This is a genomic window from Flagellimonas lutimaris (assembly GCF_051494225.1).
Taxonomy (GTDB): domain Bacteria; phylum Bacteroidota; class Bacteroidia; order Flavobacteriales; family Flavobacteriaceae; genus Flagellimonas; species Flagellimonas lutimaris_A.
The window spans coordinates 807,399-865,069 of sequence record NZ_JBNPYE010000001.1 but is presented as its reverse complement, the minus strand read 5'-3'; the positions used below and the strand labels follow the sequence as shown (position 1 = coordinate 865,069).

General features: G+C 39.5%; 48 protein-coding genes (1 of these 48 only partly in view). 34 read left to right on the top strand and 14 right to left on the bottom strand.

Translation table 11 applies throughout. The features are described 5' to 3' along the window. Positions 1-121: 121 nt before the first annotated feature. Positions 122-1,378 carry an NAD(P)/FAD-dependent oxidoreductase gene (locus ACQQ5U_RS03865; RefSeq protein WP_437395625.1) on the top strand — a complete coding sequence of 419 codons (1,257 nt, stop codon included), beginning with the start codon at positions 122-124 and terminating at the stop codon, positions 1,376-1,378. A gap of 76 nt (positions 1,379-1,454) precedes the next feature. Beyond that, positions 1,455-2,381, top strand: a complete 927-nt coding sequence (locus tag ACQQ5U_RS03860) for a hypothetical protein (protein WP_437395624.1) — start codon at positions 1,455-1,457, stop codon at positions 2,379-2,381. A 6-nt stretch (positions 2,382-2,387) separates the two neighbouring features. On the opposite strand, the gene ACQQ5U_RS03855 is transcribed toward ACQQ5U_RS03860, so the two are convergent. Continuing rightward, positions 2,388-3,032 carry an alpha/beta hydrolase gene (locus tag ACQQ5U_RS03855; RefSeq protein WP_437395623.1) on the bottom strand — a complete coding sequence of 215 codons (645 nt, stop codon included), beginning with the start codon at positions 3,030-3,032 and terminating at the stop codon, positions 2,388-2,390. A 61-nt stretch (positions 3,033-3,093) separates the two neighbouring features. Between ACQQ5U_RS03855 and ACQQ5U_RS03850 the strand changes: the two genes are divergently transcribed. From ACQQ5U_RS03850 to ACQQ5U_RS03810, 9 genes are all read left to right on the top strand, one after another. Further along, positions 3,094-3,516, top strand: coding sequence for a PaaI family thioesterase (locus ACQQ5U_RS03850; RefSeq protein ID WP_437395622.1), 423 nt, complete (start codon positions 3,094-3,096; stop codon positions 3,514-3,516). Beyond that, positions 3,497-4,558 carry a chorismate-binding protein gene (locus tag ACQQ5U_RS03845; RefSeq protein WP_437395621.1) on the top strand — a complete coding sequence of 354 codons (1,062 nt, stop codon included), beginning with the start codon at positions 3,497-3,499 and terminating at the stop codon, positions 4,556-4,558. The genes ACQQ5U_RS03850 and ACQQ5U_RS03845 overlap by 20 nt, the downstream gene beginning before the upstream one ends. A gap of 55 nt (positions 4,559-4,613) precedes the next feature. Further along, the gene (gene menD, locus ACQQ5U_RS03840; protein ID WP_437395620.1) at positions 4,614-6,356 is read left to right on the top strand and encodes a 2-succinyl-5-enolpyruvyl-6-hydroxy-3-cyclohexene-1-carboxylic-acid synthase; all 1,743 of its coding nucleotides are present in this window, start codon (positions 4,614-4,616) and stop codon (positions 6,354-6,356) included. A gap of 38 nt (positions 6,357-6,394) precedes the next feature. After that, positions 6,395-6,736 (top strand): DUF2853 family protein, encoded by a 342-nt coding sequence (locus ACQQ5U_RS03835; RefSeq protein ID WP_437395619.1) that lies wholly within the window; start codon positions 6,395-6,397, stop codon positions 6,734-6,736. Positions 6,737-6,818: 82 nt separating this feature from the next. Continuing rightward, positions 6,819-7,649 (top strand): CvfB family protein, encoded by an 831-nt coding sequence (locus ACQQ5U_RS03830; protein ID WP_437395618.1) that lies wholly within the window; start codon positions 6,819-6,821, stop codon positions 7,647-7,649. Positions 7,650-7,796: 147 nt separating this feature from the next. Continuing rightward, positions 7,797-8,396 carry an SPOR domain-containing protein gene (locus ACQQ5U_RS03825; RefSeq protein WP_437395617.1) on the top strand — a complete coding sequence of 200 codons (600 nt, stop codon included), beginning with the start codon at positions 7,797-7,799 and terminating at the stop codon, positions 8,394-8,396. A gap of 2 nt (positions 8,397-8,398) precedes the next feature. Continuing rightward, positions 8,399-9,307, top strand: coding sequence for a 1,4-dihydroxy-2-naphthoate polyprenyltransferase (locus ACQQ5U_RS03820; protein WP_437395616.1), 909 nt, complete (start codon positions 8,399-8,401; stop codon positions 9,305-9,307). A 32-nt stretch (positions 9,308-9,339) separates the two neighbouring features. Next, entirely contained in the window at positions 9,340-10,092 is a 753-nt protein-coding gene (locus tag ACQQ5U_RS03815) for a LytR/AlgR family response regulator transcription factor (RefSeq protein WP_437395615.1), read from the top strand. A 542-nt stretch (positions 10,093-10,634) separates the two neighbouring features. Continuing rightward, positions 10,635-12,596 (top strand): histidine kinase dimerization/phosphoacceptor domain -containing protein, encoded by a 1,962-nt coding sequence (locus tag ACQQ5U_RS03810; RefSeq protein WP_437395614.1) that lies wholly within the window; start codon positions 10,635-10,637, stop codon positions 12,594-12,596. Positions 12,597-12,598: 2 nt separating this feature from the next. Here ACQQ5U_RS03810 and ACQQ5U_RS03805 read toward each other — a convergent pair whose 3' ends face one another. Next, a complete protein-coding gene (locus tag ACQQ5U_RS03805; protein ID WP_437395613.1) occupies positions 12,599-13,393 on the bottom strand; it encodes an SDR family oxidoreductase in 795 nt (264 codons plus the stop codon). Positions 13,394-13,438: 45 nt separating this feature from the next. On the opposite strand from ACQQ5U_RS03805, the gene menC reads away from it, so the two are divergent. The 9 genes from menC to ACQQ5U_RS03760 all read left to right on the top strand — a co-directional run bounded on the left by menC (position 13,439) and on the right by ACQQ5U_RS03760 (position 27,270). Continuing rightward, the gene (menC, locus tag ACQQ5U_RS03800) at positions 13,439-14,491 is read left to right on the top strand and encodes an o-succinylbenzoate synthase (protein ID WP_437395612.1); all 1,053 of its coding nucleotides are present in this window, start codon (positions 13,439-13,441) and stop codon (positions 14,489-14,491) included. Further along, positions 14,482-15,420: a CPBP family intramembrane glutamic endopeptidase gene (locus ACQQ5U_RS03795; protein WP_437395611.1), complete on the top strand. Its 939-nt coding sequence runs from the start codon at positions 14,482-14,484 to the stop codon at positions 15,418-15,420. Before menC ends, ACQQ5U_RS03795 begins: the two co-directional genes overlap by 10 nt. Then, the gene (locus ACQQ5U_RS03790) at positions 15,398-16,477 is read left to right on the top strand and encodes an AMP-binding protein (RefSeq protein WP_437395610.1); all 1,080 of its coding nucleotides are present in this window, start codon (positions 15,398-15,400) and stop codon (positions 16,475-16,477) included. Before ACQQ5U_RS03795 ends, ACQQ5U_RS03790 begins: the two co-directional genes overlap by 23 nt. Positions 16,478-16,583: 106 nt before the next feature. Beyond that, entirely contained in the window at positions 16,584-18,659 is a 2,076-nt protein-coding gene (locus tag ACQQ5U_RS03785) for a YfbK domain-containing protein (RefSeq protein WP_437395609.1), read from the top strand. A gap of 67 nt (positions 18,660-18,726) precedes the next feature. Further along, a complete protein-coding gene (locus tag ACQQ5U_RS03780; RefSeq protein WP_437395608.1) occupies positions 18,727-20,073 on the top strand; it encodes a M24 family metallopeptidase in 1,347 nt (448 codons plus the stop codon). A gap of 171 nt (positions 20,074-20,244) precedes the next feature. Further along, on the top strand, positions 20,245-22,014 hold the full coding sequence (locus ACQQ5U_RS03775) for a carboxypeptidase-like regulatory domain-containing protein (protein WP_437395607.1): 1,770 nt from the start codon (positions 20,245-20,247) through the stop codon (positions 22,012-22,014). 12 nt (positions 22,015-22,026) lie between these two features. Then, positions 22,027-23,769 carry a carboxypeptidase-like regulatory domain-containing protein gene (locus ACQQ5U_RS03770; RefSeq protein ID WP_437395606.1) on the top strand — a complete coding sequence of 581 codons (1,743 nt, stop codon included), beginning with the start codon at positions 22,027-22,029 and terminating at the stop codon, positions 23,767-23,769. A 10-nt stretch (positions 23,770-23,779) separates the two neighbouring features. Beyond that, positions 23,780-25,510: a carboxypeptidase-like regulatory domain-containing protein gene (locus ACQQ5U_RS03765; RefSeq protein WP_437395605.1), complete on the top strand. Its 1,731-nt coding sequence runs from the start codon at positions 23,780-23,782 to the stop codon at positions 25,508-25,510. Positions 25,511-25,542: 32 nt separating this feature from the next. Then, entirely contained in the window at positions 25,543-27,270 is a 1,728-nt protein-coding gene (locus tag ACQQ5U_RS03760) for a carboxypeptidase-like regulatory domain-containing protein (RefSeq protein ID WP_437395604.1), read from the top strand. A gap of 65 nt (positions 27,271-27,335) precedes the next feature. Here ACQQ5U_RS03760 and ACQQ5U_RS03755 read toward each other — a convergent pair whose 3' ends face one another. Further along, positions 27,336-28,964: an acyl-CoA carboxylase subunit beta gene (locus tag ACQQ5U_RS03755; RefSeq protein WP_437395603.1), complete on the bottom strand. Its 1,629-nt coding sequence runs from the start codon at positions 28,962-28,964 to the stop codon at positions 27,336-27,338. 62 nt (positions 28,965-29,026) lie between these two features. Between ACQQ5U_RS03755 and ACQQ5U_RS03750 the strand changes: the two genes are divergently transcribed. From ACQQ5U_RS03750 to ettA, 3 genes are all read left to right on the top strand, one after another. After that, a complete protein-coding gene (locus ACQQ5U_RS03750) occupies positions 29,027-30,010 on the top strand; it encodes a Gfo/Idh/MocA family protein (protein ID WP_437395602.1) in 984 nt (327 codons plus the stop codon). Between the two features lie 66 nt (positions 30,011-30,076). Next, the gene (locus tag ACQQ5U_RS03745; RefSeq protein ID WP_041801594.1) at positions 30,077-30,259 is read left to right on the top strand and encodes a CAL67264 family membrane protein; all 183 of its coding nucleotides are present in this window, start codon (positions 30,077-30,079) and stop codon (positions 30,257-30,259) included. Between the two features lie 33 nt (positions 30,260-30,292). Beyond that, positions 30,293-31,984 carry an energy-dependent translational throttle protein EttA gene (ettA, locus tag ACQQ5U_RS03740; RefSeq protein WP_437395601.1) on the top strand — a complete coding sequence of 564 codons (1,692 nt, stop codon included), beginning with the start codon at positions 30,293-30,295 and terminating at the stop codon, positions 31,982-31,984. Between the two features lie 11 nt (positions 31,985-31,995). Here ettA and ACQQ5U_RS03735 read toward each other — a convergent pair whose 3' ends face one another. Beyond that, positions 31,996-32,682: a hypothetical protein gene (locus tag ACQQ5U_RS03735; protein WP_437395600.1), complete on the bottom strand. Its 687-nt coding sequence runs from the start codon at positions 32,680-32,682 to the stop codon at positions 31,996-31,998. Between the two features lie 65 nt (positions 32,683-32,747). Next, positions 32,748-33,542: an MBL fold metallo-hydrolase gene (locus ACQQ5U_RS03730; RefSeq protein ID WP_437395599.1), complete on the bottom strand. Its 795-nt coding sequence runs from the start codon at positions 33,540-33,542 to the stop codon at positions 32,748-32,750. 168 nt (positions 33,543-33,710) lie between these two features. Here ACQQ5U_RS03730 and ACQQ5U_RS03725 point away from each other — a divergent pair, with 168 nt between their 5' ends. Beyond that, positions 33,711-34,601 (top strand): hypothetical protein, encoded by an 891-nt coding sequence (locus tag ACQQ5U_RS03725; RefSeq protein ID WP_437395598.1) that lies wholly within the window; start codon positions 33,711-33,713, stop codon positions 34,599-34,601. Positions 34,602-34,678: 77 nt separating this feature from the next. On the opposite strand, the gene fumC is transcribed toward ACQQ5U_RS03725, so the two are convergent. From fumC to prfB, 5 genes are all read right to left on the bottom strand, one after another. Next, entirely contained in the window at positions 34,679-36,076 is a 1,398-nt protein-coding gene (gene fumC, locus ACQQ5U_RS03720; protein ID WP_437395597.1) for a class II fumarate hydratase, read from the bottom strand. A 487-nt stretch (positions 36,077-36,563) separates the two neighbouring features. Then, positions 36,564-39,050 carry a TonB-dependent receptor domain-containing protein gene (locus ACQQ5U_RS03715; protein ID WP_437395596.1) on the bottom strand — a complete coding sequence of 829 codons (2,487 nt, stop codon included), beginning with the start codon at positions 39,048-39,050 and terminating at the stop codon, positions 36,564-36,566. 101 nt (positions 39,051-39,151) lie between these two features. After that, on the bottom strand, positions 39,152-39,631 hold the full coding sequence (locus ACQQ5U_RS03710) for a hypothetical protein (RefSeq protein ID WP_437395595.1): 480 nt from the start codon (positions 39,629-39,631) through the stop codon (positions 39,152-39,154). A gap of 68 nt (positions 39,632-39,699) precedes the next feature. Next, entirely contained in the window at positions 39,700-40,041 is a 342-nt protein-coding gene (gene arsC, locus ACQQ5U_RS03705) for an arsenate reductase (glutaredoxin) (RefSeq protein ID WP_437395594.1), read from the bottom strand. Positions 40,042-40,051: 10 nt separating this feature from the next. After that, positions 40,052-41,153, bottom strand: a protein-coding gene (gene prfB / locus ACQQ5U_RS03700; protein ID WP_437395593.1) for a peptide chain release factor 2 whose coding sequence is annotated in 2 segments (ribosomal slippage) — positions 40,052-41,089 and positions 41,091-41,153 — 1,101 coding nt in all. Because the reading frame shifts where the segments join, the coding sequence is not laid out codon by codon here. 225 nt (positions 41,154-41,378) lie between these two features. Between prfB and ACQQ5U_RS03695 the strand changes: the two genes are divergently transcribed. Together ACQQ5U_RS03695 and ACQQ5U_RS03690 are read left to right on the top strand one after the other, a co-directional pair. Next, a complete protein-coding gene (locus tag ACQQ5U_RS03695; RefSeq protein ID WP_437395592.1) occupies positions 41,379-43,781 on the top strand; it encodes a zinc-dependent metalloprotease in 2,403 nt (800 codons plus the stop codon). An 8-nt stretch (positions 43,782-43,789) separates the two neighbouring features. Next, positions 43,790-44,815 (top strand): threonine aldolase family protein, encoded by a 1,026-nt coding sequence (locus tag ACQQ5U_RS03690; RefSeq protein ID WP_437395591.1) that lies wholly within the window; start codon positions 43,790-43,792, stop codon positions 44,813-44,815. A gap of 299 nt (positions 44,816-45,114) precedes the next feature. Here the strand turns inward: ACQQ5U_RS03690 and ACQQ5U_RS03685 are convergent, their stop codons facing one another. Next, the gene (locus ACQQ5U_RS03685) at positions 45,115-45,441 is read right to left on the bottom strand and encodes a YbaB/EbfC family nucleoid-associated protein (protein ID WP_437395590.1); all 327 of its coding nucleotides are present in this window, start codon (positions 45,439-45,441) and stop codon (positions 45,115-45,117) included. 60 nt (positions 45,442-45,501) lie between these two features. Here ACQQ5U_RS03685 and ACQQ5U_RS03680 point away from each other — a divergent pair, with 60 nt between their 5' ends. From ACQQ5U_RS03680 to ACQQ5U_RS03670, 3 genes are all read left to right on the top strand, one after another. Next, positions 45,502-47,640 (top strand): S9 family peptidase, encoded by a 2,139-nt coding sequence (locus ACQQ5U_RS03680; RefSeq protein WP_437395589.1) that lies wholly within the window; start codon positions 45,502-45,504, stop codon positions 47,638-47,640. Positions 47,641-47,712: 72 nt separating this feature from the next. Beyond that, entirely contained in the window at positions 47,713-48,753 is a 1,041-nt protein-coding gene (locus ACQQ5U_RS03675) for a PLP-dependent cysteine synthase family protein (protein ID WP_414459936.1), read from the top strand. Between the two features lie 123 nt (positions 48,754-48,876). After that, positions 48,877-50,136: an aminotransferase class I/II-fold pyridoxal phosphate-dependent enzyme gene (locus ACQQ5U_RS03670; RefSeq protein ID WP_437395588.1), complete on the top strand. Its 1,260-nt coding sequence runs from the start codon at positions 48,877-48,879 to the stop codon at positions 50,134-50,136. A gap of 309 nt (positions 50,137-50,445) precedes the next feature. Here ACQQ5U_RS03670 and ACQQ5U_RS03665 read toward each other — a convergent pair whose 3' ends face one another. Continuing rightward, on the bottom strand, positions 50,446-50,862 hold the full coding sequence (locus tag ACQQ5U_RS03665; protein ID WP_437395587.1) for a VOC family protein: 417 nt from the start codon (positions 50,860-50,862) through the stop codon (positions 50,446-50,448). A gap of 172 nt (positions 50,863-51,034) precedes the next feature. On the opposite strand from ACQQ5U_RS03665, the gene ACQQ5U_RS03660 reads away from it, so the two are divergent. After that, positions 51,035-51,235, top strand: a complete 201-nt coding sequence (locus tag ACQQ5U_RS03660) for a hypothetical protein (RefSeq protein ID WP_437395586.1) — start codon at positions 51,035-51,037, stop codon at positions 51,233-51,235. Between the two features lie 66 nt (positions 51,236-51,301). On the opposite strand, the gene ACQQ5U_RS03655 is transcribed toward ACQQ5U_RS03660, so the two are convergent. Together ACQQ5U_RS03655 and ACQQ5U_RS03650 are read right to left on the bottom strand one after the other, a co-directional pair. Then, on the bottom strand, positions 51,302-52,420 hold the full coding sequence (locus tag ACQQ5U_RS03655) for a GTP cyclohydrolase (protein ID WP_437395585.1): 1,119 nt from the start codon (positions 52,418-52,420) through the stop codon (positions 51,302-51,304). Positions 52,421-52,485: 65 nt separating this feature from the next. Further along, positions 52,486-53,469, bottom strand: a complete 984-nt coding sequence (locus tag ACQQ5U_RS03650) for a transporter (RefSeq protein WP_437395584.1) — start codon at positions 53,467-53,469, stop codon at positions 52,486-52,488. 87 nt (positions 53,470-53,556) lie between these two features. Here ACQQ5U_RS03650 and ACQQ5U_RS03645 point away from each other — a divergent pair, with 87 nt between their 5' ends. The 4 genes in view from ACQQ5U_RS03645 to ACQQ5U_RS03630 are tightly spaced (at most 24 nt apart) and all read left to right on the top strand, a layout consistent with a single transcriptional unit that may run on beyond the window. Next, on the top strand, positions 53,557-53,817 hold the full coding sequence (locus tag ACQQ5U_RS03645; protein ID WP_437395583.1) for a DUF4834 family protein: 261 nt from the start codon (positions 53,557-53,559) through the stop codon (positions 53,815-53,817). A 24-nt stretch (positions 53,818-53,841) separates the two neighbouring features. Next, positions 53,842-56,280: a YfhO family protein gene (locus ACQQ5U_RS03640; protein WP_437395582.1), complete on the top strand. Its 2,439-nt coding sequence runs from the start codon at positions 53,842-53,844 to the stop codon at positions 56,278-56,280. Then, on the top strand, positions 56,273-57,541 hold the full coding sequence (locus ACQQ5U_RS03635) for a glycosyltransferase (RefSeq protein ID WP_437395581.1): 1,269 nt from the start codon (positions 56,273-56,275) through the stop codon (positions 57,539-57,541). Before ACQQ5U_RS03640 ends, ACQQ5U_RS03635 begins: the two co-directional genes overlap by 8 nt. Further along, positions 57,541-57,671: the 5' end (the start) of a lipopolysaccharide biosynthesis protein gene (locus tag ACQQ5U_RS03630; protein WP_437395580.1), read on the top strand. 1,330 nt of this gene lie beyond the right edge of the window; only the first 131 of its 1,461 coding nucleotides appear in the window; the start codon lies at positions 57,541-57,543; its stop codon lies off the right edge, out of view. The genes ACQQ5U_RS03635 and ACQQ5U_RS03630 overlap by 1 nt, the downstream gene beginning before the upstream one ends.

Below are 57,671 nucleotides of genomic sequence, written 5' to 3'. Positions count from 1 at the left end.
TTTCAAAATCTCCCAAAAATAGTCAAAAGTTTGATAAAGAAATCCCAATAAGTACATTAACATTTTCCAGCCCTTTATGTATCTTGGCGCTTCTTTTAAAGGATACCATAAACCTATAGCTATGGGCAAGAACAAAAGTGTTATTGTAGTTGGGGGAGGCATAGTTGGACTTTCCACTGCATATTTTTTACAGAAAGAAGGGCATCAGGTCAGAGTGTTCGACAAATCCGATATCTCATCCGGAGCCTCTTTTGTAAATGCAGGATACCTTACTCCGAGCCATATTGTTTCCTTGGCTTCACCAGGAATGATTACACAGGGATTGAAATATATGTTCAATTCTTCAAGCCCATTTTATATGAAACCCAGATTGGACCCGGACTTTATCAAATGGGCATGGTATTTTAAAAAATCCTCCACCGAAGCCAAAGTGAAGCAAGCTATGCCTGTGATCAGGGATATCAATCTTTTAAGTAGGGAATTGTATGAAGGCATCAAGTCTTCCGGTGATTTAGGAGACTTTGAAATAGGTGATAAGGGGTTAATGATGGTTTATCAGACGGAAAAGGCCAGAGATCACGAAATGGAGGTGGTGGAAGAGGCTGCGAAAATGGGCCTGATAGGTAAACATCTTTCTAAGGAAGAATTAAAGAAAATTGAACCCAATGTGGATTTCAACGCCGAAGGTGCCATACTATGGGAATGCGATAGACATACCACTCCGCCTCAGATTATGAAAAAGTTGGTGGAACATCTGGACAAAATGGGTGTGTTGATCCACAAAAATGAAGCAGTAACCGATATTTCTGTTTCAGAAGGAAAGATTACCAAAGTACAAACGGAAAAAGGATACCACGAGGCTGATGAAGTTGTTTTTGCTGCAGGATCCTGGACATCAAATCTTTCAAAAAAACTAAACCTAAAATTGGCGCTACAGGCAGGGAAAGGGTATAGGGTCAATGTAGAAGAACCTACAAATATTACCATGCCCGCCATTTTGATGGAAAAAAAGATTGCAGTGACTCCTATGGAAGGGTTTACCCGTTTTGCGGGGACCATGGAGTTTTCGGGAATAAACCATACTATCCGAAAGGAAAGGGTAGAGGCTATAGCAAAAGGAGTTGAGGGATACTACAGAGGGCTTCAAATCCCACAAGAAGCCAAAAGCAATGCAAAATGTGGACTTCGCCCTGTATCTCCCGATGGACTTCCATACATTGGTAGGCCAAAAAATATGGATAATTTGACTATTGCAACAGGCCACGCCATGATGGGATGGAGTATGGGACCGGCAACCGGTAAATTAGTTACCGAACTTATTTCCGGAAACAAACCTTCCATGGATATTTCACCATTCAACCCTAATCGCAAATTTTGATAATTTTATTGCTGATTGCGGCATGATATGTGTTTTTAGATTTTTCAGTTGAGTTATTAACGACTAATTTTACAACATGAAAAAACACTACACCATACCATTACTTTTTTCATTCTTCCAGATTATTGGAATTTGGTCCCAAGAAGTACAAATTTTCACCGTAGAAGATTTTGACCTAAATGGACATGTTAAATCATGTCTAGTAACTACCGACTATGGGAAGGAATTATTTGAGTTCAATAAGGATGGAATATTGACCAGGACGGTTACCCAATACAACGACACCGACCAAGACATTACATATTATAAATATGACAATGGTGAATTGGTGGAGAAACGTATGGAAAGTTATAAAAACAATATTCTGGATGAATCTACTTCCATGGCCAATTTTTATGAATTAGATACGGTTCCAAATAGAAAAGTAATTGAAAAGATAATCTCTTACGACAAACAATTTTTGGAGCAAGAACAATATTATTATGATGAAGATGGCAAGTTGGTTCGGATTATTTCATCCAATGGAGAAGGAGTGGACGAAACTACTTTGGAATATTCTCAGTTAAAAAACGAGCTTACTGTAAGCACCTTTACGAACGGAATTTTGCAAAAAGCGGTTAGGACTTCCACCAAAAAGGGGCCCAACGGTACCCAAGAGGTTATTTTGACCAAGGAATATATTGATGGCGAACCTAATACAGCTAACGAAGAAGTCTTTAATAGTGCAGGTAAATTGGTTACAAGTGAAGATTTCTTATATGATGTGGCTGAGAAAGAATTTGTGTCACAAAAAAAACGTTTCTATCACTATACCGATGGTGTATTGAGCAAAGTCGTCAAGAAAACGGTAAATACGGAATCATCGGATAAATTTATATTTCAATTTGATAGCCATGAACCTAGTAACTGGGTAAAGCAGATAATTACACCAGATAATACTTATATCACAAGAACAATCGAATATTACGAGGAAGAAACGCCCAAGGAGGAGACAACCAATTAGAACACACTACAACAAATCCCGAATTAGTTGTGTCTTTACCTCATGACCACCCTTAAAAGTGATGGTTTCAGCTTTACCTTTAAATAATTTGTCAATTTTGATTTTTTCACCTTTTAAGCGGTCTGGAGTCAGGTATTCATCTTGATCGCCGTAAATAATTTTTATTTCGGTGGAAGCGTAGTTCAAAAATTCAAAGTCAGCAGCAGTCAATTCATTGGGAATCCCACCTGCGTAAAGTACAACCAGTTTACAATTCGCTTTTTTACGGGCCAACCATCGGGTTGCCACCGAAACACCTTGAGAAAACCCAAAAAGGATAAGGTTAATATTATCAGGAAGATTTTCCGCCTCTAGAACAGCATCAATGTAGTTGAGCACGTTCTTAACCTCAGCAGCTGTATTTTCCTTGGTCAGCCAGCTTGCCCCAACATATTTGAACTCGTTTTTTAAATAATATTTGGATGGTGCCTGAGGTACTATGATGTAGTTTTCGTTAACATCGAGTCCATTAAAATACTTCACAAAATAGCGGCTCAAATAGCCAATTCCATGAAAAACCAACCATACATTTTTGGTTTTAGGGGTTAATTCATTCTGTGTCAAATAAGTATTCTCTGTGGTGTAGGTTACGGTCTTCTCTGAATTCGACATGATTGAGGTAACTTGATTAGATATTGCCAAAGCTTTGTGTAATTTTACAAAAAATACAAGGATGAACGAACACAAAGAGAAGATTCTATCCGTTTGCAATCAAATAAGCAAGGGAACACTGATGGAGACGTTGGACATCACCTATATTGATGTTGGTGAAAACTTTCTCTTGGCCCAAATGCCGGTTACACCAAAGGTGCACCAGCCTGATGGAGTGCTCCACGGAGGAGCTTCGGTGGCGTTGGCTGAAAGTGTGGGGAGCGCGGCATCTTATATTTTTTTAGACGGGAAGGAATTTTTTGTACGAGGAATTGAGATTGCGGCCAACCATGTAAAGTCTATTAAAGAGGGCTTTGTGTATGCCAGGGCATCCATTTTACATAAAGGACGAACAACCCAACTTTGGGAGATAAAAATTACCGACAAAGAGGGTAACTTAATTTCCAATTGTAAACTAACTACCATTGCGCTACCCAGAAAATAAAGAGCTTCAGGAAATATTGGATAGAGTGGAAGGCTACCTGAAAAAAGGACTGCCTTTTGCCATTTACCGAAAGCCAAACGGAAAGGAAGTTTTTGGGGTATTTCAAACTAATAATGCACTTCATACCTCTAGGGATTTCACGGAAAAGGGTTTTGTTTTTGCTCCTTTCTATTCAAAGGACAAAGTTTTACTGATTCAACCCGATGAGGTTTGGCAAAGCGAATTTCATTTTGAAAAATCTCAACCTACAAATGAGATTTCTATGGATGAAACAGGTAAGGAAGCCCATGTCAATTTGGTCAAAAGTGGAATTGAGGAGATAAAGAAGGGAAGGCTTCAAAAAGTGGTGCTCTCTAGAAAAATAGAAGTGCCAATCAAAAAATCACCTATTAAAATATTTAAAACACTGCTCAACAAGTACCCAAATGCATTTGGGTACCTGTTTCATCACCCTAAAGTTGGTACGTGGTGCGGCGCAACGCCAGAAACCCTAGTAAAAGTAAAGGGTAAAAAATTGCAGACCATGTCCTTGGCAGCTACCTTACCATATGTTGAAAAAGAAACCCCAAAATGGGGCAGCAAGGAAATTGAAGAACAACAAATGGTGTCTGAGTATATTGGAGATAAATTGGCGCATACCGTTGAACGTTTGGAAATAGATGAAGCAGAATCGGTAAGAGCAGGCAACCTTTGGCATTTGCGTTCGGAGGTACGCGGAACCATGCTGCCCAACCTTAAAGTGAAAGAAGTGATACGGGCATTGCACCCAACTCCAGCAGTTTGCGGAATACCCACGGGAGAGGCTCAACAGTTTATTCAGGCAAACGAGAATTATAAAAGAACATTCTATACTGGGTTCCTTGGGGAATTGAACTTAGGCTCACAAAGTGAAACGTCTCTATTTGTAAATCTTCGTTGCATGGAACTAAAGGAAAACAAAGCCTCCGTTTTTGTTGGAGGTGGAATCACCGAGGCATCCGACCCTGACAGCGAATGGATTGAAACCCAAAATAAAAGCAAAACCATGTTGGGCATCCTGTAAATTGATGTTTCGCGTAGTGCCGTTTTAACATTCAGATGATGTATTTTTGTAGTTAATGACATACTCAGACATACCCTCCGCACAAACCTTGGTTCTATATTTTAAATCAAGGGGAGTTAAAAATATAGTTATCTCACCAGGGTCTAGAAATGCCCCTCTGACCATCAGTTTTACCAAAAACACCTTCTTTAGTTGTTACAGCATTGTAGATGAGCGGTGTGCCGCTTTTTTTGCCATGGGCATGGCGCAGCATATACAGGAGCCCGTAGCTGTAATTTGTTCATCGGGCAGTGCTATGCTGAATTTTTATCCAGCCGTTGCCGAAGCTTTTTATAGTGATATTCCCTTGATTGTGGTTTCGGCCGATAGACCTAGCTACCGAATTGATATTGGTGATGGGCAAACTATTCGACAAGAAAATGTATTGGAAAAACATATTGGATATTCCGCCAATTTGAGACAAGATGTTTCTCACGCAACAAATACTATCTCAAAATTTGGTGCATGGCTATTGGATGAAAGTCAAGAGAGAATACAATCTTATAATGAGAAAGAGATTTCAAGGGCGCTTACAGTAGCTTTTGATGAAAAGTATCCTGTTCATATCAATATTCCGTTTGAAGAACCTTTGTACGGTAGGGTAGAGGAGCCTTCGGTACAGATTAAGGATTTCGAAAAAAGCTCGGAAGAGGATCCATCAAGTGAGGAGAATTGGGAAGAATTAGCCAATGTTTGGAACAACAGCCCGCGGAAAATGGTTTTGGTGGGGGTCAATCAGCCGAATGCTATAGAGGTGAAAGTGTTGGAAAAATTGGCGAAAGATCCTAATACTTTGCTGTTTACCGAGACCACTTCCAATTTGCACCATCCGGAATTTTTTGAGAGCATAGATAGTATTATTGCCCCCATTGAAAAATCCGAGAATAGCGATGAGCTGTTTCGAAAATTACAACCCGAACTATTGGTAACTTTTGGCGGATTGATTGTTTCCAAAAAAATCAAGGCCTTTTTACGTGAATACCGACCCAAACAGCATTGGCATATAGACACCAAAAAAGCGAACGATACTTTTTATTGCTTAACAAGGCATGTAGAAACCGATCCCAATCAATTTTTTAATAAAGTAGTTTCTGAAGAGATTGCACCTTCAAGTGATTTTAAGGTGTTTTGGGAAAGGAAAAAGAACAACTACGAGGCAAAACGGGATGCCTATCTCAAGGAAATTCCATTTTCCGATTTTGCTGCTTTTGATCAAATCATCAAAAAAATACCCAAAGGGTATCAGGTACATTTAGCCAATAGTTCTACGGTAAGATATGCACAACTGTTCGCTATGGATAAATCGCTAAAAGTGTTCTGTAATAGGGGCACAAGCGGTATTGATGGCTCCACATCTACAGCAGTGGGGAGTTCAATTCATAGCAAAGAACCAACGCTGCTTCTTACGGGCGACCTCAGTTTTTTTTATGATAGCAATGCGTTGTGGAACAATTATATACGTCCGGATTTCAGGGTCATCCTCATAAACAATTCTGGTGGCGGGATTTTTAGAATTTTACCTGGCAAGGAGGATACAAAAGAGTTTGAGACCTTTTTTGAGACCAGTCACGAATTGTCTGCTAAACACTTGGCCAACATGTACGGTTTTGAACATATCCGTGCCAAAAATGAAGCTGAACTGGAAGAATCTCTCCAAGGATTTTATGTGAAATCGACGAAACCTAAAATCCTGGAAGTCGCCACACCACGGGTTTTGAACAATAAAATTTTGCTTGGGTACTTCGATTTCATATCTTAGAACTTTAGCTATAAATCAAAATAGAACACCAACAAATTATGAGCAAAAGAGACGAACTAATCGAAAAGTACGCGGAGGATATCAAAAGCAAATTTGGACAAACACCAGATATGGATTTGTTGACGAAAGTAGCCATAGGCTTGGGACCCGCCATATATAATTTGGATGCCTCAAAAGTTTCCGGTTCCGATGACAAGGAATTGGAAACGGTAAAAAACAATTTCTTGATCAAAAAATTAGGCCTGACCGACACGCCGGCTTTAATGGAGTCCATTGATAGTATTATTGATGCCTATGGAAAGTCTGAAAAGAATAAACACCGTGCGGTCATTTATTATATGTTGGCCAAGCATTTTGGAAAAGAATCTGTTTACAATTAAGATTATAATCAAGTTAAAGAAGCTGCTCTTGATTTAGGGGGCAGCTTTTTTTATACCCATAATTTACAGCTACCTTTACCAAATGATAGAATTGGGAAACTATAATACCCTTAAGGTGCTAAGAAGCACCAGTATAGGACTTTTCTTGGGAGACGACGAGGGCACGGAAATACTTTTGCCGAACAAATATGTGCCCGAAGACTTTGAAATAGATCAAGACATGAAAGTGTTTTGTTATCTCGACAATGCCGAACGTCCTATTTCTACCACCTTAAAGCCCAAGATAATCCGTAATGGTTTTGCGTATTTGGAAGTAGTTGAAGTCGGTGCTTATGGAGCCTTTTTGGATTGGGGCTTGGAGAAACACTTGCTTGTTCCCTTTAGGGAACAGTCTGAAAGAATGGAAGATGGAAATAAATACATTGTTCATTGCTATATGGATGAAGAAAGTATGCGTTTAACCGGTTCTAGTAGGGTAGATAAGTTCCTTTCCAACGACAATGTGGTATACGAACAGAATGATCAAGTTGATCTTTTGGTCCATCGCAAGACCCCATTGGGTTGGGAGGTTATTGTTGATGACCGCCATAAAGGGCTCATTTTTGACAGTGATATTTTTAAACCCATTTCTGTTGGAGACCGTTTGCAAGGGTACATTAAAAATATAAGAGAGGATAATAAAATAGATGTCTCTCCTCAACCCATTGGGGCCAAGATGTTGGAACCTACGGCAAAAATGATTTTGGACAAACTCCAAGAAAATAATGGATTTCTGCCTCTTCACGATAAATCTTCGCCAGAAGAAATTAAAAAAATGCTACACCTGAGTAAAAAGGCTTTTAAAAAAGGGGTTGGAATTTTATATCGTCAGCGCAAGATCAATATCCAGGATGATGGAATCCATTTACTTTGATATAAACGCGTTCGGACCAGATTCTTTCAAGCTTTAGGGCGGTAAAGTTTTTTTCTTTCTGCAAAAATTCTATTTTTGTATTGATTCAGATTAACTTATTGGTTGTTATGTTTTTAGCATAGCATATAATTCAAACCCTTTCACCATATGCCTTTTATTGAAGAAAGCGATTTGTTGGACCTTCATAAGGATGTAGATAAGGCCCAAATAATTAACGAAAGACTCCTCGATCAGATAAAGTTCAAGAACAAAGATCTGCGGAAAATAAAACTCCAACGAAATATTCTTTTGGGCTTTGTGGGACTATTTGTTATTGGAACACTGGCCATTACCTCTTTTACCGCGGGTCTCAGCAGCAAGCAATCTTTTGAGAACCAGGGCAATCTTTTGGTGTCTATCGATAGTTTGGATGTTATTAAGGCAAGGATAGATAATCTGAAATCCCAAAATGAGGAACTTAGTTTGGTGAAAGAGTTTTACTTGGCAAAAGAGTTTTTGAACAAGGAGAAAATCTATTCTGTTCAAGTAAAATCTTTTGTTGAAAATAACGTGACCTTGGCCTCCGAGGCGTTGACCAACACTCTTTTTGTAAAGACCAATCCTTTTTATGCTTATTCCCTAGGTAATTTTGAAACCTTGGAAGAAGCACAAAAATTTAGAAAACAATTGGTCCAAATGGGATTCCAAGATGCATTCGTAGCTTCTTATAAGGATGGTCAAAGAGTTAAAATAGAAGATCCTTATTAATCTTGGGAAACACAAAGGCTTGGATACAAGCTGCTAGACTGCGCACACTCCCTCTTTCTTTATCGGGAATTATTGTAGGCACTGCTTTGGCCGTATTGAATGGCCATTTTAGCCTGCCGATATTTGTTTTGGCCCTATTGACCACTGTTGGTTTTCAGGTTACCTCCAATTTTGCCAATGATTATGGCGATGGGGTTAAGGGAACTGATAATGAAGATAGAATTGGTCCGGCACGTGCCATACAAAGTGGTTCTATCACCAAAGAATCGTTAAAAAATGGAATCATTGTTTCCGTAATCATCAGCATGTTGATTGCATTGACACTTATTTATTGGGCCTTTGGCACGGAAAACTTTGTTTACATACTCGTTTTCTTTGTGCTCGGCGTATTAAGTATATGGGCCGCGATAAAATATACCGTAGGTTCCAATGCATACGGATATAGAGGCATGGGCGACCTTTTTGTGTTTCTCTTCTTTGGATTGTTGGGCGTATTGGGCAGTATGTTCCTATACACCAAATCATTGGATTGGGCTTCAATTTTACCTGCTTTGTCCATTGGATTTTTATGTGTGGCCGTACTTAACCTGAATAATTTGCGGGATGTGGTTTCTGATAAAAAGCACGGTAAGGTTACCATGGTAGTAAAAATGGGTTTCCACAATGGAAAACGCTATCATTTCTTTTTGATTTTTGGAGCCTTAATTTGTTTTTCATTGTTTGTTTGGACAGAAAACTTGGGTTGGAAAAATTCATTCTTTATGTTGGCATTTGTGCCGTTATTGATTCATTTACAGAAAGTGATGAGGACCAATAACCCTGGGCAATTGGATGCAGAACTTAAGAAAGTAGCGCTAAGCACCTTTTTACTGGCTATTTTATTCTTTATTTCAGTCAATATTTTTTTGTAAATTTGATTACAACCAAATAAACTTAAAGGAACTTGGAACATCCGATAAAAATTTTAATCGTAGAGGATAATGTCATTATTGCAGATGACATGCAATCCATGCTTGAGGAAATCGGCTATGAAATTGTGGACAATGTCATAGTATACGAACAAGCGGTGGATGTATTGAAAAACAATCACGTTGATTTGGTTCTGATCGATATTATATTGGCTTCCGACAAGACAGGTATCGACCTTGGCAAGCATATCCGTGAAACCTATAATATTCCCTTCATATTCGTAACATCAAACTCGGACCGCGCAACGGTTGAAAATGCCAAAACAGTAAAACCAGATGGTTATTTGGTAAAACCTTTTGAGCAGCAAGATCTCTACACATCAATAGAAATTGCACTCTCCAATTTTAACTATGCCAAAAAGGGAGTTGATAAGATAGAGAATGAAGCAGCCGACGAAATAACATCCAATTCCGTTTTAAAGGATTCCATTTTTGTGAAGAAACAACATCTGTACTATCGGATTCAGTTTACAGATATTCAATTCATTAAAGCCGATAATGTTTATTTGGAAGTGAATACGGTAGATAAAAAGTTTTTGGTGCGTTCCCCTCTCAAGGACTATCTGGAAAAGTTACCTAAGAACAAATTCTACAGGGCCCACAAATCTTACATTGTTAATGTGGATCATATTGATGCTATCAATTCCAAGGATATTATGATAAACAATAACCTGATTCCTATTTCCAAGGACTTTAAAGAATTTATACTATCCTCTATGAACAGCTAATGTTTATAGAAATAAATACAATTTTAAAAGTGCCCAATTAGGGCACTTTTTTTTGCCACAACACGTATAAAAGGAAATGACAACAACTTTTATGGGATTCACAACAATATTTTTATTCGTTAATCAAATGCCCATACTTTAGCAGTGTTAATAATTCAGAAAGTAATTTTTTCATTTTCATATAGTGTTCTCGTAAAAGGGTCTTGTTTGTAAAAAGCGGGGCCTTTTTCAATTTTATACCATTTGTGCGAAAGGAATTATTCCATGAAAAGCACAAAACATCGATAAAGTGACACTTGACATACAAACTTTATCTTTTCACAACAGAAAACAGCACTTTCACAACAATAGTGGTCAACTCTTTCCTATTGGATTTAATTTTGTGACAAGACTAACGTTCTTTATATACCCCATACTTTAAAATTCAGTCGTTTTTCCATTTTTAGAATTGAATTGGTCATCGGGGCAATAAAGGAAAAAAGGGCACGATAATAATACTAAGGCTTAAGGAACAATCCTTTGTCGCTGTATCAATTTAATTAATGGGACGTTACGTAAGATTTTTATTTACCTCGGTATATTTTGTTTTTCTCTTTACTTCTTCGGCGCAAAACATTGCCAACGATGAAGAAAGTACATTAAAGGAATTTCAGGATACAAATCAACCTTCTCAACGGTTCGATGTCTTTTTCAATTCATTGGACAGATATAATGTAAACTCCGCATACGACTGGTTGGATACCATCAAAATTTACTTATCCAATGCTCAAAAAGTAGAAGATACCGTAGCTACCAGGCTTTATAAGGTGATGGAGGCCCAAGTGTATAACGATTTGGGTGAATATGACAAAAGTACCGTTCTGGCCAAAGAGCTTTATGAAGTTAAGGATTCTCTCGATGTTGACTCCCAAAAAATTGTTCTTGATGTACTGGACGATAACTATGCAAATCTCCAGCTATTCGACAAACAGATTGAAATAAGAAAACAAAAGCGCGAACTGGGCCTGACCAATAATGTATCTTTTTATGATATCTACAGTAATCTTGGGTTGTACAGAAAAGCCCGGAATCAATATATCATGGAGGTGAAGCCAACCATTGCGGACAACGATTCATATGGTTTGGCCAAATATCATAGTAAAGTCGGTAACTATTTGAGATTGGATAATTCGGCACCAACAGCTTTGAGCGAATTAAAGAAAGCAAAAGCTTATTTAGATGTTTATTTTAACGATATATCTACTCAAAAAAGTGAATCTGATTTATTTGAAAGTAGCTTACTGAAGGCTGAAATAGAAGGAAACATAGCCAAATGTCATGTAATGCTTGGTGAGTATGAAGAGGCGATTCCCCTTTTGGAAACTAGCATTGAAACCTTAAAAAAATCACCAAAAAACAACGATCAAAGCGAAGTGGTGGAAAATACTCTTTACTTGGGGGAGGCCAATCTTCAAATGGATCGTTTTACCGAGGCGAAAAAACACTTGGACAAAGAGTTTGATAAAATTACCGTATTACAGACTATTAAAAAGAATAGTCTGCTAGCTGCTTTTTATGATAAAGCGGAGAATTACAAGAACGCTTCTATTTACTACAAACGCAATGAAAGAATTAAGGATTCATTGGCGAAGAAACAGTCGGCACTTATAAAACAACAATTGGTGACCATTGTTGCCAATGAGGATTTAGAGAACTCCCAACGGTTGATTGATGAGCAAAAAAGAATAAATGAATTGGCTCGTAGTGAAATGAAAGCCAAAGATGAACGAATTAATTTAGTGTTCATTTCTTTGATATTTACACTTTTAGGTTTTGCCGGGTTGGTTTATGCCTATTTAAAAAGTATCAAGAACCAACGTTTGATCGAAGAACAAAAACATATCATAGAAAATTCTCTTGTAGAAAAGGATTCTCTCTTGAAAGAAATACATCATAGGGTAAAGAACAATCTCCAGATGGTATCCAGTTTATTGAGCCTACAAACAAAGAATACCCGAAGTAAAGCCGCCATAGAGGCACTGGAAGAAGGGAAAAGTAGGGTAAAAGCAATGGCTTTGATTCACCAAAAGTTATATCAAAATGATGATCTTTCGGTAATAGAAATGCAAGGATATATCGAAAGTTTAATCAATAGTGTACAATCCGTTTACAAAAAGGGAGGTCACAATATTAGCATTACCATTGATGCAGAGGGCACCGAACTGGATATTGACCGTGCCATTCCGTTTGGTTTGATTTTGAACGAACTCGTATCAAATTCGTTTAAATATGCTTTCCCAGAAAATGATGAGAATGGCAAAATCTATATTCATCTTCGTAAAAATGGTGATCAAGGCTATTTTGAGTATACCGACAATGGTATAGGTCTGCCAGAAGATACTGATGAACGAGCTCATTCCTCCATGGGTATTCGCCTTATCAACCGATTGGTGAATCAACTACAATCCAAATTAAATGTAGATAGGCAAGTGGAAGGAGTTCGTTTCTGGTTCAACTTTAATTGATATTACCTTACTTGGCTTTTTAAAATTATTTTGTGCAGTAGTTTAGGAAAAAATCTTTTTATGTAAACTCCCTTCAATTCTTTGCCCCCCACATATATCTCAAACTTGTCTTTTTCAATGGCAGAAATTATTTTTGTTGCTGCCAATTCCGGAGTAATTCCGTTTTGTGTGGCCACATCATCATCTTTTTGGGGAGAACCATCCGCAGTCAAGGCATTTTTAGCTACATTGGTCTGTACAAAGCCGGGGCAAACCATCGTAACCTTTATACCATCTTTTTCATGCTCCATCCGCATCACATCAAAAAAACCATGTAGTGCATGTTTGGCCCCGCAATAGCCAGAACGGTAGGGCGAACCAAACTTGCCCATCAGGCTTGTAACTGTCACATAATGTCCTGTTTTATTGGCAATAAAATGTGGTAAAATAGCTTTGGAAAGTGCCACGGTACCCAAGTAATTGATATCCATGAGGTGTTCATACACTTCCAATTTGGTGTCCTTGATCAAGGAACGTTGACTAATCCCGGCATTGTTCACCAAAATATCCACCTTACTATAAAAGGAAATGGCTTTTTGAGCTAGATTTTCCATCTCTTCATGGTTTTTGAGGTCTAAGGGTAGAATGGAAATATTCTCAGGGCTTTCGCACAACTCTTTTACTTTTATAAGCTCATCTTTCCGTCTTGATGAAATAATCAAATTACAGGAATAGGAACTTAGTGCCATGACCAAACTTTTACCTATTCCCGAAGATGCGCCCGTGACCCAAATGGTTTTTCCTTGGATACTTCCCATAAGTACTGTTTTAGATTTAAAATATACTTAAATTTGGTTTACTTCATGAAAGCAAGCTATAAAAAGTATACCCTATATTTTAAAGTCCCCAGTGGTACCTCGCGTGGAATAATGACCCAAAAAGAAACTTGGTACATCATCCTCAAAGATGGTGGAGAATTTGGAATAGGGGAGTGTGGAATTTTACGGGGATTGAGTGTGGACGATGTGCCAGATTACGAACAACAATTGGCTTGGACCTGTGCCAATATAAATCTGAATAAAGAGGAACTCTTACATCAATTACGGGAGTACCCATCCATTCAATTTGGTATAGAGCAAGCATTTTTGTCGTTACAATCCAAAGATCCGTTTGAGCTTTTCTCTTCGGATTTTACCCAAAAGGAATCACCTATACCCATAAACGGACTTATTTGGATGGGAAACGAGGCTTATATGCTCAAACAATTGGAGCAAAAGCTGAAAGATGGTTTTAGGTGCATTAAAATGAAGATCGGAGCTATTGATTTTGAAAAAGAAACCTCCATTCTTAAAGCGATTCGGGATAATTTTTCACCAGAGGAAATAGAACTTCGTGTTGATGCAAACGGAGCCTTTTCGCCAGAAGAGGCTATGGGAAAACTGGAAAGATTATCTGTATTTAAAATGCACTCTATTGAGCAACCCATAAAAGCCGGTAAATGGGAAGAGATGGCGGAACTTTGCGAAAAAACACCATTGCCCATTGCCTTGGATGAGGAATTAATCGGCATCTTCGATGTAACGGAAAAGACGAAATTGCTACAAACAATTCAACCTCAATATATAATATTGAAGCCAAGTTTGATTGGTGGTATAAAGGGTAGTCAAGAATGGATAACACTGGCCCAAAAACAAAACATTGGATGGTGGATTACCAGTGCCTTGGAGAGTAATATTGGATTAAATGCAATAGCACAGTTCACGTATGCTTTGAACCCAACAATGCCTCAAGGTTTGGGAACGGGAAGCCTCTTTACCAATAATATAGAAAGTCCTTTGGAAGTGACCGAGGGTAAACTTTTCTACAGACAGTCAAATGTCTGGGATATGGATGTAATACAAGAAATATGTACATAGAACAAGGATATAAGGGAAACGAAGGTCTCTGGAAGTATTTGGTACTACCAGTAGGCTTTATTGGTTTTATGATCTGGAATTATATCGTGACCATAAACTCTGCAGTAAGCGTTGACGAACTCACACAAAGAATCATTGACCAGTTTGGAACCAACTTGGTGTTGATTATGCTATTGGCACCTTTGGTGGTTGGTTTTTTTGTGGTTTTGGGCTGGACATTGTTGGTCCATCAGCAATCCATTACCTCTTTGACCACCTCACGAAAAAAAATCGACTGGAAACGGATTATATACTCCTTTGTACTGTGGGGGGGCGTCACCATTTTTCTCACAGGTATAGATATCTACTTTTCACCGGAGAAATATGAACTCAATTTTAATCTCGTAAAATTTATCCCGTTGGCCGTAATCGCCATATTATTGATTCCACTCCAGACCAGTTTCGAAGAATATTTGTTCAGGGGTCATATGATGCAGGGAATTGGACTTATGGCCAAAAATAGATGGGTTCCCTTGGTATTCACTTCCATTTTGTTTGGTTTGATGCATGCTGCGAACCCTGAAGTTGAAAAACTGGGCTTTGGCATCATGATCTATTATATTGGTACAGGATTCTTTCTTGGAATTTTGACTTTGATGGATGAAGGATTGGAATTAGCATTGGGATTCCATGCAGCCAATAATTTGATCACGGCTTTGCTCGTCACTTCGGATTGGACGGCATTTCAAACGGATTCAATATATAAAGACATATCGCAACCCGTATTGGGCTGGGATGTACTGATTCCTGTATTTGTGGTTTATCCTATCTTATTATTTGCCTTCTCAAAAAAATATGGCTGGAAAAACTGGAAGAATCGACTTTTTGGAAAAGTGTTGACCAAAGAAGAATTTGTAGCATTGACCGATGAGGAATCCGACCTGGCATAACATTCATCCCGATTTTAGGCTAAATGGTGCTCAGCATAGCAATGAAAGCCTTTTTGAATTAGGGGAGGGCTTGCTAAAATCAGGAAAACCGTATCTGAAAACCATTGGCGCTTTTTTACAGGATTGGGTTTCAGAGCAAACTACAATTAAAGTTCAAACATCGGGCTCTACGGGCACCCCCAAAACCATTGTGCTCAAAAAAGAACATATGGTCAATTCAGCATTGGCTACGGGAGCGTATTTTGATTTACAACCCGAACAAAAAGCACTTTTATGTCTTCCATGTACAGGCATTGCTGGCAAAATGATGTTGGTAAGAGCCATGGTTCTTGGTTTACAGTTAGATGATGTGGAACCCTCATCAACTCCTTTGGCCGATACAGACAAAACCTTCGATTTTGTGGCCATGGTACCCTTACAAGTTCAAAATTCTTTGAACGATTTATCTAGGGTTAAAAAACTAATAATAGGTGGGGCACCTGTAGATTCAGGTTTGCGTAGCGAACTCACCAAGCTATCGGTTCATGCTTATGAAACCTATGGCATGACCGAAACCATTACCCATATTGCCGTAAAAAGAATTGTGGAAGAATTGTCGAACAGTTTTGAGGTGTTACCTCACATTTCCATTTCAGAAGATGAGAGGGACTGTCTAGTGATTGATGCACCTAAAATTTCAGATGAGAAGATAATCACCAATGATTTGGTGGAAATTGTAAGTGAATCCAAATTTAAATGGTTAGGTAGGTATGATTCCATTATCAATTCGGGAGGCATTAAATTGGTTCCCGAAACGATTGAGGAAAAACTATCAAGCACCATAAAGTCACGGTTTTTTGTGGCTGGCCTACCGGATGAAACTTTGGGTCAGAAATTGGTGCTCGTCGTGGAGGGTGATCCCACCGAAGCACTAGAACTGCTTCCATCCATCAAGAATATAGAAACGCTTTCAAAATACGAGGTGCCCAAGAAAATTTACTTTGTAAATACTTTTGAAGAGACCTCTTCCCAAAAGGTGGACCGAAATAAAACTTTGGGACAAATTACCTCAAACTAACTGAGAGGGGGCGTTCCCTCAATAGAAGCACTATTAAACTAATTTCCGATTTTATTAAGGCATAATTGAAACTAGGTTAGCTATAAACCTAAAAACCATATCAATTATGAAAAATCAAATACTACTTGTAATTTTTGCAGTTTCCTTTCAGGTTGCTGCTCAACAAAACACCATTTCTGGAGTGGTTACAGATGCAGATAATGTGCCTCTACCCGGAGCTAACGTGTTGGTGAAAGAAACATCAAAAGGAACCCAAACCGATTTTGATGGCCAATATAGCCTAACTGCTTATCAAGGCCAGACACTAGTTTTCTCCTATATCGGCTTTAAAACCAAAGAGGTTAAAATTGGATTCAGTAAAACAATCAATGTACAACTTGAAGAGGATGTACAAATGCTACAAGAGGTTGTTACGATAGGTTATGGTGTCCAAACAAGAAGGACCAGTGCTCCTTCAGCTACCCAAATTAAACGTCAAAAACAAAAAGCTTATCACCGATCCATTTCTCAAGCATTACAAGGTAAGGTGGCAGGGGTACAAGTAGGAGCTGCTAATACAATTAAAATAAGAGGTAACGTATCAATCAAAGCGGGAGAAGAACCACTTTTTATTGTGGATGGAACCCCGATTCGTAAGCAAAACAATGCGGTTATTGCCCAGCTGGACCCATCGAGCATTGATAAAATGAATGTGTATAAGGGTGCAAAAGCCAGAAAGCTTTTTGGGTCATCTGCCAAACATGGTTGCATTGTAATCACGACCAAAAAGGGAAACTATCAAATCCAAAATGATGAAAACTATACAGAAATTACCGAAAACCAATTTGAACATGTATCCTTGAGCCCACTTTCCACTTTCTCCATAGATGTGGACAAAGCATCGTACAGTAACATTCGTAGAATGATCAACAATGGTCAACAAATACCTGTGGATGCGGTGAAGGTGGAAGAAATGATCAACTATTTCAATTACTCCTATCCACAACCTACAGAACATCCATTTTCGATCAATACCGAAGTGGTTCGGACCCCATGGAATAAGGATACTCAATTGGTGAGAATCGGTCTGCAGGGCAAAACCTATCAGAATGAAGAATTACCAGCATCCAATCTTACGTTTTTAATAGATGTTTCGGGATCCATGGGAAGTGCCAACAAATTACCCTTGCTTAAATCTGCCTTTAAGCTATTGGTTAATCAACTGCGTGAAAAAGATAAAGTTTCCATAGTGGTTTATGCTGGAGCGGCGGGCGTGGTGCTAAAACCGACCAGGGGCAATAAAAAAATGGAAATTATCAAAGCATTGGAGAATCTGTATTCGGGAGGTTCTACAGCAGGAGGAGCCGGAATTGAGTTGGCCTATAAACTGGCAAGTAAAAATTTCATTAAAAATGGCAATAACAGGGTTATTTTGGCAACGGATGGTGACTTCAATGTGGGGCCATCCAGCGATAAGGCTATGGTAGACCTGATAGAAGAAAAACGAAAGTCGGGAGTGTTTTTATCTGTTTTAGGATTTGGTATGGGAAATTACAAGGACTCAAAAATGGAGAAATTGGCAGACAAAGGGAATGGTAACCATGCTTATATCGATACCATGCAAGAAGCCCAAAAGGTATTTGGACAAGAATTTGGCGGTACCCTTTACACCATTGCAAAAGATGTGAAAATACAGGTGGAATTCAATCCTGCGGCGGTAAGTGGGTATCGTTTAATTGGCTACGAAAATAGAATGTTGGCTGATGAGGATTTTATTGATGACACCAAAGACGCAGGAGAACTGGGGAGCGGACATACAGTAACTGCATTGTATGAAGTTATTCCAGTAGGAGTGGAGAGTCCTTTTCTAAAACCTGTACACGATTTAAAATATTCCAATACTGAAACTGTGGGTAGCAAAAACGAATTGTTCACGGTTAGATTCAGGTACAAGAAACCTGATGGGGATACAAGTACAGAGATTACCAAAACTGTCGAAAATTCAATTGACGAAATTTCATCTGATTTTAGTTTTGCCGCTTCGGTAGCGTTGTTCGGACTTCATTTAAGAAAGTCCCAATTTACAAACCACAGTGGATTAGAGGATGTTATTCGGTTGGCGGAACAAGGATTGGAAAAAGACGAACAGGGTTATCGGGCCGAGTTCATACGACTAGTCAAGTCCTATTCCAATAGCTTATAAGAAAAAGTGCCCTAAGGCACTTTTTCTTATATCTGTCAAAAGCTGTAATTTCAGCAAAAAATCAACCATGCGAAAAACCATCAAATTAGTACTACTGTTCTTACCTTTTATGGCAATCTCCCAACAAATACTTCCTGAAGTTGAAAGAGCAAGGGTAGTGGATGAAATTCTCGAAGAGCGATTCAATGTTTTGTTGCCCCAATTAATGGATGATGCAGGTTTGGATATGTGGGTATTGATATCCAGAGAATATAACGAAGACCCTGTGCTCCGAACTATGTTGCCAGCGAAGTGGCTGAATGCTCGCAGGAGAACCATCATTTTATTTTATAGGGACAAGGAGAAGAATACCATTGAAAAACTTGCCGTAGCCCGTTACAATATAGGAAAGAGTATAACCTCGGCTTGGGACAAAGAGAAGGAGCCGAACCAATGGAAACGATTAATGCAATTGATTTCTGAACGAAATCCTGATAAAATTGGACTAAACTTTTCTAAGGACCACAACATAGCCGATGGTCTTGATAAAACAGATTATGACGAGTTCATGGCCAACCTTCCGAAGAAATATCAATCCAAAGTGATGTCTGCAGAACAATTGGCGGTACGATGGATAGAGACTCGTACACCAAGGGAAATGACCATTTTTAACCAATTGAAGGACATTACCCATGATATTATTGCAGAAGCTTTTTCGGAAAAGGTGATTACCCCTGGAATCACCACCACAACTGAAGTAGAGTGGTGGATGCGCCAAAAAGTAACGGATTTAGGTTTGGAGACGTGGTTTCACCCTACCGTTGATGTGCAACGAACCAGCGAGGAGCTGGTAGGACATTTATATTCTTTTTCAGGAAGACCTGATGATGAAGTCATTCAACGTGGTGATTTATTGCATTGTGATTTTGGAATTACCTACTTGCGTTTGAATACCGACTGCCAAGAATTGGCCTATGTGCTAAAACCGGAAGAAACCGAAGCGCCATCTTTTTTGGTAAATGCATTGTACGATGGCAACCGTGTGCAAGACTTTCTCACTCAGAACATGGTAAAAGGCAGGGTAGGAAACGAAATTTTGGCCAAGGCATTGCAAGAAGCCAAAGCTGCTGGACTTCAACCTTCTATTTACACCCATCCGCTGGGTATGTACGGCCATTCCGCAGGAACTACAATAGGAATGTGGGATGCTCAAGGCGGCGTAATGAAAGATGATGGCGAGAATTATCCATTGAATCCGAATACTGCTTATGCCATTGAGTTGAATGCTACAGTAAACATTCCGGAATGGAATCGGGACATACGAATTATGTTAGAGGAGCCGGGCTTTTTTGGCGAGGATGGATTCCGATACATCAATGGTAGGCAAACCGAATTATTACTTATTCCCAGACCAAAATCACATCTAGGGAATTAAGGAAAATATTTTTTTAAACATTTTATTTGTTTAATGTGAAGAAGTTTTACAAATAAAATGCAAATAGAATATAAATATTCTTAATATTTTAGATTAAATGTAATAAATTTACCTTTTAGGTATAGTTCTTGTGGCTATTTAATGAATCTAACCACTTCAAATTAACTATACATGAAAGTATCTTTATTCTTTTTAAGCCTTTTTTTGGTTGTCTTGAATGTACAACCAAGTTTTTCTCAAAATACCATTTCCGGGAAGGTCACCGATGGCCAAGCTCTAATACAAGGGGTCAGCGTTCTGGTCGAAGGCACTAACAATGGTACAAGTACGGACGCTAGGGGTGAGTATACCATAAACGCTTCCCCAAAGGATATTCTAGTCTTCAGTTATGTAGGCATGCAGACTATGGAAATCGTAGTGGAGGATGTAACAGAAGTACTGAACATAGTACTCTACCCAAAAGTGGAAGAATTGGAAGAGGTCACTATTTCTGGTAGGAAAAGAAAATCCCAACAGGAATTTGCAAGAAACTATTTTAGTGACCCTACTATTATAAATACAAATGTTGGCTATTTAAGTCCAGATTTGGTGGCATGGCATTTAAGAGTGGTTGATGGTAGAGAGTTAAATCCAAATGACTATGATATTCTTGAAGCTATTGCCAATAAAATATCTGGAACGGTCATTAGATCTAAAAGAGGGGTAAAACATTTGTTTCCATCTAGCTTTGGTTCGATGAAGCTAGGTACTGTAGGTGTAAATTTTGAAGTTGATGGAAATATGTGGTATAATTATAATCCACCCTTACACCTTGACATTGATAAGGTAATTAGGGTAGCTTTAATATATCCAGATGATGCCATTCGTTTATTTGGAGCAAATTTTGGTGGACCAGGTGTTGTAGTAATTAATACTTCAAATATAATGCAAGGTTCCACGGAAGATGGAAATCGTCCATATGATCAGGTACGATTACGGAATAACTTCTACGCCGGCGACGCCCTTGGCGAAAATACCCTTTTACGGAACGGTCCAACTTATCTAAAGGAACTCTATGCGAGTACCGATAGTGGTTCCGCCCATGAGGTATATAAAAAATACGTTCCGACCTTTGGGTCCTCCTATGCCTTTGTCCTGGATGCCTACCGTTGTCTTCTGGACAAGTTCGGCGATGAAAAGCTTGCCAATGAGATTCTTGGGAACCACACCAAACTTTTCGCCGAAAACCTGTTGGCGATGAAGGCCCTGGCCTATACCTATCAGGAAAATGGGGAATTAAAAAAGGCGAATGAACTTTACAAAAAACTTTTCGTAAAACGGCCCAACTACGTGCAATCGTATCTGGACCTTGCCGCCAGTTACCGGGAAATAGGAGCTGATAAAAAGGCGACCGCCATATTCACCAGGTTGGATTACCTTCAAAACCAAGACTATTTCACCATGAGCGATACCATGACAGTCGCCAAGCTCGTGGAACGTGAGTTTAACAACCTATTGGCATTGAAAGGAGAGAGAATACTATCAAAAAAGGAACAAAAAAATCTTGAGGACTTGGATACCGACTTTAAAGGTACCCGTTTGGTATTTGAATGGAACGACGGGGAGGCGGAGTTCGAGCTGCAGTTCGTGAACCCCGAGGGCCGGCACTATAAAACGGAGCATTCCCTTTTTGCGGACGGGGACATTATCCGTGAGCAAAAGCTACTGGGATACACCACGGAAGAGTTCCTTATTGACGATGGAATGTCCGGCACTTGGCAGGTGAACGTCAAATACCTGGGTAACAAACGGCTGACCCCGAGCTACCTAAAGGCAGTAGTGTATTATAATTACGGGACAGCGGCGCAGCGAAAAGAAACAAAGGTCTTTAAAATGGGCTTTAAGGATGTGAACCGGGAACTGTTCACACTGAAAGTTCCTTCTTCTTTGATCACGAACTAAAATGAAACTGTCATGAGAAAAGTCATATTCTTATTTCTTCTAATAACGGGCTTGGTAAGTGGCCAAGATACTTCGCAGCGAATCAAAGGAACCGTTACCGATGGCCAAGTTCCAATACAAGGAGTCAGCGTTCTGGTCGAAGGCACTAACTATGGTACAAGTACCGACGCAATGGGCAGATATACCATAAGCGCTTCCCCAAAGGACATTCTGGTCTTCAGTTATGTCGGAATGCAGAGCATGGAAATCGTAGTGGAGGATGTAACAGAAGTACTGAACATAGTACTCTACCCAAAAGTCGAAGAATTGGAAGAGGTTACGGTGACCAAGGTTAAATCCAAACGAAAAAGCCAAAAGGACTTGGGAATTGAATATGATACCGACCCCAATATTATCAAGACCGGTTTTGGGTACATCCATGGCCAATACTCCGCATATAGGATGAAGACCTTGGATGGAAGTGCCCTGAACCCCGCCGCCATAACCATACTGGATGCTATTCAGGGTAAATTTCCAAGTATAATAATTGACCGTGGATTTGGAGGGGGTAAACCTGCAATTTCTATCAGATGGAGAGGTAGGGTGATTTTTGAATTGGACGGTATGGTAATGACGGATGTGCCCATGTGGTTGGATATCAATAGGATTGAAAGAATGGCACTTATTTATGGAACGGTTACAGCTAGAAAATGGGGACATGGGGCAGCAGGAATTTTAATAATCAATACGGATGGTGTACAAAATGCCACTCCCGAACCTGGAACCAACCAGTCCTACGACCGCGCCAGGTTGCGGGACAACCTCTACGCCGGCGACGCCCTTGACGAAAATGCCGTTTTACGGAACGGCCCGGCCTACCTAAAGGAGCTTTATGCCAGTAACGATAGTGATGCCGCTTATGATGTATATAATAAATACGTTCCAAACTTTGGTTCCTCCTATGCCTTTGTGCTGGATGCCTACCGTTGCCTTCTGGACAAGTTCGGCGACGAAAAACTTGCCAAGGGGGTTCTTGGCGACCATACCGATCTTTTCAACGAAAACCCTTTGGCCATGAAGGCCCTGGCCTATACCTATCAGGAAAATGGTGAATTAAAAAAGGCCAATGAACTTTACAAAAAACTTTTTGTAAAACGGCCCAACTACGTGCAATCCTATCTGGACCTTGCCTCCAGTTACCGGGAAATAGGAGCTGATAAAAAGGCGGCCGCAATATTCACCAGGTTGGATTACCTTCAAGATCAGGACTATTTCACCATGAACGATACCATGAAGGTCACCAAGCTCGTGGAACGTGAGTTTAACAACCTACTGGCATTGAAAGGGGACAGGATACTATCAAAAAAGGAGCAGCGAAATTTTAAAGCCTCGGATATGGACTTTAAAGGTACCCGTCTGGTATTTGAATGGAACGACGGGGAGGCGGAGTTCGAGCTGCAGTTCGTGAACCCCGAGGGCAGGCACTATAAAACGGAGCATTCCCTTTTTGCGGACGGGGAACTGGTCCGTGAGCAAAAGATACTGGGATACACCACGGAAGAGTTCCTTATTGACGACGGTATGCCGGGCACTTGGCAGGTCAATGTCAAATATCTGGGGAACAAACGGCTGACCCCGAGCTACCTGAAAGCGGTGGTCTATTATAACTATGGCACAGTCGCGCAACGAAAAGAAACGAAGGTCTTTAAAATGGGGCTCAAAAACGTGAACCGGGAATTGTTTAAACTGAACGTACCCGCCACAATTACAAATTAAATGTTTAGCTATGAAAAAAATTACTTTTTTATTGATGTTGGTTTCTGGGCTGGTTTCGGCCCAAAACACCACACAGACCATATCCGGTATTGTAACAGATGGACGGGTACCCTTAAAAAATGTAAAAATTGAAAGAACCGAAAGTAATAATGTCCAATACACAGATGCTAACGGTCATTATACGATTGAGGTCGTTCCTGGGGATAAGATTACCTATTCCTATGTTGGATTTAAACCCATTGAAATTCTAGTCGAGGATGTAACACGTATCTTAAATATAGAAATGTTCCCTGATATTACAGAATTGAACGAAGTAACGGTTACAAAAAGCAAGAGAAAATCACAACAGGAGTTGAAATTGGAATACAATACCAACCCAAATTTAATTAAAACTGCTTATGGTATCATAGACCCCGAAACGGCTGCCTATCAGATTCGTATACTATCGGAAGAATACATTAGCAGTGTTAACCTTTGTATTTTGGATGTTATTAGAAATGAGTTTCCCGGTGTAAACGTGAATGGTGACTGCATAAATGGTGGTAATATTACGGTAAGGGGGTCAAACTCCATTTCTTTTGACCAGTCCGCTATTTTTGATGTAGATGGGCAAATACTTACTGATGCCCCAACATGGATTCTTCCTGCCAACATGAACCGGATTGCCGTATTAACGGGATTTTCAGCAGCAACCAAATATGGTTCTGTTGCATCAGGTGGAGTAGTGATAATCAATACAAAGACAGGTAATAGTTATACACAATCCAAGGAATTAATGGATAAGACCAGACTTCGGAATAATATATACAAAGGGGATGCCTTATCCTCAGCTGATTTATTCAATGATTTACCTGTGTATCTTCAGGAATTGAACCAAAGCAAGTCTTTTGATGAGGCAAAGAAAATTTATGAATACTATCATACTAAATACGGCAGCAATTATAGCTACGCCATAGATGGACTCAGGTACTTTAAGGAGAATTGGAACGAAGAAGAATTTGAAAATTCAATTGTTGAGAACACTTCTAATTCTTTTGCTACGAACCCCATAGCCTTAAAGGCATTGGCGTATGTGCTGCAGGCCGACGGTAATTTTGACCAAGCTTTTAAACTTAACAGGGAAGTTTATATACTACGACCCAATTATGCCCAGTCCTATATGGATTTGGCCAATAGTTATCGGGATTTGAGGGAGCATAAATCCGCAGCCAGTCTCTATTCCAGATATGACTATTTGGTAAATCAAGGTTTTTTGAAAAGTGACTCTACTGCAATCAGTACTATCATAACAAGGGAATTAAATAACCTTTTGGCTTTGAACGGTAACGAAATCATTTCCAAGAATGTAAGCGACCACGTTTTGGAAGAAGATTTTAACGGAACACGCTTGGTTTTTGAATGGAACGATGGAGAGGCTGAGTTTGAACTACAATTTGTAAATCCAGAAGGGCATTTTTTCACTTTTAAGCACTCCATAATGGAAAATGAAGATAGAATTGCCAATGAAAAACGAGTTGGTTTTTCCTGTGAAGAATTCTTAATAGATAATTCGTTATCTGGTAATTGGCAGGTGAACGTAAAATATTTGGGCAACAAACAATTAGGCCCAAGCTACCTTAAAGCTGTTATTTATACCAATTATGGAACCCCATCACAAAAAAAGATTACGAAAGTCTTTAAAATGGATTTGAAGGGTGTGAATAAGCAATTATTTAAAGTTAAAAGTAAATTCTTGCAATGATTGTAATATATTTATAGCACACACTAACCAAAATGAAATCTATATTATCACTTTTCCTTCTTTTTATCGCATTCAGTACAATAGCTCAAGATAACACAAACAAAATAAGTGGAATAGTTACTTCTTACGGAGTACCCTTGCCTAACGCTAATATTGCTATAAAAGGTTCTTCAACGGGTATTCAAACAGACGCTAATGGCAAATACAATATCGAGGCTCGGCCAAGAGATGTATTGGTCTTTAGTTATGTAGGTATGAAACCTGTGGAAATAATTGTTGAGGATGTCACCAAAGTATTGAATATTGAGCTAGAACCTATGATTCAGGAATTGGACGAGGTTGTTGTAGAACAAAAAAAGCAAAGAGGGCAGGCGACTATGGCAAAGGACTATGCCATAAAAAAAAGTATAATTAGAACGGCCTATGGTTTCATAGATGCTGAAAATGCTGGTTACCAAATGAATTTTATTGATGGAGCCGAGTTAAATGGCAGTGCCATTGATATTGTTTCTGCATTAATTGGCAAAATACCGGGCTTGCGAAGAGGTGAAGATAATACCGTTCTTTTAAGAGGCGGGGGGTCATTGGAAAACCCAAAGCCACCAATTTTTGAGATTGATGGGGTTATTTTTACCCAAACACCAACATTTCTGGATATAGCAAGTATAGATAGGATTGCTGTAATTCCAGGTTTAAATGGAACCACGAAATATGGAAATATAGCCGGCGGCGGAGTCATAGTCATCAATACTAAGGGCACTAACGTAATTAGGGAACAAGGCACTAATAAACCATATGACCAGGCAAAACTTCGAAATAATAAGTTTGATAAATCCATGGTCGCAAGCTCAACCAAGCGGGCAGCCCCTGTATATATTCAAGCTTTGGAGGAAACGAAATCGGCTGATGATGCGTACGCCGAATTTGAAAAATATAAAAAGAATTATGGGGGCTCCACTTATTTTTACCTAGAATCCCTTAAACATTTTTATACGAATTGGAAAGAAAGCCAGTATGCACTTAAAATAGAAGAAGAAATAAAATCTAAGTTTAAGGATAATCCAAACACAATAAAAGGCCTTGCCTATATTTTTGAGCAACAAAATGAACCCAATAAGGCATTGAATTTTTACAAGGAAATCTTTAAAAAACGACCAAGGTATGCCCAATCTTATCGGGATTTGGCAAATATGTATGTTGTAAATGGGGAGTACAAAAAAGGCCTTAATATTTATGCGAGATATAACAGCTTTAGGCAATTGGACACCATTCCTTCGCTTGAGGACGGTATAGACGCCATTATGGATACCGAGACTACCAATTTAATGGCCCTAAAAGGTAAGGAATTGGAACTGCAGGATGTAGATAATATTGATGGCGATGTTGGCGGAATACGTGTTCTTTTTGAATGGAACAATAGTGAAGCTGAATTTGATCTGCAGTTTGTAAACCCCGAAAGCCGTTATTTTGTTTGGAGTCATACTACGGCAAACGAACCCGAAAGAATCTATGATGAAAAAATAAAAGGGTATTCTTGCAAGCAATTCCTAATCGATGAAGCTTTACAAGGGGTGTGGCGAATAAACTTAAAATACCATGGAAACAAAAGTTATGAGCCTACATACCTCAAAGCTACCGTTTATTATAATTACGGAAGACCATCACAAAAAAAAGAAATAAAAGTTATTGCCATGGCCGAAAAAAATGTGAACAGGGAACTATTGTCCATTGTGGCAAGCGGTGCACTGAGAGATAGGTAAAATACACTTTTACATGTGATATTGGTTTCTTAATAAAGGAGTCAGAAATCGTGAGCGCCCTATGTTCAAACCTGTAAAACCCCCATATTAAACTTTTTCTCAATAGGCGCATGGTTGGCAGCTTCAATCCCCATAGAAATCCATTTACGGGTATCCAGTGGGTCAATTATGCCATCTGTCCAAAGTCGAGCTGCGGCATAGTAGGGTGATATTTGGTCATCATACCGCTGTTTTATTTGGTCAAAAAGTTCTTTTTCCCTTTCAGCATCAACAGGTTCACCTTTTTTCTCCAAACTGGCTTTTTCAATCTGCATAAGCACTTTGGCGGCAGAATTCCCGCTCATTACGGCAAGTTCAGCACTTGGCCATGCCACAATCAACCTGGGATCATATGCTTTTCCGCACATGGCATAATTACCGGCCCCGTAGCTGTTTCCAATTACAATCGTAAATTTTGGGACCACAGAATTGCTCACTGCGTTCACCATTTTGGCACCATCCTTAATAATGCCACCATGCTCACTTTTACTGCCTACCATAAATCCGGTAACGTCCTGCAAAAACACCAAAGGAATTTTCTTTTGGTTGCAATTCGCAATAAATCGGGTGGCCTTGTCAGCGGAATCGGAATAGATAACACCGCCAAATTGCATTTCACCTTTTTTAGTCTTGACCACCTTTCTTTGGTTGGCCACTATGCCCACGGCCCAGCCATCAATTCTGGCATAGCCCGTTAAGATAGTTTTGCCATAGCCTTCCTTGTATTGTTCAAATTCAGAATCGTCCACCAATCGTTTTATAATTTCCAGCATATCGTACTGATCGCTTCGGGATGCGGGCAAGATTCCGAAAATATCATCAGGATTCTCGACAGGTTTCTTGGCTTCAACCCTGTTGAATCCTGCTTTATCAAAATCCCCAATTTTATCAACGATATTCTTTATTTTATCTAACGCATCCTTATCATCTTTGGCCTTGTAGTCGGTTACTCCGCTAATTTCTGAATGGGTTGTGGCTCCACCCAAGGTTTCGTTGTCGATACTTTCTCCAATGGCAGCTTTGACCAAGTAGCTTCCTGCCAAAAAAATACTTCCCGTTTTGTCAACAATCAGTGCTTCGTCACTCATGATAGGCAAGTAGGCACCACCTGCTACGCAACTTCCCATAACAGCGGCAATTTGGGTGATTCCCATACTGCTCATCACGGCGTTATTTCTGAAAATACGCCCAAAATGTTCTTTATCGGGAAATATTTCATCCTGCATGGGCAAATACACCCCTGCGCTGTCCACCAAATAAATAATCGGAAGATTGTTCTCAATGGAAATTTCTTGTGCCCGTAGATTTTTCTTTCCCGTTATAGGGAACCAAGCACCAGCTTTTACCGTAGCGTCGTTGGCCACCACTACGCATTGCTTGCCTTGTACATATCCAACTTTTACAACTACCCCGCCAGATGGACATCCACCATGCTCCTCGTACATATCTTCACCCGCAAAAGCACCAATTTCAATGGATTGACTATCATTGTCCAATAAGTAATCAATGCGCTCCCGTGCGGTCATTTTGCCTTTTGCATGATGCTTCTCGATACGGGTTTTACCTCCGCCAAGCTTCACTTTGGCCAGTCTACGCTTTAGATCTGAAAGTTTTAATTTATTATGGTCTTCGTTCTTATTGAAGTTTATGTCCATTCTAATTTAAATTCATTTAGTTGGTTAAAGATAAGGAGTTATAATCATTACTTTTGAAGTATATGGAAACCAAAATACGATGGGGCATTGTTGGCCCTGGAAAAATAGCGAGAAAATTTGTGTCGGACCTTTTGCTTGTGGATGATGCCGAGGTCACTGCGGTAGCATCACGATCATTGCAACGGGCTCAGGAGTTTGCCGAAGAATATCATGTGGAACATACATTCGGGAGTTATGATGAACTGTTTCAATCAGGGACAGTTGACGTGGTCTATATTGCTACGCCGCACAATTTTCATAAAGAATTGTCCGTAAAAGCATTGGAAAATGGTATTGGTGTGCTTTGTGAAAAACCGATGGGCGTCAGTAGAGGAGAAGTTGTAGAGCAAGTGGATGCATCAAAAAGTAACAATGCATTTTTAATGGAGGCCATGTGGTCTAGGTTCAATCCATCAATCCAAAAAGTAAAACAATTGGTTGATGAAGGTGTGGTGGGTGATTTGAAATACATCCATGCGGATTTTGCATTTTACGGTTTGGACAAAGGTTTGGACTCTAGATTATTGAATCCTGATTTAGCTTCGGGCAGTATATTGGATATTGGTATTTACCCCATTTTTCTATCTTATTTGTTGTTGGGTATGCCAAATGAGATTATGGCCGCATCCAAATTCCATGAAAATGGAACGGAACTCCAAACCAGTATGATTTTCAACTACAAGGATGCCCAAGCTATGCTTTATAGTGGTTTTACCAGTCAATCCAAAATGGAGGCTGAAATATCGGGCACCAAAGGTCAGTTATTTTTAAAACCAAGATGGCACGAGGCAGACGGGTATACCTTGGTAAAAGATGAGAAAACCAATAAGTTCAGTTTGCCTTTAACGGGAATTGGCTACTACTATGAGATTTTGGAAGTGAACCAATGTTTGAGGGAAAACAAAATTGAAAGTGAGTTGTGGTCGCATCAAAACAGCCTGGATTTGTCGGAATTATTGGATAAGGTCAGGGAAAAATGCGGTGTAACTTTTCCTTTTGAAACATAATCCTTAATAATAACTTTACATTATCTCTATTTTTACGATATTTGAAATTCTTCAGAAATATATATAATGGGAATGAATAAGAACACAGTGCTGGCCTATGCCACATGGATTATGATTTTGGTAGGTTTGGGAATGATAGCACTTGGAGCTTTTAAATATGATGAAGTAGCAGGTTGGGGCTTTGCTGCTGTTGGAATTGGATTTTTTGCCGTAGCTTGGGTTTTTAATGCCCTAAAAGGTAGAGTATAGCCTCTTTTTCAAAAACAATTTAATTTATAGTAGATGTCAGACGATAAAAAAGTAATTTTTTCAATGTCTGGGGTTACCAAGACCTTTAAAACGGCCAATACCCCGGTACTTAAGAATATTTACCTAAGCTTTTTCTATGGGGCCAAGATTGGAATTTTGGGTCTTAATGGATCTGGTAAATCAACCTTGTTGAAAATAATTGCAGGTGTTGATAAAAACTACCAAGGTGATGTGGTTTTTTCACCTGGGTATTCCGTAGGCTATTTGGAACAAGAGCCCCAATTGGATGAAGACAAAACCGTTCTTGAAGTAGTAAAGGAAGGCGTTGCCGAGACCGTTGCCATTTTGGACGAGTACAATAAAATCAACGATATGTTCGGTTTGCCCGAAGTGTACGAGGATGCGGACAAGATGCAAAAGTTGATGGACAAGCAAGCAGTGCTCCAGGACAAAATAGATGCTTCCAATGCTTGGGAACTAGATACAAAACTGGAGATTGCCATGGATGCCCTTCGTACTCCAGAATCCGATAAAAAAATAAGTGTGCTTTCCGGTGGGGAGCGCAGAAGGGTGGCATTATGCCGTTTGTTGTTGAAAGAACCTGATGTTCTATTGTTGGATGAGCCTACCAACCATTTGGATGCTGAATCCGTACATTGGTTGGAACACCATTTGGCACAATATAAAGGAACGGTGATTGCCGTAACGCACGACCGTTACTTCTTGGATAACGTAGCTGGTTGGATTTTGGAATTGGACCGTGGGGAAGGAATTCCTTGGAAAGGAAATTACTCGAGCTGGTTGGACCAAAAAGCGAAACGATTGGAGCAAGAGAGCAAACAAGCATCCAAGCGTCAAAAAACATTGGAACGCGAGTTGGACTGGGTTCGTCAAGGTGCCAAAGGAAGGCAAGCCAAACAAAAAGCTCGTTTAAAGAATTATGATAAACTCCTTAGTCAAGATCAAAAACAGATGGAGGAGAATTTGGAGATATATATCCCTAACGGACCACGTTTGGGAACCAATGTGATAGAGGCCAAGGATGTAAGCAAAGCTTTTGGAGACAAATTGCTATACGAAAACTTAAACTTCAAATTACCACAAGCTGGAATTGTAGGTATTATTGGTCCGAACGGTGCTGGTAAGACAACAATCTTTAAAATGATCATGGGAGAAGAAACACCCGATAAAGGCGAATTTATTGTTGGTGAAACAGCTAAATTGGCTTACGTTGACCAGTCGCACTCCAATATTGATCAGGAAAAATCCATTTGGGAAAACTTTAGTGACAGCCAAGAATTGATCATGATGGGAGGGAAGCAAGTGAATTCCCGTGCCTATCTAAGTCGATTTAATTTTTCTGGAAGTGAGCAGAACAAAAAAGTGAATATGCTTTCCGGTGGTGAACGTAACCGCCTGCATTTGGCAATGACCTTAAAAGAAGAAGGTAACGTGCTGCTTTTGGATGAGCCTACCAACGATTTGGATGTGAATACGCTACGTGCCTTGGAAGAAGGTTTGGAGAACTTTGCTGGTTGTGCAGTGATCATTTCCCACGACAGATGGTTCTTGGATAGAATTTGTACGCATATCCTTGCGTTTGAAGGAGATTCTCAGGTCTATTTCTTTGAAGGTTCTTTCTCTGATTATGAGGAGAACAAAAAGAAACGCTTGGGAACGGATATCATGCCCAAGCGTATCAAGTACAAAAAATTGATTCGTTGATGGAGAAAATATTATTCCCCTCCTAAGTTTTTGATTCCTTCCTCCAGTAGTTTTTTGGCTTTTTCCAAATAGGCTTTTTGGTGTGCTGATAAACTATTGGGGTCTTGGTTGTTGTTCTCAGGAGTTGCTCGTATAGAATTGGAAAGTTCTACTAATTGCTCGATGGCTTGTTCTGCAGATTGGAGTTTGTCACCGGCATGTTTTTCAAACACTTTGATCATCTCCAGTTCCATGGAGTTTACGGGTTCCGTTTCTGTTTCCTCAGCTACAGGATTTTCTTCATAAGAAGCGGTCATTTCTACTGTTGCTTCAGTAGTCGTGGAAGTTCCAAGTGTACATTGATCAATAATGGTAATCAATTCATTGATTTCACCAATGGCTTTTTTGGTGAAAAACCTACCAGCTTCCCAGTCGGCGGGCTCTATTGCTTGTGCTAGGGTTTCCATTGCGTCCAAGGTTTTGTTCTTGGTTTTTTCGCAACTACACTCGGCCATATAGGTTTCAGATTTTTCCAGGGCCGTAAGAGCCCTTTCGGCATAATACATCTGATGTTCAAAGTTAGTGGCCTCCATGGCTTTTTTACCATGGCTTAGGGCGTAGGTCACTTTAGCATAAAAATTATCACATTGATTTGAATAGGTAGCTTGGAAGGCAAAAAAAATTGCCAAGACTACTAAAACATGGGATTTGGGAGCCATATTTAAGTTTTTTGGTTAATAAGTTTGTTGTTCTAACGATGAAACCTTGTTATTATTTTACGGATTTAATAATCTTCGTTGGGATACCAGTCCAGTTGAACTACTTCAATGTTGGAATCCCCTTCATTTATAATCGTTTTGAATTTTTCAACATCACTGACCTCTGGTCTTCCTCTAAAATGATATGGATACACTTGCTTTGGTTTAAATTCCAAAACAGCATCGGCAGCACTCTCAACGGTCATAGTGTAAGGTAGGTTCATACAAACGAAAGCTTTGTCAATATTTTCAAGTGCACGCATTTCTGGAATATCTTCTGTATCTCCTGAAAAATAAATACGCTCATCACCAAAAGTAAACACGTAACCATTTCCTCTTCCCTTAGTGTGAAAATCTTTAGCCTCTTCACGCAAGTTGTACATAGGAATAGCTTTTACAGAAAAACCTGCTATTTCCTTAGTCTCGCCATTTTTCATTGTGGTGGTCTTGGAAGATAATTCTTCAGGCATTTGAAGTGCTACTGCTTCTGGAGCAATGATTTTTACTCCTTCCAAGTCCAATTCATTTAAAGTGTCTGTATTATAGTGGTCACCATGTTCGTCAGTAATAAAAATAATATCCGGTGATTTTTGACCCTCAAAAGCTGCTATACCGCCAACGGGATCAATATATATCGTGTTACCGCCCCATTCAATTACAGCTGTAGCGTGTTCAATGGGAATTATTTCTGCTGGAGCAGGAGCTTCTACTTCAACTTTGGTTTCCATTTCCACGGATTCTTCTTGTTTTTCCTTTTTCTCTTTACAAGAAGCAAAGAACAATAGTAATGCGCTGACAGTAAGAATGATATTTTTTTTCATGGGTTACTTGTTTTATATCCTTTTAAAAATAAGGGATAAAAGGCAGAATCATAATTTTTTATAAAGAATATTTTTCATCCAAATAATCCAAATAGAAACCTGATGCGTATATAAACCAAACACGATTGATTAAAAACCTTAAACGAGAATCAATTAAAACAAAAAGTTATGACTGAAACAAAAAATAACAATAACGGATTGAAAGTAATTGCCGGTCTGTTGGGTGTAGTTCTTTTAGGAACCATTATTTACACTGTGAGTCTTTATCAAGATAAAAAACAAACAACAGAAGCTCTTACGCAAGAGAAAGAATTGGTTGTTGAGGATTTGAACAACTTGAAATCCGAATACGACAAAGCTATTTTGGAAAGCAATGCCACCAACGAAGAATTGGTTGCAGCTAGGGACAATATTGCAAAGTATATCGATTCTGTAAGCAGCATGAAAGCTGATATTGCTACACTTTCACGTTACAGAAGACAAGTAAGTGTTCTTAAGAAAGAAAGAGAAGAATTATTGAAGCAAGTAGATTCTTTGACACAATCCAACAGCTTGTTGGCCATGCAAAGAGACAGTACTTTTGCTGAATTGGAACAACAAACTGTTTTCAACGATTCTTTGATCATCCAGAACACTCAATTGGCCGATGCCGTTGAAAAAGGTTCTGCTCTTAACCTAAACACTATTAGTGTTGATGCCATTAAAGAAAGAAACAATGGTAAATTGGTTTCTACTTCTAGAGCTAGAGCTACTGATAAATTTAAAGTTTGTTTTACTATTGCCGATAACGTAATTGCTGAAGCTGGTGACAGAGAATTCTATATTGAAGTTCTAGGTCCACAAGGTAATGTGTTAGGTGAAAGTTTGACAAAAACTACAGAGGAAGGAAGCTCTCTTACTTATAGTAAAGGAACTAACTTCTACTACGAAAACGATGCTTTGGATGTATGCGATTACATTAACAAACCAAGCGGAGATTTCCAGAAAGGAAACTATATGGTAAATGTTTATGACAGCAAATTGAAATTGTTGGGTACTTCCAGTTTCGAATTGAAATAAGAAACACACACTATCACCATAATAAAAGGCCCGTCCAATTTTGGACGGGCCTTTTTATATTCTCTAAGTTTAAAACCTTATTTAAGGCTACCAACCATATCCTCTGGTTTAACCCACTCATCATATTCTTCGGGAGTTACATAACCAAGATTAACGGCCTCTTCTCTAAGTGTAGTACCATTTTTATGTGCAGTATTGGCAATCTCCGCAGCTTTGTAATACCCTATTTTGGTATTTAATGCAGTAACCAACATCAATGAGTTGTTCAATAAAGTATTAATGATTTCATGATTTGGCTCAATACCTGACGCACAGTTCACATCAAAGCTTACACACGCATCGCCGATCAATTGGGCCGATTGTAAAATGTTGGCCGCCATTACCGGTTTAAACACATTAAGCTCATAATGACCTTGCGTTCCACCAACACTAATCGCAACATCGTTACCCATAACCTGTGCACAAACCATGGTCAGTGCTTCGCATTGGGTAGGGTTCACTTTTCCGGGCATAATGGAGCTTCCTGGTTCGTTGGCCGGGATTATAATTTCACCAATTCCCGAGCGTGGACCAGAAGCCATCATACGGATATCGTTCGCAATTTTGTTCAAAGAAACAGCCAATTGTTTCAAGGCACCATGACTTTCTACAATGGCATCGTGTGCTGCTAGTGCTTCAAACTTGTTTTCTGCAGTTACAAAAGGCTTACCGGTAAATTCAGCAATATATTTAGCCACCAACACATCGTATCCTTTTGGTGTATTCAAACCGGTACCCACGGCAGTACCGCCCAAGGCAAGTTCGCTCAAGTGTGCCAAGGTATTCTTTAGTGCCTTTAAACCATGATCCAATTGCGAAACATAACCTGAAAACTCCTGTCCCAAGGTTAGGGGAGTGGCATCCATTAGGTGGGTTCTACCAATTTTAACTACATCTTTAAACTCTTTGGATTTTTTATCCAAAGTATTTTTGAGCTGTTCTACTCCCGGAATGGTAACCTCAACTATTTTTTTGTAAGCCGCGATATGCATTCCTGTTGGAAAAGTATCGTTGGAAGACTGACTCTTGTTCACATCGTCATTGGGTTGGATGGTTTTTTCACCTTCTCCAATTTGTTTCCCAGCAATTTCATGCGCACGGTTGGCAATCACCTCATTTACGTTCATGTTGCTTTGGGTACCGGAACCCGTTTGCCAAATGACCAGTGGAAATTGGTCATCGTGTTTGCCATCAAGAATTTCATCGCAAACTTGGGAAATAAGGTCTCTTTTTTCTAGACTTAGCACACCCAGTTCTTGATTGGCATAGGCTGCGGCTTTTTTTAAATAGGCAAACCCGTAAACCACATCCAAAGGCATGGATGCAGGAGCTCCAATTTTAAAGTTGTTGCGGGAACGTTCGGTTTGGGCGCCCCAATATTTATCGGCGGGTACTTTTACCTCGCCCATGGTATCTTTTTCAATCCTAAAACTCATAGTTTAAAATTTTGTCCTACAAAGGTAGGATATAGGGCATTTATATGGTAGTTGATTCGAATAAATACACTTTTTTTCCTTATGGATTTGTTTTTTTTGATAAGAAGAAAGTATCTTTGTTAAAACAAAAGGATTTAAGATGTTCGATTTTGACCAATATTTAGGTTTTTTAGCTTTTTTAACAATTTTGACAATCGGTTTTTGGTTGATGATATTCTTGTTGACCTTTGTAGTACCTTATTGGTTGATTGGCAACCTTAGGGAAATGTTTAAAGAGAGAAAAGAGGCGAAACAGGCCCAACTAGAGGAATAAAAAAAGAAGCCATTTTGGCTTCTTTTTGTTTTTTGGTCAATACAAAACTAAAGATCGGTTTATATTAAAACAGTCAATTTGATATCGTTTTAACTTATAACATAAAAAAAAGGAAGCCATTAGAGCTTCCTTTTTTCATTGTATAAAGGTTGGTTGGTTTCTGTTGTTAAGTTTCTACCCTTGATATTGTCCTTCGTTATCTTCACCACCACCTTGTCTTCCACCGCGCTGACGCTGATTTTTAGGTTGATTAAATCGGTAGATGAAAGAAAGGTTTGCTTGTCTTTTTCTCCACTGGAACACCCGGTCTGCCGTAAATGTAGCCGTTTGGGTAAACGATTGGCGTTTTCTTGAGTTGAACACATCGCTGACGTTCAAGGATAAGGTTGCTTTATCTTTGAACAAATCTTTGCTCATAGCCAAGTTTAAGGAAAATATACCTTCTGTTTTTGTTTGTGCATTTTGTCTAGGACCAAAGTAAAACGAGTTCGCCTGTAGTTCAATTTTTCCCGGTAATGTAAATTTATTGCTCATCCTGGTAAAAAAACTGGAATTTGAAGTACCATAATCAATACCATTGAATTCCCCATCGGTAGTAAATGTAAAGAAGTTTACACTACCGTTTAAACGCCACCATTTGGTAGGACTATATATTATACCAGCCTCGGCACCAATACGTTCGTTGGTGGACAGGTTGATGGGAACCGATCTTAGAATTTGGATTCCGTCCGATGTAAATTGACCCGTTTCTTCCGTAATAAATTCAAAAGACCTTGTTTCCCGCTGATAATAAACAGAAGAGGTAAGTGTCAATTTTTTCCATCTTTTCATGTACCCCAGATCAAAGGCATTGGCAAATGCTGGATCTAGGTCGGGATTACCTTGAAAAACATTGGTCCTACTAGATCTAGATGGAAATGGGTTGATAAACCATCCTCGAGGTCTGTTGATTCTACGGTTATATCCTATTGATATATTTTGGGTCTTTGAAATTTCATAAACAAAGTTTACTGTTGGGAACAACCCTAAATAGTTCTTGTCAAAGTTAAGATCAACATCTTCTCCTACAAGCTCTTCAAGTGCCTGACTATCAATATCAGTATTAACTTCACCTCTTAATTCTGTGTTTTCCAAACGTAAACCGACCAACACGGAAAATTGTCCATATTTGTTTCCATACTGGGTATAAAGGGCATTTACATTTTCATGATACGTAAATATGTTGGTAAGATCTTTATTGGTAATAAAATCACCTGTTCCTTGATTGAGAGTATCCAATTGGTAATCGTTCACTTCCTTTTTAAACGTACCACGATAACCGGCTTCAAATTGGGCATCTCCCATAGGCAATACGTAATCAATCTGGGCCAAAATATCATCTTGTTTCTGTTTTTCATAAATATTTTCCAGTGCAATCAGGCTATCACTTGGAATAGTTCGGTCTTCACGAATACCCGTTAGAACATCTTCATTGTCGTAGGAATACTGAAAATCAGCAGTCAACTTTTGCCCCTCATCATTAATATTATTGGTGTAGTTTAATGAGAATTGTCGGCTGTTATCGTTTTCATTTTGATCTTCCGTTCTAAAAGTTCTACTGTCCAAGTTCCCGTCCGCAAAACGTTGGTTGTCATTTTCCGTCAAATCGTTTTCATCGGACCATCTATAAAAAAAACTACCGGTTACCGATGATTTCTCTGTTAGGAAGTACTCCATTCCCAAATTAATGTTGAAACCATCGTCATTTCTACTTATTTCCCTATCCTCAATGATCCTATCAAACTCACTCCGTGCAGATTGATAGGTATTATCGTTACTTCCACCTCCTGGAGATTCTCGGTGGAAATAACCTAGAGTGTTAAATATGTTGAACTTCTCAGTTCTGATATTGAAGTTGGTAGTGGCCCTGGCATTAAAGGGAACACCAACAGTTGTGTTTATAGATCCATTGATACCCAAAGTCTTCTCTTTTTTGAGTACAATGTTCAAAATACCTGCCGTACCTTCGGCATCATAACGGGCAGAGGGACTGGTAATTACCTCTACTTTTTCAATAGCATCGGCAGGTAGTTGTTGTAGTACGTCGGTCGAACCAAAACCAGCCAATGCGGATGGCTTACCATTAATAAGAATACGAACATTATCATTACCTCTTAAACTTATACCTCCTTCAACATCAACAGAAACGGATGGTATATTGCCCAAGGCATCACTGACGTTACCTCCACTTGTGGTAATATCTTTTCCTATGTTATATACTTTTTTATCCAAGCGAACTTCCACGGTGGTTTTTTCTCCAACGACCTCAACCTCTGCGAGCTGGGCAACATCTGGTGATAAAGAAATGGAGCCTAGATTTGTATTTGAGTCATAGGTTTGACCTTGAAGCGAATAGGTTTTATAAGAAATAAACTCTACACTAATATTATAAGTTCCAGGACTTGCTTCGACCTCAAAATTACCTGAAATATCAGTGATTCCTCCGGTAACCTGGTCGGGACTATCTGCATTTTGTAATACAAACGTGGCGTATTCCAGTGGTTGTCCGGAATCGGAATCAATTATTTTTCCCGAAATTGTGATGGGTTTTTGTCTTTGCTGCGAAATACCTTGAAAAGCTGACAGCGTTAACAGTAATAACGGGATTAGTATCTTATGCATAGTTTGGTTTTTACCATGCAAAAATTGGGTGAAAAAAAGAGGGCAAGAAATATTTATCCCTCAACAACGTATTTGATCCTGCGAATGACCTTAAGGAATTGTTAATCTTTGTTCCTTTTCCTCTTTTTCTTCTTCTTGGCCTTGAATCGATTTTCTTGGAGTTCCATAAAGGCTTCGTATTTATCTTCGGGAAGACCTGCCTTTAATTCTGCGTCTTGACGCCTTTTTATTTTCTCGACCTCTTCTTTCATTTTAAGAGGTTCCAACTCCAATATTTGAAGCTCGATTCGTTGTTGTACGGATTGCACCAGTGAAGTTCGAACCACAGCCTCCTCGAAAGGATCCAATTCCAAAGCTTCCGAAATAGAGGGCATTTGTTCATCCACAATTTCCTCCGCGGTAAGGGGAGTTTCCTCTTTTTGCGATTCCACCGGCCCCGCTTGCGGTATATAACTACGTCCTCTACCATACATGCCTCGGTTACCGTAAGGTGATCCATAACCGTATTGTGCAGATAGGTCGTTAAAGGCTAAAACACCAATAAGTAAGGTAATATAGAACAGGGTTTGCGTATTTTTCATGATATAAAGATAATATTTAGGTTTAATTTACGCTTTAAACCGATGTTAAATGTAGTTGGATATCAGGATTATAGCAATTTTGAAATATTCTCAGGAGGCCTTCCCACGACAGCTTTATTGCCATTGACAACGATGGGTCGCTCTATCAATTTTGGGTTTTCGGCCATAGCGGTGATCACCTCATCATTGGACAAGGTTTTGCCCTTAAATTTTTCTTTCCAAATAGCTTCGGTCTTACGTACCAAATCAATCGGAGAAATCCCCAAATATTCAATTAATGTTTTCAATTCTTCCTTGCTAGGAACATCATCCAAATATTTTACAACTTCGAATTCTTTTCCAGATTTTTCCAGAATGGCCAATCCTTCTCTGGATTTTCTGCATCGTGGATTATGATATATTTTGATCATGATTTTTTGGTTATTCTTGTTCTTCTTTTTGCCCCATCATCATTAGATATGCCTTTAAAAATGCGTCCAAGTCTCCGTCCATTACGGCGTCCACATTGCCGGTTTCCTCTCCTGTGCGCACATCTTTAACCAATTTATAAGGATGCATTACATAATTTCGGATTTGTGACCCCCATTCTATCTTCATTTTGGAGGATTCAATTTCGGCTCGAGCCTCTTGTTTCTTACGAAGCTCTATTTCGTACAATTGAGACTTCAACATTTTCATGGCCGTAGCCCTGTTGTCGTGCTGTGAACGAGAATCGGAACAAGAGATTTGAATTCCGGTAGGTTTGTGCACCAATTGAACCTTGGTTTCCACTTTGTTCACATTTTGTCCTCCAGCACCACTGGAACGTGCTGTAGTAATCTCAATATCGGAAGGATTTACCTCAATCTCGATACTGTCGTCCACCAATGGATACACATAAACCGAGGCGAAGGATGTGTGTCTTTTAGCGTTACTGTCAAATGGGGAGATACGCACCAAACGATGTACCCCATTTTCACCTTTAAGCCAACCAAAGGCATATTCACCTTCAATTTCCAAAGTAACGGTCTTGATTCCGGCTACGTCACCAGCTTGATAGTTGAGTTCTTTTATTTTGTAGCCGTTCTTTTCGGCCCACATCATATACATGCGCATAAGCATGGAGGCCCAATCGCAGCTTTCCGTACCACCAGCTCCTGCCGTAATTTGCAGTACGGCTGTAAGCTCATCACCTTCGTCCGAAAGCATATTCCGGAATTCCAGCTTTTCAATGGCCCGTTGGGCTTTATCAAACTGTTTGGTTACTTCATCCTCGGAAACCTCACCAGCTTGTTGAAACTCCATGAGCACTTCAAGGTCGCCAATCAATGTTTTGGCTTCCTCAAAATCTTCTACCCAGTTTTTTTTGGATTTTATGGACTGCATTTGCTTTTGGGCTTCTTGTGGATTGTCCCAAAAACCAGGGGCGAGGGTTTTTTCTTCCTCGTTCTCTATTTCAATAAGTTTGGCATCAATGTCAAAGATACCTCCTTAACGCACCAAGGCGCTCAATAAGATCTTTCTGTTGATCTGTGGTTACCATGTATTCTATTTTGAGGTAAAAATAAGTTTCTTTCTGCACATGACCTTGCGTTAGATGGAATACTATTTATAAAATCAAAATATTAGATAGAGGGTTGAAAAAAACGAAATACATAAAAATTTTGATTCAATTTCATCAATTTTTTACTTATTGATACATATGGTTTTTTGACAGGGATATTTAAAATGATTTCCATATTTTTAAGCTCAATATTTCAACCAGGTTATGAAGAACACTACTACGCTCATCGCTTTATTTTATTTTGTGTGCACCTCCTTAGGGGCGCAAACTTTTGAAAAGGCAAAAGACTTTCAAAAATTCAATGGTTATTTCAATTTTTATTATGATGATTCCAGCGACAAAATTTACCTTCAGGTAGATGACTTGGAAAAGGACTTTTTATATGTTTACTCCCTGAGCAGTGGCATAGGAAGCAACGATATTGGTCTTGACCGAGGGCAATTGGGCAATGAACAGGTGGTATTCTTTAAAAAGGCAGGAAAAAAGCTGTTATTGGTACAGCCCAATCTTGAATTCAGGGCCATTACGGATAACGAGCTGGAGCGAAAATCAGTGGAACAAGCCTTTGCGAAATCCATTTTGGAAGGATTTGAGATCGTAGAAGAATCCAAGGGTAGCTACCTGATAGATTTCACCGATTTTTTAATGCGTGACGCCCACGGAGTATCCAACCGTTTAAAAAGAGCCAAACAAGGTTCGTATAGTTTGGATAAATCCAAAAGTGCGTTGGCCTTTGATCGCACCAAAGCATTCCCTAAAAATGTAGAATTTGATGTAACCCTTACCTTTAAAGGAGAACCACAGGGCGCTTGGATTCGTTCTGTAACACCAACGGCTAGTTTGGTTACCGTAGCACAACACCATTCGTTGATTGAACTTCCGGATGATAATTTTGAGAAACGTCTTTTTGATCCCCGAAGTGGAGGCTACCCTTTCTCTTATTTTGATTACGCAACTCCTGTTCAGGAATCATTGGTAAAAAGATTCATTAGAAGACACCGTTTAAAAAAGAAAGATCCTAACGCCGAGGTAAGCGAAGCGGTAGAACCAATTATATATTATTTGGATAACGGTACTCCAGAACCAGTACGTTCCGCTTTATTGGATGGAGGCAAATGGTGGAACCAAGCCTTTGAAGCTGCAGGATATAAAAATGCATTCCTAATGAAAATGCTTCCAGATGATGCCGACCCACTCGATGTTCGTTACAATGTAGTGCAATGGGTTCACCGTTCCACCAGAGGATGGAGTTATGGAAGTAGTGTTACTGATCCAAGAACAGGGGAAATTCTAAAAGGCCATGTTAGTTTAGGAAGTCTTCGTATTCGTCAAGATTTTATGATTGCACAAGCATTAATGAACAAACCTTTTGAAGAAAGAGACGATAATTATGAGCCAATGTTGGAATTGGCTTTGGCGAGAATCCGTCAACTCTCTGCACACGAAATAGGGCATACCCTTGGTTTTGCACACAACTTCGCAGCGAGTACCAACAATAGAGCTTCCGTAATGGATTACCCACATCCACAGTTTGAGTTGAAAGGTGATGAAATCAAATTTGATAATGCTTATGATACAGGAATTGGGGAATGGGACAAGGTAATTGTTACGTATGCCTATTCAGATTTTCCAAGTGGTACCGATGAAGAAGCAGCCTTGAATGCTATATTAAAGAAAGCCCAAGACGATGGACTACGTTACATTTCCGATCAAGATGCCCGCCCAAAAGGTGGTGCACATGCATTGGCTCACTTGTGGGATAATGGGAAAAATGCTGGCCAAGAATTGGAGAGTATGTTGGAAATACGAGAAAAAGCCATCGAAAACTTTTCTATAGACAACATCAGAACTGGAGAAGCCTATTCTATTTTAGAAGATGTTTTTGTACCCTTGTATTTCTTCCATCGATACCAAACAGAGGCCGTTTCTAAAGTTATCGGGGGTTTGGATTACAATTATGCTGTTAAAGATGGGGGTCAAACGCCGGTTAAACCAATAAATGCAGCTATTCAGGAAGCAGCTATGGAATCAATCCTTAAAACATTGGACGCTGAAGTTATTGCTGTTCCCAAGGATAAATTGGACCTTTTTCCTCCCAGGGCGGTTGGTTTTGGCCGTTCTAGGGAATCCTTTAAAGGAAGAACCGGTGTAAGTTTTGATGCTCTTTCTGTGGCGGAGACCGCAGCGGATATGACCTTGGAATTGTTATTGCATCCAGAGCGTGCATCCCGATTGATTCAACAAAGGAGCTTGAATAAAGGACAAATGGGATTACAAGAAGTATTGGATGCCACCATAAAGGGTACTTTTGACTTGTCGCACCGTGATGCTTACGAAGAAGAAGTGCAGAACACTATCAATTTTAGAGTACTTTATCATATCATGAACTTGGCAGCTCATGATGATGTGCATCCCCAAGTAAACGCTATTGCCAATGAAGCTTTGAACAATTTAAAGACACAATTGTTGAGCAATGGTAAAAACGCTATTTCTGCCGAAATGGTAAAAAGAATTGATGCCTTCATGAAAAAGCCTTCTGAATTTAAACTGATTCCAGCTTCTAAAATACCGGATGGATCGCCCATTGGTATGGACTGCATGGACTAAATTATTTTATGGAAATAAACTTAATAAGTGATACCGTCACTCGACCTTCAGTAGGAATGTTGGAGGCTATGATGAATGCAAAAGTAGGGGACGATGTATTTAAAAACGACCCTACAGTAAACCAATTGGAAGCCAGAATAGCTGAATATTTTGGCATGGAAGCAGCACTGTTTTTCCCCAGTGGTACCATGACCAATCAAACAGCGATAAAAATCCATACCCAACCTGGAGACCAGTTGATTTGTGATAAATATGCACATGTTTACAATTACGAAGGGGGAGGAGTAAGCTTCAACAGCGGGGTTTCCTGTAAATTGGTAGATGGTGACCGCGGTATGATGACTGCCGAACAGGTCGAAGCATCCATCAATCCACCCGATTTTTACCACAGCCCATTGACCTCATTGGTCTGCATAGAAAACACCACAAATAAAGGAGGTGGTGCCTGTTGGGATTTTGAGGAATTAAAAAGAATCCGAAAAGTCTGTGATAAGCACAATTTAAAATATCACTTGGATGGTGCCCGGCTTTGGAATGCCTTGGTAAAAAAAGGGGAGGATCCTAAAGCCTATGGAAAGTTGTTTGATACCATTAGCGTATGCTTGAGCAAAGGCATGGGATGCCCCGTGGGTTCCGTTTTGGTTGGAAGTAAAGATGATATTGACAAAGCCTTGCGTATCCGTAAAATTTTTGGAGGCGGTATGCGTCAATCGGGTTATTTGGCCGCAGCGGGCATCTACGCCTTGGAAAATAATGTAGAGCGATTAGCAGAAGACCACAAAAAAGCGGAAGAAGTAGGGGAGGTGCTCCAAACCTTGGATTTCATTAAAAAAGTGGAACCAATTGAGACCAATATTATCATTTTTGAAATTAATGAATCCAAAATGTCATCTGAGGCATTTTTAGATCAATTGGCCAAAAATCAAGTATCCATCATCGGGATGGGGCATGGAAAATTGCGCATCGTCACCCATTTGGATTATACCGATGCAATGCACCAGCATTTCTTAAAAGTTTTGAAAAGTATTGGATGATTGTCACTCCGAGCACAGTCGAGAAGTCTAGAAGGGTCTCGACTGTGCTCGACCTGACAATATATAGTCGCAATGTCACTTCGAGTGGTTTTGGCAACGCCAAAATTATATCGAGAAGTGTATTAAATGTTCTATAAAAAAGTTCTCGATATTTTTCCTTCGTGCAGGGCACTTCAGAAACACTCGAACTGACAAATTCATATCAAGTCTAAGTGTCCAGTAATCCAATTATCTTATAATCTAACAAATCAGACCAGACATTAGGTCCATCGATTTATTGCGCTCTGGACTTGACTAATCTACTTCATAAAAGCATCCATCCCAGGAATGTTCGGCATGCCCTCTTTGGCGACGGCTGCCAATTCAGCTTCATTTACTTTGCTGGCTTTTTCAATGGCTTTGTTCAGTGTCAGTACTAGATAATCTTCCAATTGCTCCTTATCTTCCAAAAGAGAATCATCAATAGTAATGGATTTTATTTCTCGATTGGCCGTCAAGGTCACTTTTAACAATCCGTCGGTAGATTCTTCATCAATCATCACGGTATTCAAACGCTCCTTTGTGGCTTCCACCTTCTTTTGGGTCTCCTTTATTTTACCCATCATTCCCATAAGATCTCCAAACATAATTTTCTTTATTTAACAAGTGTATTATCAAAAGTAGTAATTTGGTTAAAACACTGACCCATGAAACAAACTATTTCAAGAACCCATATTCTGGTTTTATGCCTTATTTTTGCGACCGCTTGCAAAAACAACAAAGACGAATCCATGAGTATAGCTCCCCCGGTAGCACCCAAACATCCGACTCAACTCGAGAAGCACGGTGATGTTAGAATCGATGATTATTATTGGATGAACAATAGGGAGGACCAACAAGTCCTTGATTATTTGAATGCTGAGAACGAGTACTATCAAAAAATGACCGCCCATACCAAAAAGTTTCAAGATGAACTTTTTAAGGAAATGAAAGGAAGGATTAAGGAAGATGACTCCTCTGTTCCCTATAAATTGGATGGATATTGGTATATCACACGGTATGAGGAGGGTAAGGAGTATCCCATTTATTCAAGAAAAAAGGAAAGCTTGGATGCCGAAGATGAATTGTTGTTTGATTGCAACGAAATGGCCAAAGACCATGAGTTTTTTAACTTACGTGGTGTTTCCATAAGCCCGGATAATACCATGGCTTCCTTTGGAACGGATACCATTTCCAGAAGACAGTACAATATTCAGGTAAAAAACCTCAAATCAGGGGAAATCTATCCTGATATCATTGAAAATACGACAGGAAGTTCTGTTTGGGCCAACGATAACAAAACGCTGTTCTATACCAAAAAAGACCCGGTTACCTTACGTTCCGACAAAATTTTTAAACACGTTTTGGGAACTTCTTCGGAAGATGATGAGTTGGTTTTTCACGAAAAAGATTCTACATACAACACCTTTGTTTACAAAACAAAATCCAGAAAATATATCGTAATCGGTTCTGGGAGCACATTGACATCAGAATATAGAATTTTGAATGCTGATGATTCCGATGGTGAGTTTAAAGTGTTTTCCCCACGGGAAAAAGGAGTGGAATATGGCATCTCTCATTTTGAGGGTGATTTTTATGTGTTGACCAATAAAGACGGTGCAACCAACTTTAAATTGATGAAAACCGATGAGAACCATACATCATCAGAACATTGGGAGGAATTTGTTCCCCACCAAGAAGATGTTTTATTGGAGGATGTAGAGATTTTCAGGGATTATTATGTGGTAACCGAGCGTAATAATGGTCTCAACCAAATGAAGATTGCCAAGTGGGACGGTTCCGATAGCTATTATTTGCCTTTTGACAGCGAAACATACGTAGCTGGACCCTCTGTTAATCTTGATTTTGATACCAAGGTGCTTCGTTACTATTACAACGAAATGGGATCTCCTTTTGCTATTATCGATTTTGATATGGAGACCAAATCTAAAACCGTAAAGAAGGAACAAGAGGTTTTGGGAGGTAAGTTTAATAAGAACAATTACAAGACCGAACGCTTGTGGGCCACAGCCAGAGACGGCAAAAAAGTGCCAATTTCCTTAATTTACCATAAGGATACTCCCTTGGATGGGACCAGTCCGTTGTTGCAATACGGTTACGGTTCATACGGTGCTACGATCGACCCTTATTTTTCATCGATACGGTTGAGTTTGTTGGACCGGGGATTTATATACGCCATTGCCCATGTTCGAGGAGGTGAGTATTTGGGCAGACCTTGGTATGAGGATGGTAAATTGTTCAAAAAGAAAAATACATTTACCGACTTTATAGATATCTCTCAATATTTGATTGATGAAAAATACACCAGTCCAGAGCATTTATATGCTATGGGCGGTTCTGCAGGAGGTCTTTTGATGGGAGCTGTCATCAACATGGCACCAGAACTGTATCATGGGGTTATTGCGGGCGTGCCCTTTGTGGATGTGGTAACTACTATGCTGGATGATACCATTCCGTTGACCACTGGAGAATATGATGAATGGGGGAATCCAAACAAAAAGGAATATTACGATTACATTAAATCCTATTCCCCTTACGATAATGTGGAAGCCAAGGAATATCCCAATATGTATGTATCCACAGGCTTGCACGATTCGCAAGTGCAATACTGGGAACCCGCCAAGTGGGTGGCAAAGTTGAGGGAGTATAAAACCGATGATAACCAGTTGTTTTTGGATACCAATATGGATGCAGGGCACGGAGGAGCATCGGGCAGATTTGAGGCTTTAAAGGAGACCGCAAAGGAATATGCCTTTATTTTAGACCTAGAAGGAAAAGCTTTTTAAAAATAAAATGTTACATTTGCACGGAGTAATTTTCTTATTTACGTAAGAATTATTCCCTACCTAATACCAGTTATGAAGAAACAGATAAATGCGCACAGCAATATCCTAGACCTAATTGGAAATACCCCCTTAGTTGAGCTAAACAGAATTACCGCCCCACTTACTGGAAATTTTTATGCTAAACTGGAATGCTTTAACCCTGGACATTCCTCAAAAGACAGAATTGCGATTCATATTATTGAGGAAGCCGAGCGAAAAGGTATTCTTAAGCCGGGTAGTACCATTATTGAGACCACATCTGGCAATACAGGCTTTAGCCTTGCCATGGTGAGTATTGTTAAGGGATACAAATGTATTTTGGCCGTAAGTTCAAAATCATCCCCAGACAAGATAGATATGTTACGTTCCATGGGAGCCAAAGTTTATGTTTGTCCGGCCCATGTTAGTGCAGACGACCCACGGTCATATTACGAAGTGGCCAAACAATTGCATAGCGAGACGGAAAATTCAATTTACATCAATCAATATTTTAACGAGCTGAATATCGATGCTCACTATTCCAGTACCGGACCAGAAATTTGGGAGCAGACCAATGGTCAGATTACCCATTTGGTGGCTTGTAGTGGAACAGGAGGAACTATATCAGGTATTGCTCGTTATCTTAAAGAGCAAAACCCAAACATTAAAGTATTGGGTGTTGATGCTTATGGTTCTGTATTGAAAAAATATCACGAAACCGGAGAGTTCGACCATAATGAAGTATATCCATACCGAATTGAAGGATTGGGTAAAAATCTTATCCCTGATGCTACCGATTTCAATAGTATTGACAGATATATCAAGGTGACTGATGGCGAAAGTGCACATATGGCGCGTAAATTGGCCCATACCGAAGGTATTTTTGCAGGTTATACCAGTGGTGCTGCTACTCAGGCATTGTACCAATTGAATACGGAAGGGGAGTTCACCGAAGACAGTAATGTTGTTGTGGTGTTTCCAGACCACGGTTCAAGGTACATGAGTAAAGTATACAGCAACGAATGGATGGAAAACCAAGGATTCTTTGATATTCAGGATGCTGAAGTACCTGAAGAAATCAAGTATATTAAATAAACCAATACCCTATAACACCTCGTAACGGCAATGTTTTTCATTGCCGTTTTTTTTATCTTAACATTTCGTTATGCGAGGTTCATAAAAATCTATACTTTTGCATTTGAATTAAATTTAAGGTAGATGAGAGATTTATTCGATAGAATCATTGAGAACAAAGGGCCTTTAGGAAAATGGGCCTCACAAGCTGAGGGTTATTTTGTTTTTCCAAAACTGGAAGGACCTATTTCCAACAGAATGAAGTTCCAAGGGAAAGATGTAATAACGTGGAGTATCAATGACTATCTAGGGCTTGCCAACCTACCTGAAATCAAAAAAGTGGATGGAGAAGCCGCATTGGAGCACGGAGCTGCTTATCCAATGGGAGCGCGAATGATGAGTGGCCATACCGATTTCCACGAACAATTACAGAACGAGTTGGCTGAATTCGTTAACAAGGATGCCTCTTATTTATTGAACTTCGGTTACCAAGGCTTTATGTCGGTTATCGATGCTTTGGTATCTAAGGATGATATTATTGTATACGATGTGGATTGTCACGCTTGTATTATAGATGGGGTGCGTTTGCACATGGGTAAACGTTTTACCTTTAAGCACAACGACCCAGAAAGTTTGGAGAAAAACTTGGAGCGTGCCACTAAATTGGCCAATGAAACTGGCGGAGGAATATTAGTGATCTCCGAAGGAGTTTTTGGTATGCGCGGAGAGCAAGGAATCTTGAGAGAAATCGTAGACCTTAAAAAGAAATTCCAGTTTAGACTCTTGGTAGATGATGCCCACGGATTTGGAACACTTGGTAAAACGGGTGCAGGAGCAGGTGAGGAACAAGGCGTACAGGACGAAATTGATGTGTATTTGGCCACTTTTGCCAAATCTATGGCCGGAATTGGTGCCTTTGTTGCTGCAGATAAAGAGATTATAGAGTATTTGAAGTACAATCTTCGTTCTCAAATGTTCGCTAAGTCTTTACCAATGGTATATGTAAAAGGAGCACTTAAAAGGCTTGATATGCTACGTACCATGCCCGAATTAAAGGCAAAACTTTGGGAGAATGTGAACGCGCTTCAAAATGGACTTAAGGATAGAGGTTTTGATATTGGTACCACCACCAGTTGTGTTACTCCTGTTTATTTGAACGGTAGTATTCCAGAAGCTATGGCCTTGGTAAAGGATTTGCGTGAAAACCACGGAATCTTCTGTTCTATTGTGGTATATCCAGTAATTCCAAAAGGTTTGATCTTACTTCGTTTGATTCCAACGGCAACACATACTATGGAGGATATTGCCAAAACTTTGGATGCATTTTCAGCAATCAGGGAACGTTTGGAAAATGGTACATATAAAAGACTTTCAGCTGCTGTTGCTGCGGCGATGGGCGAATAGTAATTTTTCCTATTCTCGTAAAATATTTATTGCAGCGGACTTTTCGTCCGCTGCAATTCGTTTGTGCGTTATTTCGGCGCATTAATTTTAACTTGCGTAATATCGCCGTAATAGTCCTTCACAAACAAACCCCATTTTTTTTTGAATTCCCCCATTCTTAAAAAACTAATCTTTTTGCTTGTATTCCCCAATAGTTAGTTGCGAACGGAAGAGCGTCAGTTTATTGGGGTTTAAATTTGAAAACAGTTGTAGGTAGGATTCAATATATTTTTGATGGTTTTCTTTCAAATCTAAATCTTCGTCTTGAATTTAGTTGGTATATACATCATTTTCATCGACCACAAGAGTGGTCAATTCAACCGTATGGCCATCCGGATCCTTGGTATAAATAGATTGGAAATAATAATGGTCCTGAATAGTATAGACTAAATTAAGGTCAGTGTACCTTTTTTTTGCTTTCTCAAAATTTTCATTGGTAACATTGAACGCAAAGTGGTCAATTTTTACATTTTTTGATTCTGGATTCAAGGTATCGTCATGCAAATGAGCTGGAAACAATGCAATTCCAGATTTGCCACTCAACATAAAAATCGGATGTGCTCCCCATTTAGGGAGCTGATGTTTTTGGAGACCCAAAACCTTTTCGTACCAAGCAATGGACGTCTCCATATCTTTAACGCGAATGGCTACGTGGTCTAAAAACTCAATGGCTATTTTATTTTCCATTGTAATACATTTTCAAATTTCTAAAAAAAAGTCAATCCTTCCCAAAATACATAAACAAGGTATTCATTGAACTTGTTTTTAAGTATTCTTCGATGGATTCTTTTTAAAATTTTGATTATGAGGTCGTTGCAATAACCAGGAAGATTATTTTTTTCTGGTTGAAATAATTGATGTGATTATTAGTCCAATTCAGGCCAGTAATCATGGAGCCTACGAACGCCAAAACGGCACCAAAACCAAGAAAAAAGAAACCTACGCCAAGTCCCAAAAGGACACCTCCTCCAATTGTCTATGTGCTTTTGTCATCCTTATTTACAGCTATATTATTAATGATTTTAGTTATTACTTTGGAATATCAATACTACTATATTAGGAGAATTATTCTCTTAAATTAGTGAAAATCAGGTAATAAAATAGCAGTGGAGTAATATAGTTATTTCTAAAGGTCTTTTACATAAGTTCTTCGTCTCTTGACTACTTTAGGGTCAAAGTGTTTCCACATTTGTTGTATGGCCAGATTATCCTCTAGTTCGGGAGTTCTAATACAATTGATCACTCCACGCTTTTTAAAGGTATGATGAAATTCATTAAAAATTATGGAGGTGACCCCTTTGTTTTGATATTTTGGATGAATACCGATCAAGTAGAAAATGGCATCCTTGCTATTTTTTCGAGCATTGAGCAAATGGAAAATTCCAAAAGGGAACAATTTGCCTTTCGCTTTTTGTAAGGCTTCTGAAAAAGAGGGCATCACAATGGCAAAAGCCACTAAATTATCATCTGAATCCACCACAAATTTGATGTATTCCGGATTTATGAAACTAATGTATTTTTTCTTGAAATATTCTTTTTGGATATCGGTTATCTTCACAAAAGAAGATAGTTTGGCATAGGTCTCGTTAAAAAGGTCGAACATCTTGTCCACCCAAGGCATTATGTCGGCGCTTTTTTCAAAATTCATTTCTCGGAGACCATAGCGCTTTTTGATCAGCATATTGGCCTTTTCAAAAAATTTAGGTTCGGCATTTGCCGCTAAAAATTTACTCTCTGAGTATTTTTTTTCGGTAGTAAACCCATGCTGCTCATAATGCGATTGGTAATAGGGGTGGTTGTACCAAGTGATCATGTTTCCTACTTGATCAAAACCATCGGTAAGTACGCCTACTTTGTCCAAATTGGAGAATCCTACCGGACCTTCCATATAGTTCAGCTTGTTTTTCTTGCCAATCTCCTGGACTTTATCCAATAGAGCCTTTGAAACTTCAAGGTCATCCACAAAATCGAACCAACCAAATCGCATTTTCTTTAGTCCCTGCTCCTTAACTTCCAACCAGTTTATAATAGCTGCCACGCGACCTACGAGCTTCCCTTCTTTATAAGCCAAAAAGAACTGTGCCTCGGCCGTTTTAAAAACAGGGTTCTTATTCTTATCAAAAGACTCCATTTCATCTTTAATAATGGGAGGAACCCAATAGGGAGAATCTTTATAGAGTGAAAAAGGAAATTTTACAAAACTTTTTAAGTCCGATTTGGACTGAACCTGTTTTACGGTAACCATACATGCAAATTAATTCCCCAATATTAGGAATATTACCTACAGTAGAAAAGTGAACCAAGGAAAACTTAAAAATCTATTCGATCTTTATTTTTTTTCCTGCGTTTTTTTGACTTTTTCTTATTTGAGTTCTTTTTGATCTTTCCATTTATGCCCGATTGTTGCTCGTTGATTGGGATAAGTTCATCCCTATGGAAATCCAAGCGATAAGAAAATCCGAGCACCACAAATATGCGAGAGGGGTCGTTTTTAAAGCCCGAGCCCATGTGGATGTCAGCTTGAAAATTAGGATTGATCAAACGGGCCACTCCCGTTCTAAGAATAATATCGGAGTAACGGTCTCCAGAAATACCCTGCCCCTCAAAGAAAACGCTCCATCGGGGGTCACGAAAAGCATGGGTAACTGAAAGGGCATAGCGCCATTCGGGAAAATCGGTAGTAATACGATCGTAGGCGATGTTGGAAATCAAAACAAATCTGGGAGAAAGTCTGCTCTGAGTTTGAATACCTCCTCGATACGAAACTGTAGGTTCGCCTGGGTAAAACGGATTGTCGCCCAATACAAAATTGGCACCACCGTACACTGATACGGCCGGGATAAGATTTTTCCATTGGAACAGATTATTGGCCCTCCAGCTATAGAGGTTGGGTTTGCTTCGTTCTGGGTCCTTGTAGGGGTCAAAGACCAGATATTTTAAACCTACTCGGTTCCGGGAAAAATTGGTCAACTTGCCCTCAATGCCCAAATCGGGATAGGTAATGTTCTGAGTAATAAAGGAACCCTCTGCAATCACTTCCAATTCCTCAAAAAGCAATCCGTACCTAAAAGCGTAATCGGCCCCAAAAATGTTGGAGTCGGAATTTAAATCGGCATTATCCTGCTGTTCATACAACATCCCCACTTCGGCCTGCACCACGTTTTTACCAACAGCGTAAGCACTAGCAGCTCTTCCAGGTCTATTGGAATTAATGACATCGGTGTATTGGGCGAAAATAAATGTTGGAAATAGAACGAAAAGAAATAATGACTTTTTGATCATGGAAATATCCATATAACAAGGTTTTTAATACTATTTTAAGATACGTTTGATGGGTTTACGGGACTAACAGTGTAAATTTGATTCAATAACTAAGGTTATATGGTTTTATTACAAACGATTTTAATTGTCATATTAGTATACTACGGGTTCAAATTCCTTTTGAAATGGTTGGCTCCGAAGCTGCTTAATTATGCAGTTAAGAAGACGAGCGAGCGTTTTGGGCAGCAGTTTGGCAACCCGCAAGATTTTGATAACTCGCAAACTAGGGAAGGAGAGACCGTTATTGCCAAAAAACCGCACCGCAAATCCAATCCATCAAAAAAAGTTGGAGAATACATAGATTTTGAGGAAATTGATTAATATTTGCCGAATCAAAACCTATCCATGAATCTTTCTCCAAAAGCCATTATCACCCATATTTGTGTTATCGCTGTATTCATCCTTGCCTCGTTGGTATATTTTTATCCGGTATTGCAAGGAAAAGCCATTTACCAGTCGGACATTGCCCAGTATAAAGGCATGGCACAAGAACGGGATGCCTACAAGGATGTTACGGGCGAGGAATCCTATTGGACAAATAGTGCTTTTGGTGGAATGCCCACCTACCAATTAGGCGCCAATTATCCACATAACTACGTAAAGGAACTGGACCGTTTGATTCGGTTTTTGCCCAGACCTGCCGATTATCTTTTTCTTTATTTGATAGGGTTTTATATTCTCCTATTATGCCTAAAAGTCGATTTTAGGCTTGCCGCATTGGGAGCCTTGGCCTTTGGGTTCTCCACCTACCTGATTATAATTTTGGGTGTGGGACACAATGCAAAAGCGCATGCTTTGGGGTATATCCCTCTGGTTTTGGGGGGCATAGTACTCGTTTTTCGAAAAAAATACATTTTAGGATTTATACTGACGGCATTGGCAATGGCGCTGGAAATTAGTGCGAATCACTACCAAATGACATATTATTTTATGCTTTTGGTACTGGTGATGGGCCTCGTGTATCTGATTTATGCCATCAAAGAAAAAGAACTGAAACACTTTTTTGCTTCGGTGGGCATTTTGATTTTGGCCGTTGTCCTGTCCATTTTTACCAATGCCACCAGCTTAATGGCAACCAAAGAGTATGCTGATTGGAGTACACGTGGTAAATCGGAATTGACCATAAATCCTGACGGCAGCGAAAAGCAGATTTCTTCAGGATTGGATAAAGAATACATTACCCAATATAGTTATGGAATTGCGGAATCGTTAGACTTATTTGTACCAAGATTGTTCGGAGGTTCGGGCGGTGAGAATTTGGGCAAGGATTCCAAAGCCTATGAATATTTGACCAATCAGGGATTATCACCGACCAAGGCCATAGAATTTTCAGGCAGTTTGCCTTTATATTGGGGAGACCAGCCCATTGTGGCCGGACCAGCTTATGTAGGTGCCATTGTATTCTTTCTTTTTATGTTGGGCGTATTTCTGGTGGATGGCAAAAAGAAATGGTGGTTGCTGTTTGGAGCCATTTTGGCCTTGTTGCTTTCTTGGGGGAAAAACTTTCCGTTGCTCACAAATTTCATGATAGATTACTTCCCGATGTACAACAAATTCAGGGCTGTATCCTCTATTCAAGTGGTTTTGGAGCTTTGTTTACCTGTATTGGGAATTTTGGGAATATGGGAACTGTTCAAATCTTCCGTGGAGCAAAAGGATAAACTAAAAGCATTGAAGCTGAGCTTTTTTGTTTCGGTAGGACTTGGCGCCATGATTTTCTTGCTGAAAGGATTCTTTGATTTTGAAGGACTACGAGACGAAACCTACCGTGGCTATTTTGGAGATGAATTGATGACCATGATCCAGCGTGACCGTGAAGCCGTTTACATCAGTGATACAATCCGTTCGTTGATTTATGTGGCCTTGGCCGCCGCGGCATTGTGGTTCTTTATCAAAGATAAAATCAATAAAAATATTTTGGTCTTTGCCTTGGGGGCGCTTATCCTGTTTGATTTGGTAGGAGTAGACCTCAGGTATGTAAACGAAGACGATTTTGTACGTCAGCGTCAGGTAAACCAGCCATTCCAAGCCAATCAAATTGACCAAATGATTCAGCAAGATGACTCGATTTATCGGGTTTTTGATCCTCAAGAAGGGTTAAATGGTGCTCGAACTTCGTATTTCCATAAATCTATTGGTGGATATCACGCTGCTAAGCCTAGAGCGCTTCAAAATTTATTCGAATACCATTTGTTCCAAAACAATCTGCAGGTAATGAACATGTTGAACGTAAAATACGTCATTCAACAGGATGAGGAAGGGAACAGTTACCCTGCCGTAAACCCCGATGCCAATGGCAATGCCTGGTTTGTAGATCAGTTGGTGCCCGTTTCATCGGCCGACGAGGAGATTCTGAAACTTAAGGATTTTAACTCCAAAACACAGGCGGTGGTCAATACCAAGGAATACCCGGAATTGACCAAACTCCGATATTCCGTGGATTCCGTGGCACGTATTGATTTGGTGGAGTATCGTCCCGATTATTTAAAATATGCCACGAATAATTCCAATGATGGTTTCGCAGTATTCTCCGAAATGCATTATCCATTCGGTTGGAATGCTTTTATCGATGGCGAACCACAAGAACACTTTAAAGTGGATTATGCACTTCGTGGCATAAAGGTTCCAGCAGGGAAACATGAAATCGAATTCAAGTTTGAGCCTGAAGTGGTGGAAACGGGAAGCCAAATCACTTTAGCGGCCAATATTCTCCTAGGATTGATGATTGTAGGAGGATTGGGATTCAGCTTGTTCCGTGGAAAAAAGGAAGAACCCCATGCGTAAAATCTTGGTCATAGCGTACTATTGGCCACCGGCAGGGGGACCAGGGGTACAGCGTTGGCTCAAGTTTGCAAAATACCTGCCGGAATTTGGGATAGAACCTATCGTATATGTTCCTAAAAGTCCGAGTTATCCCATTGTAGATGAAAAATTGGTTTCGGAAGTACCGGATTCCATCAAAATAGTAAAGCAACCGATTAGGGAACCTTATGGCTGGGCTTCGCTGCTTTCCAAAAAGAAAACCAAGACGATTAGTTCAGGAATCATTAAGGAGAAGAATCCATCATTTATTGAAAAAACACTGTTGTGGATTCGAGGAAATCTATTTATTCCCGATGCCAGAAAACTTTGGGTAAAACCATCCATTTCGTATTTGGCCAAAGTAATTGCGGATGAAGGTATTCAAACCGTAATAACCACAGGACCGCCACATAGTCTGCATTTGATTGGTCTTGGCCTCAAAAAGAAATACAATTTACAATGGATCGCTGATTTTCGAGATCCTTGGACATCGATAGGCTATCATAAAAAACTACGGTTGACCGAATATGCTCGGCTAAAGCACAAGGCTTTGGAGAAAGGGGTGTTACTAAAGGCTGATAAGATTGTGGTTACCAGCAACACTACTAAGTCAGAGTTTGAGGCCATTACCCCCAAACCAATAAAAGTTATTACCAACGGTTTTGATAATGGACTGAAACCTGTTGCATTAGATTCTGATTTTACCATTTCCCACATTGGTTCATTGTTGACAGGAAGAAACCCTTTAGGATTGTGGCAAGCTTTACAGGAATTGATTACAGAAAACGAAGCTTTCAGAAAAACTGTAAAGGTTCAATTGGCTGGAGTAGTGGGAGAGGAAGTTTTACAATCTTTGCAAAATTTCGGACTGGATGCTTATGTGGAGCAGTTAGGCTATCTCTCGCATGATAAAGTTTTGGAAACACAGCAAAAATCTCAGTTACTTTTGTTATTGGAAATTGATTCGGAGGAAACCATAGGTATAATACCTGGAAAATTATTTGAATACTTGAATGCCAAGCGTCCCATTTTGGCAATTGGTCCAAAAGGATGGGAAGCAGGTGCCATGGTAGAGAAGCATAAAGCAGGAAATACCTGTTTGCATGATAATATACCGGCATTAAAAAATGTACTTTTGGATGCATTTCACCAATATCAAAAAGGAAGTTTGCTATGCAATTCGGAAGGGGTGGAGCAATATCATAGAAAGGCATTAACGGAATCTTTGGCTAAATTTATCTAATGGGCGTTGTTCTTAAACAATCCATACAAAATACGGCGGTAACGTATTTGGGGTTCTTTTTTGGAGCGATCAATACGTTGTTTCTCTATACCAAGATTCTCCCGGACGAATATTATGGCCTCGTTACTTT

Bases quoted from the DNA above. Each gene is read 5' to 3' on its own strand.
- ACQQ5U_RS03695 (WP_437395592.1), top strand. From the start codon at position 41,379: ATGAAGAACACTACTACGCTCATCGCTTTATTTTATTTTGTGTGCACC.
- ACQQ5U_RS03795 (WP_437395611.1), top strand. From the start codon at position 14,482: ATGTACATAGAACAAGGATATAAGGGAAACGAAGGTCTCTGGAAGTAT.
- ACQQ5U_RS03650 (WP_437395584.1), bottom strand. From the start codon at position 53,469: ATGGATATTTCCATGATCAAAAAGTCATTATTTCTTTTCGTTCTATTT.
- arsC (WP_437395594.1), bottom strand. From the start codon at position 40,041: ATGATCAAAATATATCATAATCCACGATGCAGAAAATCCAGAGAAGGA.
- ACQQ5U_RS03655 (WP_437395585.1), bottom strand. From the start codon at position 52,420: ATGGTTACCGTAAAACAGGTTCAGTCCAAATCGGACTTAAAAAGTTTT.
- ACQQ5U_RS03850 (WP_437395622.1), top strand. From the start codon at position 3,094: ATGAACGAACACAAAGAGAAGATTCTATCCGTTTGCAATCAAATAAGC.
- ACQQ5U_RS03715 (WP_437395596.1), bottom strand. From the start codon at position 39,050: ATGCATAAGATACTAATCCCGTTATTACTGTTAACGCTGTCAGCTTTT.
- ACQQ5U_RS03860 (WP_437395624.1), top strand. From the start codon at position 1,455: ATGAAAAAACACTACACCATACCATTACTTTTTTCATTCTTCCAGATT.
- ACQQ5U_RS03805 (WP_437395613.1), bottom strand. From the start codon at position 13,393: ATGGGAAGTATCCAAGGAAAAACCATTTGGGTCACGGGCGCATCTTCG.
- ACQQ5U_RS03665 (WP_437395587.1), bottom strand. From the start codon at position 50,862: ATGGAAAATAAAATAGCCATTGAGTTTTTAGACCACGTAGCCATTCGC.
- menD (WP_437395620.1), top strand. From the start codon at position 4,614: ATGACATACTCAGACATACCCTCCGCACAAACCTTGGTTCTATATTTT.
- ACQQ5U_RS03730 (WP_437395599.1), bottom strand. From the start codon at position 33,542: ATGAAAAAAAATATCATTCTTACTGTCAGCGCATTACTATTGTTCTTT.
- ACQQ5U_RS03760 (WP_437395604.1), top strand. From the start codon at position 25,543: ATGAAATCTATATTATCACTTTTCCTTCTTTTTATCGCATTCAGTACA.
- menC (WP_437395612.1), top strand. From the start codon at position 13,439: ATGAAAGCAAGCTATAAAAAGTATACCCTATATTTTAAAGTCCCCAGT.
- ettA (WP_437395601.1), top strand. From the start codon at position 30,293: ATGTCAGACGATAAAAAAGTAATTTTTTCAATGTCTGGGGTTACCAAG.
- ACQQ5U_RS03680 (WP_437395589.1), top strand. From the start codon at position 45,502: ATGAAACAAACTATTTCAAGAACCCATATTCTGGTTTTATGCCTTATT.
- ACQQ5U_RS03685 (WP_437395590.1), bottom strand. From the start codon at position 45,441: ATGTTTGGAGATCTTATGGGAATGATGGGTAAAATAAAGGAGACCCAA.
- ACQQ5U_RS03710 (WP_437395595.1), bottom strand. From the start codon at position 39,631: ATGAAAAATACGCAAACCCTGTTCTATATTACCTTACTTATTGGTGTT.
- fumC (WP_437395597.1), bottom strand. From the start codon at position 36,076: ATGAGTTTTAGGATTGAAAAAGATACCATGGGCGAGGTAAAAGTACCC.
- ACQQ5U_RS03790 (WP_437395610.1), top strand. From the start codon at position 15,398: ATGAGGAATCCGACCTGGCATAACATTCATCCCGATTTTAGGCTAAAT.
- ACQQ5U_RS03765 (WP_437395605.1), top strand. From the start codon at position 23,780: ATGAAAAAAATTACTTTTTTATTGATGTTGGTTTCTGGGCTGGTTTCG.
- ACQQ5U_RS03640 (WP_437395582.1), top strand. From the start codon at position 53,842: ATGAATCTTTCTCCAAAAGCCATTATCACCCATATTTGTGTTATCGCT.
- ACQQ5U_RS03645 (WP_437395583.1), top strand. From the start codon at position 53,557: ATGGTTTTATTACAAACGATTTTAATTGTCATATTAGTATACTACGGG.
- ACQQ5U_RS03675 (WP_414459936.1), top strand. From the start codon at position 47,713: ATGAAGAAACAGATAAATGCGCACAGCAATATCCTAGACCTAATTGGA.
- ACQQ5U_RS03825 (WP_437395617.1), top strand. From the start codon at position 7,797: ATGCCTTTTATTGAAGAAAGCGATTTGTTGGACCTTCATAAGGATGTA.
- ACQQ5U_RS03735 (WP_437395600.1), bottom strand. From the start codon at position 32,682: ATGGCTCCCAAATCCCATGTTTTAGTAGTCTTGGCAATTTTTTTTGCC.
- ACQQ5U_RS03745 (WP_041801594.1), top strand. From the start codon at position 30,077: ATGGGAATGAATAAGAACACAGTGCTGGCCTATGCCACATGGATTATG.
- ACQQ5U_RS03635 (WP_437395581.1), top strand. From the start codon at position 56,273: ATGCGTAAAATCTTGGTCATAGCGTACTATTGGCCACCGGCAGGGGGA.
- ACQQ5U_RS03810 (WP_437395614.1), top strand. From the start codon at position 10,635: ATGGGACGTTACGTAAGATTTTTATTTACCTCGGTATATTTTGTTTTT.
- ACQQ5U_RS03865 (WP_437395625.1), top strand. From the start codon at position 122: ATGGGCAAGAACAAAAGTGTTATTGTAGTTGGGGGAGGCATAGTTGGA.
- ACQQ5U_RS03855 (WP_437395623.1), bottom strand. From the start codon at position 3,032: ATGTCGAATTCAGAGAAGACCGTAACCTACACCACAGAGAATACTTAT.
- ACQQ5U_RS03770 (WP_437395606.1), top strand. From the start codon at position 22,027: ATGAGAAAAGTCATATTCTTATTTCTTCTAATAACGGGCTTGGTAAGT.
- ACQQ5U_RS03835 (WP_437395619.1), top strand. From the start codon at position 6,395: ATGAGCAAAAGAGACGAACTAATCGAAAAGTACGCGGAGGATATCAAA.
- ACQQ5U_RS03755 (WP_437395603.1), bottom strand. From the start codon at position 28,964: ATGGACATAAACTTCAATAAGAACGAAGACCATAATAAATTAAAACTT.
- ACQQ5U_RS03830 (WP_437395618.1), top strand. From the start codon at position 6,819: ATGATAGAATTGGGAAACTATAATACCCTTAAGGTGCTAAGAAGCACC.
- ACQQ5U_RS03670 (WP_437395588.1), top strand. From the start codon at position 48,877: ATGAGAGATTTATTCGATAGAATCATTGAGAACAAAGGGCCTTTAGGA.
- ACQQ5U_RS03690 (WP_437395591.1), top strand. From the start codon at position 43,790: ATGGAAATAAACTTAATAAGTGATACCGTCACTCGACCTTCAGTAGGA.
- ACQQ5U_RS03785 (WP_437395609.1), top strand. From the start codon at position 16,584: ATGAAAAATCAAATACTACTTGTAATTTTTGCAGTTTCCTTTCAGGTT.
- ACQQ5U_RS03750 (WP_437395602.1), top strand. From the start codon at position 29,027: ATGGAAACCAAAATACGATGGGGCATTGTTGGCCCTGGAAAAATAGCG.
- ACQQ5U_RS03775 (WP_437395607.1), top strand. From the start codon at position 20,245: ATGAAAGTATCTTTATTCTTTTTAAGCCTTTTTTTGGTTGTCTTGAAT.
- ACQQ5U_RS03725 (WP_437395598.1), top strand. From the start codon at position 33,711: ATGACTGAAACAAAAAATAACAATAACGGATTGAAAGTAATTGCCGGT.
- ACQQ5U_RS03780 (WP_437395608.1), top strand. From the start codon at position 18,727: ATGCGAAAAACCATCAAATTAGTACTACTGTTCTTACCTTTTATGGCA.